The sequence below is a fragment of the Streptococcus sp. Marseille-Q0941 genome, assembly GCF_943736975.1.
Lineage (GTDB): Bacteria > Bacillota > Bacilli > Lactobacillales > Streptococcaceae > Streptococcus.
Map to the genome: position 1 here is coordinate 461,372 of NZ_CALSFO010000003.1, position 57,671 is coordinate 519,042.

The window sequence follows — 57,671 nt, forward strand, 5'->3', positions numbered from 1 at the left end:
TCATACAAAAGAATTAAAGGAACAGTCATTGCTAAATCACTAATAAAATCTGCAGGTGTCAATATAACCGCTAATACCAATAAGATGAAATAAGCATAACGCCTATAGGAAACAAGTAGCCCTGGCCCAATTAAACCTATTGAGGTTAAAAAGGCAATGATAACAGGCAATTCAAAAATCAATGCCAAGGGCATGGTTGTTTGAAATACAAAGTCTAAATAATTTTGCGCGGTTAACTGAGTTTCGAATAAATTTTCACCCAATCCTAGTAAGACCTGGAGTAAGGCTGGTGTAACAAAGTAAAAACCAAAGGCTAGCCCTACTATAAAACAAATAAAGGTTGCAGGTATATAGACAAAAATAGCTCCTGCTTCTTCAGTTTTAAGGGCAGGTCTTACAAAGCACCATACTTGATAGACAGTATAGGGTAAGGTAAGACTAAAAGCCATTAAACTGGCTAAGCGCAGATAAATCCAAAGAATATCATTTGGCCCAAGCACAATTAATTTTTGACTAAAACCTTGAGTTATATACTGATAGACCTGATCGGCAAATAATAGTGAAATGCAAAATACTAACAAGAAACAAATGATGACTGCTAGTAATCTCTTTCTAAATTCTACCAGATGCTCAATAATTGTCAATTCTTTTTTATCCATTATTTTTTACCTTGCTTCAAAGTCACACCTACAATAATTAGTAAAAATATAACTTGGGCACCTAGGACTTCCCAACTTGGATAGAAACCTAAGAAATCTATCATAGGAAGTGAAGTTACAGGGTGATTAGGAGCCATATTTGTCAACTGTAGTGCATGTATGCTGACACCTAACATCTTAAAGGCCAAGGCATAAATCATCCATGTTAAAAGAAAGAAAACTTTATGAGGAAGGAAAAACTGGCTTGCTTTATTCATGACAAAGGCAAGGCCTACTAAAACCAAAAGTGCTAAAGAAATTCCTAAAACAAAGTCAAAAGTTGAAATCCTTGGTAAAATTCCTACATAAAAGAGAATGGTTTCTGCTCCTTCGCGAAATACTGCTAGAAAACTAAGAGCGAACATGGAAAGGAAAGATCCTGTTTTCGTGACAGTTTGCATTTGCGATTCCATAAAAGTATTCCATTTTTTAACAGAGGATTTGCTATGAAGCCAAATACCGATTAAAATCATCATGCCTACTGCAAAAACCCCAACTGCTCCCTCGATGATTTCACGGTTGGTTCCCGAGGTGACTGCTGGAAAAGCAATCTGTAGGATATAGGCAATCAAAAGACTAGCTACTATACCCACAAATGCACCACTATATACCCACTTGAGTCCTTTACGCAAGTTAGAAGCTTTCAAAGTTGTAACAAGAGCCATCACTATTAAGAGAGCTTCCACTCCTTCACGAAGTAAAATTAACATAGCATCAAATGCATTATAAGAAGCACTCGTGTCAATTTGAGATAGCTCTGAAATCAAACTAGATAGTTTATCCTGATAAGCTTGTTCCTGTCCCTTAACCATAATCACAGGACTTTCACTCTCAACTTTTGTATATAGGGAAGGATTTGTTGTACTTACAGAACCTTCAATGGTTGGCCAAATAGTGATGAACTCCTTCATCGTAGCTGCAGCTTCAGTATTTTTTCCAGCCTCAAATTGTGATAGAGCTTTTTTTAATAGACTGATTCCATCTTTTAGTGTCAGATTCGTTGAATTCGTTTCAACTTCTTTTCCATCAATAAAGTTTGAAATAGCAGTTTTTAAGTCATCAAATGAAGATTTAATAGTATCATAGTTTGTTGGTTCAGTCTCAATACTACTACGTAAAAAAGAGATAGCCGTTTCCACTTTCCCATAATGAGCTGTACTATGGTCGCGAACTACTGCTTCATTGATAGTCCAGGTTGAATTCATTTTTTTATAAGCTTCTTTTACTGCTTCTAGATTATGAGAGGCAATTGCCTTGTCTAAAGCTTCAAAACGAGGTTCTAATCGAGTAACAAGCTTTTCTTTTTCTGCATCAAGGTCAACTGGATTTTGCTCTTTCTCAAATGTTAAAAGAGCTAAAGAAATCTGGGTCAACTGATCTTCAGTAATTTTTCCTGATAAAGAGAGTTTCTCTTGAACTTTCTTACCTGCTTCCGAATCTGCATGTTCAAGTTTACTGAATTCTTTAGAGATTTCAGAAACTAGTTTCTGGGCTTCGTCTTGATTGCCTTCCTTGACAGCTTTGGTCGCATCAGTGATTTTTACAAAATAGGGACTTAAATTCTCCTTAGCTCCTACAGGTATGACAAAAAGTAAAAAGAAAGCTAAAAGAGGAACAATATATTTAAGATTCCAATAATTTCTGCCCAATGTAACCTCCCTTCTCTACACCACCAAAGCAAGCAAAGAGACCACTACCAATATGGGTTACATACTCATTCATTTTATCCATAGCACCAAGATTTGTTTGAACTTTAACAAAACTATCCGGGTCTTTTTGGAAAGAAATAAATAGTAATCCTGTGTCGAACTGACCTGTCTTTTCATCAATTCCATCAGAATAAGAATAAGAGCGACGTAAAAGAGGTTTATTAGCTTCTTTTGCTAAGCGAACGTGGGAATCATCTGGAAGAAGACTCAAATCAACTTCATCGAATTCATGTTTCTTGCCAAAGGGAGCCCCACTTTCTTTATAGCGTCCAAAGGTATTTTCTTGTTCCTCAAGATTGGTTCTATCCCAGGTATCTAAAAACATCTGAATACGTCTAACAGCCATGTAGGAACCATTTTCCATCCAATCTTTACTATCAGCCCAGACAACATTATCAAATTCTTTTTCGGTTGTAGCGTTAGCAGTTCCATCCTTGAAACCAAATAGATTACGAGGTGTTTCCATCCGGTTACCAATTGCAGCAAAACCAGATTGACTCCAACGAAGAGTAACAGCATTTCTCCCCTTGCGGATAAGGTTACGAATAGCATGAAAAGCAACCTGTTCGTCATCTGCACAAGCCTGAATCACGATATCACCACCAGTATACTTTTCGCGTAATTGTTCTTTAGGAAAGGGAGGCATATCTCTAAATAGTTTTGGACGTTTATCCTCAAGTTTCATCTTTTCCAAGAAACTAGTTGAAACACCAAACGTGAGAGTTAAGCGATGCGGATTTAACCCAACAGTTTCACCAGTATCACTCGGCGGCAAGAGACTGTTACCACCATCCTTTTTAACTAAATCGCCATCTACAAGTTTAGCGCTGTAATCCGTCCAATCTTTAAATAGCTGGATAATTTTCTCTTTGTCAGTCGTATGCAAATCCAAAACAACAAAATAGATATTTTTCTGCATGGCAGTTGTGATTCCAGCTTGATGTTTGCCATAAAAGGCTATTTTTTCGTCTCCGTACGAGATGTTTTCTTGACCCTCTAACTTAGGTGCGAAAAAAGCAGAAGCACCAGAGAGACCAAGTGCAATACCAGCCCCTCCGATACCTGCTTTCTTTAGAAATTCTCGACGGTCCATTTTTTTATCAAAAAACTTTTCGTCTTTATTTGTCATCCTACTTATTCTCCACCAAGAAATTTACCCATTTGTGACAATGGTTCTCCAAGTTTCGTTACAGCCTCAGATAATTCTTTAGTGTCTTCTTTTGTTAAGTCTGTATAGAGTTTATAATGCTCTTTATCAGTCATATGTTTATCTAAAAGACTATTGACAGATTTAAAATCTTCTTCCAATTCTTTAACCAGAGCTGCATCAGACTTTTCAAGCAGAGGTTTAAAGAGTTGGAAAATTTTCTCTGCCCCTTCAATATTGGCGCGGAAATCGTATAGATCTGTGTGAGAATAAATTTCTTCCTCACCAGTAATCTTGCTTGTAGCAACTTCATTAAGCAGGTCAACAGCACCTGTCAGCATCATTTTGTAATCTACTTCTACAGTAGCAATTTTAGCTTTCAATTCCTTAATATCGTTTACTAATTGATCACCATATGCTTCAGTTCCTTTTGTAGTATTTTCTTCCCAAAGAATACGTTCGATACGGTGGAAACCAGACCAACCTTCTTCTGTTTTATTTTCATCTAAATAGTCTGCTAAACGAAAGTCTATCTTCACATCAGACTCACCAAAGCTTTCTGCAATTGGTTCTGAACGCTCGTAAGACATACGAATCAATGGATATGCCTTTTTAGCTTCCTCTAACTTACCATCTTTTAAGAGTTGAACAAAACCTTCTGTATCCGTCAATAATTTATCAATTTGTCCTTGAACAAAGGTCTTATAATCTGTGGTTGCCTGATCAAGCAATTTTTGTTTGTCATCTGACAGAGCTGTCACCTTAGAAGAGTCACTCGTGTCACTTGGTTTGGTTTGATTATTGGCACAAGCTGTCAATAGCAAGGCTGAAGATAAAAGGACGAAACTTAGTTTTTTCATTATTTACTCCTATTAGTTCAGGAATCCTGAATTTATTTTATGTCCCATTATAACATGTCTGTACTCATTTTTCAATAAATTATCAGAAAATTTAATGTTTGGACAGATAAACTATTATTAGACTTTTAAAGCTAAAATTGATAAAATAAGAAACAAATAATATAAAAAAAGGAAATTTAAAACGTTATGATGAATATGCAAAACATGATGCGACAAGCTCAAAAACTTCAAAAACAGATGGAGCAAAGTCAGGCTGAACTTGCTGCTACAGAATTTGTTGGAACTTCTGCTCAAAACTTGGTAACTGCTACCTTAACAGGTGATAAGAAAGTTTTAAAAATCGACTTTGATCCTGCAGTTGTGGATGCTGAGGATATTGAGACTCTTTCAGATATGACTGTTCAAGCGCTCAATGCTGCTCTTGAACAAATTGATGAAACCACTAAAAAGAAACTTGGTGCATTTGCAGGTAAGTTGCCATTTTAATCATAGAAAAAGAGGTTGTTGCACAGCCTCTTTTAATTTATGTTAAAAAGCAAAGAATTCAGTTGCTTTATTCAGCAGTAAGTAGCTGTATTCAGGGTCTTCCTGAGCCGTTTGTAATTCTTCTTTTATTTTTTCCAAGTCGTCCGTAATCATTCCGTCAACACCTAGGTGAAAAGACTTATTAAACGATTCAGAACTATTGATTGTCCATACATAGAGTTTTTGGTCCGTATTCCATAGTTTCGTTACAAAATATTCATCCAAAGTAGAGTACTCCATTGTGTATCCAGTTGCCAACGTTCTAGGAAAAACAGAATTATAGGGAAGAATAAAGTATACAGGAATATCTGTGTCATACTCTCTCACTTTTTCAATTACCTTATAATCTAAAGATTGCATTTGATGACCATAAACCTTAATTTTTGCACCGTATTTTTCTAGAAAATGTTCCATCATCTGCGGGCTATCTTTGTGACTGGTCTTAATTTCAATAAGTAGTTTCTGATGCAGTTCATTTGCACGATTCAGATAATCATCAAAACTTGAAATCTTCGTCTCATAACCATTCTCATGAATGTCAATCTGTTTTAACTCTTCTAAGGTCAAATCTTGCGGTGTTTTATTGATACCTGCTAATCCTTTTAGTTTAGCATCATGCATCATGACAAATTGGCCATCCTTGGTTTCCTGAACATCCATCTCGATTAAATCCGGTTTTAATTGAGCTGTCTTTTCTAAGGATTCCACTGTATTTTGGACACCATTTGCATTTGATACACCACGATGTGAAATTAAAAGAGGTGGCTTGACTACTGGAGCTTCTAGATAAGTATATCCTTCAATCGCAAAGAAGATACTCGCACAAACCATGACTCCCCATCTCATGATATGATCCTTCTCCCGCCTTGGCATAATGTCAAGTTCTTCTCCCGTTAAGAAAGAAGTGAATTTGACAAGGAAATAAGTCAGAGCCATATAGTGCAAATTCTTGATGAGAACAAAGTTGGAAATAGCAAGGATCAGGGATTCTCTCTGAGTAATGCTATCGACTATGTACTGAGTTAATAATATTGGGATGAGAGGGAGATAAAAGAATAGATTGGTTTTTACAACAATTAAAAATAAATGCCAGGCATAAAACCAAAAGAAATTCTTAGTCCTATCCAAACTATAAATAATCGCTTCCTTCACAGTCATCTTATCATAAAAGATTTTTGGTAGAGTGAATATTAATCGAACAGAAACATAAAAGAATAAGAGTGATAAGCCGATAATAACTACCCACCATAACCAATAGTTTTCTTCCATATAGGTTTGAATAAACTCTGGAATCACAATTTTATTGAAATAATAAATCTTAAATATCTTTCTGATAAAAGGGAACAACATCGCTACGAAAAGAAAGATAAACAAGGCTTTTGAAATGGTCATCTTCTTCATAAACGCAAGGCTTTCACGAAATACTTTTCGACTATATTCTATGAGAGTTCTCTTTTCGTGATAAAGGAGATGACGTGCTCCTATAAATAGAAGGCTGAGTTGAAAATAGGCTACCAGCAGATTGATGGCTATTAAGATTACGAAACCAAGACTGACTATGGGTGCGTTTTTTATAATAGCAAAAATATTGTTGTAGGATATAAACAAATATCCTGTTTGACTCAGTAAAAATCCAGCTATCACTGAGTTTAGTGGCAACCAGACATAGTCAACCAACATAAAAATTAAAAAGAATAGAAAGAGGATTTTATCTAGATTTAGGTAAATCTTTTTAAAACCCAATTTTTTTGGTTTTTCAGGTTTCATAAGGACTCCTAATCAAACAGCTGAGATAGATCTAACCCACCAAATGGATTTGAGTTGAGGCTGCTCTGAGAATTGAGTAAAAGTCTACTCTCATCTGACTCCAAAAACGCTTCATAAACACGGGCAGTCATTCGAGCATCTTCTAGACTATTATGAGATTGACCTTTAAAACCCAGAAAGCTAGCAACGGTTTGTAATTTTAGATTAGCAATTCCATGGAGATCGGTACTGCGTCTCTCTAAGGCTTCATTATAAACGTCAACTAGATATTGATGACTGTAGTCAAATCCATGCTCTAGTAGAATCGGTAAATCACTTTTTGCTGCATTATAGCCAATAAGAGGCAAGTTACCAACGAACTCTTGAAATTGTTGCAGGACTTCTTCTACCTTTGGTGCGCCTTTCAGTGTGTCCGAAGTAATCCCAGTCAAACTATTAATAAAACTCTTCAAAGGAACATCCGTGTATACATAAGAGTCAAATACTCCTACTTCTTCACCTTCTTTAAAATGCACCGCTGATACTTGAATCAAATGAATCTGATCCTGGTGTTTATTGAATTCTAAATCAAATGAGATATACTCTCTTAATGTTTCCATCTTATCATTCCTTATTGATTTTAAAAAGAAACCACCTGGTCTAATCCTAGAAACCAAGCAGTTTTTTCTTATTTTCCAAATAAGCGAGCAAAGAAGCCTTTCTTCGATGCCTGAACTTCTTGCTTAGCTTGATCCAACTCCAACTGGAGTGTTTCTTGATCCTTCATAGCTTGAAGGGTTAACTGTTGTTGTTGGTCCAATTGCTTATCTTTTTCAGCGATTTGGCGATCTTTTACACGCATCTGTTCATCTTTTTCAGCAAGTTGCTTATCTTTAGCTTTTAATTGCTCATAAAGACGGATAATCTCAGCGTTCTTTTCATCAACAAGAATCTCCATGAGCTCTCGTTGCTTTACTTCATCACTAACTGGTTCATCTTCAAAGATAGTCTTTTTGTAGATTTCTTCAAGTTTGATCAATCCACTGCGAGTAACAACAGTAACACCCTTGTCGTTTTTTGTAATATCTTCTTCAGGTAATTCCTTGACACGATTATTGATTGCTTGTCGAGATAGTCCCAAGACCTCAGCAATCTCACTGACAGTCATTTCAATACTCATAATATCCTCTATTTTTCTCTAGCTTTTCTTAAATTAAATCTTATCATAAGTAAGCTAAACTGTCAAATAACACTGTATTTCCAATGGTTTTTTAAGCTATAAAATTTTAAAAGAAAACCTTTCTTGGTTTGTATAGATTTTCACGTTTCTCCAATATAGCAAGTAGTTTCTCACCTTCGAAAGCTGCAACTTCTTTCTCGCTTCGTTCTAACTCAATAAAACGTCCAAAACGGACCTCTTCTGCCTGCTCCGGAGTAAGATAAACCTTAACTAAATCCCCTGTCCCAATCTCAATCGGATGTAGAAAATCGAGTTGTCCAGCCTCTACTTTTTCGGAAATTTCTTCTAAAGTCAGGGCGTCCTCGAGTTGCAAACCTGCAGCACTGGTACGTGTTAACCGAGACATATGGGCCGCATAACCAAGTTTTTCTCCAAGGTCAACAGACAACGTGCGAATATAAGTCCCCTTACTGCATTTCACACGAAAGGTAAATCTCGCAAGTCTATCCTCATAAGAAATCGGACTCGTTCTTTCAAAACTATAAATCGTTACCTGACGCTCAGGACGCTCGACCTCCTGACCAGCACGCGCATACTCATAGAGCTTGCGACCATTGACCTTGACTGCCGAATACATAGGCGGAATCTGAGTAATAGGCCCAGTCAGACTAGTAATTGCTTCATCGACAATCTTTTCATCTAGAGGAGCTAAGACAGGCGTCTCTGCAACTACTTCTCCACTGGCATCCTCGGTGGTCGTGGAATAGCCGAGAGTGATTTCTCCCTCATAGACCTTGCCCTCATCCTGCATAAACTCGACCATGCGTGTCGCCTTGCCAACCGCAATGGGCAAAACACCAACTACATCCGGATCCAAGGTCCCACCATGACCAATCTTCTTAGTTCCCAAAATCTTACGCAGTTTAAAAACCGCATCATGCGAGGTCATCCCCGCTTCTTTTTTTAAGTTGATAATACCGTTCATGTGTTGCTTTCTAATTTCCTTTCTCATCATGCGAATAATACATTTTTTTCATTCGTTCCAGTATCATTTAAACTAGCCTCGCAATTTCCAAATGAATCTATTTATTTATTAATCTAGTATTTACTTTTTTTATAACATAAAGAATAAAACTCCCCAAAATATCCAGTCCTATCAAAATTATAAATATTCTCCCAAACCAAATAAGCCAAAGGGGGGTGTATGAACTAGGACTAAAATAGCCTATATTATACATAATACCAAGGAATATTGAACAAAACAAAATCTCAAGGGAAATTCTAATTTTTGCTTTCTTTAAACTGAAATCCTTAAATAAATTTCGAAAAGTCTCTTTTTTCTTGGGTACATCTTCCCAATACTCCTTGCTTTGAGTTTTTAGATATAAAAGATAGGCGACTTCTGTGATGAGTTGGGAGAAGCCATAGCTAAAAAGTACCGCTGTTAGAATTCCTAAAACTAGCGCAAACTTACCAGAAAGAACACCGCCTAACATGGAAACTGTAAAAATAATGAGAAGAGAATTATTATTGTGGGCACTAGATTTCGCAAAATAATTACCTATTGTTCTATTGGTAGAAAAACCTTTTTTTAATTCTCTTTTTAGCCAAAAATAGTGATAAACAAAACCAGTAACTGTACAGATTAACAAAAAAGGAATGGTGTATAATGAGCGTTCGTTATATTCTTGCAAATTAGTCCCTGAATAAACAAGAATAATATAAGATATAAGTATCAAAGATAAAAAAATACCTATATAAGATAAAAGTAATAATATGGTTGATAAAATCTGTCTACGATAAATAAATGTCATTCCTAGCGGAATAAAGGTTGCCACGACAAGATAAATAACATAAATCAAAACAAAATCAAAAAAGTAATTTTCCAAAGGATTTATTCCGTAGCCTTTAACAAAATAAAAATATTGGAAAAGTAGAAACAATGCCGAAGCGAAGGCTCCTGTAAATGAAATCAACATCATACTTGCAGATGCGCGAGTGTTCGCTAAGCTTTTAAAATATGCTTTATTTAATTTTTCAACTTCTGTCACTGTTTTTTCTTTCCTTTTTTGAATCCAGTTTTTAATCTTTTCATCTTAGATAGAATAAAGCTCCCCAAAATATCCAGTCCTATTGCATAGATGAACAATTTGACACTCCAGACCAGCCAAATAGGTCGCTTAATGCTCTCATCTGAATAACCACTATAATTAATAATCCCTAATAATATTGCAAAAGCTACCATCTCAAGTGGGATACGAATTTTTGCTTTCTTTAAACTGAAACCCTTAAATAAATCTCGAAAAGTCTCTTTTTTCGTAGGCACATCTTCCCAATACTCCTTGCTTTGAGTTTTTAGGTATAAAAGGTAGGCAACTTCTGTAATCAATTGAGAAAATGCATAGCTGAAAAGAAGAGCTCCAAGAATTCCAAAAATAAGTATCAATTTACCTGAAAGAAGACCGCCTAGCATAGAAACTATAAAAATAATAAGGAGAGAGTTCTTACTATAAGCACTGGATTTTGCAAAATAATTACCCATTGTTCTATTGATAGAAAAACCTTTTTTTAACTCTCTTTTTAGCCAAAAATACTGATAAATAAAACTTAAAATTGTACAAATAACTAAAAATGGAATAAAAATTGGAGAATATAGAGAGAATCCCATAGTAAATTCCTTCGTTGAAATAGAAGTCACTATAATCAAAAGCATCATCAACTGCAGAGAAAAGTATATGAGCATATAGACTAGTAGCAAAAAAACTGTTGACAAAATTTGCTTTTTATATACAAAGAGACCAACTAATGGAATGAAAAATGCAATGATAAGGTAGAAACAAGAAATCAAGAGTAAATCAAAGAACCAATTCATAAATGGATTTATTAAAGAGACTGTATTAAAATAGTAATAAAAAACGAAAATTTCTAGTGCTAATATAAATACTCCTGTCCATGAAATAACCATCATCGTCGCAGATGCCCGAGTATTAGCTAAACTTTTAAAATATGCTTTATTTAATTCTTCAACTTCTTTCACTGTTTTTTCTTTCACTTTAATCTCCTACATTGACCTAACTATAAGTTCGTTTAATTAAAAATCATAGATTGATCAACTTATTCTAATCTTTTGATAAATTAAAAAAATCTCTAGGACTCAATCTTTCAATTAAATATCTTTATTACTTAATTCTTTGTATAACTGTCTCAATATCATGCTGCGTTTAATCAATTTGGTATTTAAAATAGTGTATACGATAAAATATGATGATAAAGTTAATACAAGACTAATATAATTACCCGAACTTATAAAAATTGCAGCAGTCACTATTCCTATAATCAAAAAACAGAGCATCGTTATATATAATATTAAAACATTCCTTTTTTCTTGCTTTAAAAAGTTTTGATAGTTTCTTAAATCAATTTGAAATTCTTCTAACTCAATGACACGATTTAAAACATAATAAAGTAATAAGCTACTACCAATACTAATGATAATATAAGCAAGGACCAAAGACAGCAACCGAAAATCTGTTGGTACTTCCCCATTTTTACTTATACTTCTTAAAACAATATATAAAACAAGAGCAATTGAACTGTAACCAGTAATGGCAGTTGCTCCAATAGTTTTATCCTTTGTTGGATATAAAAGTTGATGATTTTCATTGTTATAATAGACAGATTTTTCCTGATATATACCTAGGACAATAAAATTTTTAGTGTTACTTTTCATAATTATCTTTCTCATTTATAAGTTTTATACAGTTCATTTATGATTTTTCCTCTTTGGAAGATTTTATTATAAAAGAACATAAAATATATAGTCATAAATAAAACTGAAACAACTCCCCATGAAATATTGCCATATGTGATAAAGAGGTATGCAAAGAATATTATAATTAGTGGTAATATGATAAGAGATAAATAGGTAAAGAAGACATTTTTTCGCTCTCTTAACACAAAGTCCCTCATTGCTTTTTTCTCTAATTGAAGTTCTTCCACTTCTTTATCACGATGGAAGGTCGCATAACAAACAACAAAGGCTGTTATAAAGGAAATCAGGATGCCTATCATTAAAAATTGATATCTTCCCGGAATGGTTAAATAGTATTTGGAATTGACTTTTCCAATTATGCCATAAATAATCATGATCATGCTACTGCCAGCAGTTTCCAAAAAAGAAGTCTTTTTTCTTACCATGTATAAACTAGAATCTTTTTTATCAAAATAAACTGGATTTTTATCAATTGTTCCTATCGGAACCATATTTTTAAATATAATTTCATATATCATTTTCCTTAGTGGAATATTTTTTATCTAACATATGAACCACTTTAAATCTCTGTATTGGTTTCGTGTTTAATAACAATAGAGGAAACATAAAAAATAAAATGGCTAAAAACAAAAATAAAAAATTAGAAGTCAATAAATAAACTATAGAAAAAAGCACTGGAAGAAGAAATGCCAATAATATAATTAGATAGCTCTTAACTATATTTTTCTTCTCATTTTTAAGAAAAGTTATCATATCAACGTTTGAAAGCACAAAAGGACTAATAATTAATTCTTCATTCAAAGCTGGTCTGTAGAGGAGTTTTGAGACAATGATCACAGGAGACACTTTAAACTTTGTTTTAGAATGACCTAAGAACATCTTGTCTGTTTTCTTATCAAAAAAAAACTGTTTCCCCTTCAAAATTACCAATTCCTACAAATTCAACGTCCTTTAACTTTATAATTTGTTTTTTGTCCAAGAGAATCTCCTATCACTGAAATACAGTTCCAATACCACTGAAAAAGTCAGATACTGCATTACCAACACCATCTATAACTTCTTTACCTGCTTTTACTACATCATTTGTTATTTTTGTGACTTCCTTTCCAACAGTGTTATCATAAATCATATCAAATACAGCATTACCTGCAATTGATAAACCTACTCCTATTATAAACCTTGCAGCAGCTCCAACAATACCACCTACAGCAGTTCCTGCAACTGGAATAGGGATAGCTGAACCAATTGTTCCTCCAATAGCCATTGCAGTATTCGAAACAACCGTATGAACACCTGTTTTAATAACTGCGTTCGGAACATTTTCTCCTGCTGAAACTTGTGAAGTGAAATCAATTGCAGGACCAATAAATGCCATTGCTCTACCTATTTCAGGACCAGACTTGGCAAAAGTTTCAATTCCTTCACTCAAACTTCTAATGACTCCTGAAGAGGAATTACTAATACCATCAAGTACATTGGGTGAAATTAGTCCATTAGTACCTAGGTTAATAAAGTTTCCGACTGAATCACTTAGTTGATATAAGGTGCTAAGTACTCCTCCTAGAACAGTTTGTATTCATTTTATAAGTTCTAAAAAGGAAACAAACATGAGTCATTTTAAGTCTCTTTATTTCCTTAAGTTTTCTATTATCCTCAATTCATTTTTTCTCGAACCCCTACCATGATATCTGTGTATAAAACATCATTTATCTTACTTGAAATATAAAATACCGGTGTAGATTCTTCTAAGTCATTGTCAAGCAATAATTTGGTTAGCAGGTATATAGCCTTATCAAAGTCAACAGCTTCCTCTCCAGTAACTCGTACTCCTGCCATTTGAGGAACTAAAAAATAGCTGTTATAGGCTGTCCCTTCCATTATTTCTTCTTTTCCTAGATAATCCTCATGAACGGGAAGATAGACTGTGATGTTGTATGTTCCATCATCCAATTCTCCTATATGAGGGCATGAGTAAAAGGGATTGCTCTTGGGTGTGTATCCTGCAGCTACGGCTGTTTGAACCATATCTTGAAAGGCTACTTCAATCTCATCACCGACAATATTATAGTTCACACTCAAAACATTACTTATCATTAATGATTGATTCATACCATATGTAATTTCTGCCATTTTACTTCTCCACTGGGATAATCAAATCTACAAACAAATCATCATAAACAGGTATCAAGACCAGATATAACTTGTCTTGCAATTCCCAACCATGTTCACGAATATAAGCCTTCATCTCCTCAATTGTTTCATCCAAGCTACCATCAAATAGAACCCGCTTGCTAATTCCTTCTATATCTAGAGATGCCTGATAATCCAGTTGACTTGTTGGCTCTGCTTCAGATATAACTGGAATATAGACTCCCACATCTTGCTTTTCTTCATCAAACTGAGTTGGAGTCATTTCAAAAATGGTCGGACCATCTTTATAGATGCCATTGGTGTAGGGTAAGAGTTCTGTGTGGACAAACAACTCCAATAGTTCGTCCGCTTGAATCTGGACCTGGTCTGTCATCAAATGATCCATATGAATCTGGATTTCTTTAATCATGTTTCTTTTCCTTTTTAAATCTATTTTTATCAAATTCTTTATTTTGAATCAAATCCGAAGACACTTCTATATGCTTGATTGGTCTTGTTTCCTCAACATCATGGCGGTGTTGGTATGCATAGATAATATAAAACCACGTAGCATAAAACAAATGCCCAAAGGTCATCGAAAATAAGGATACACCCCATCCCCAAAAATATTCATATCCAATTATCGCCAAAAATATACAGACACACGATATAATAAGCGGGGGAGCGAATACAAAGTTAAGCATAACTTTGCTGGCTTTCTGCGAGATAATTTCTTCAGAGTCCAAATTGACCAAGCAGCTCATGACGACTATAACAATAATGGATTGAATAAGAGGGAGGGATAGCTTTAGACCAATAAAGTTATGGTCCCCACTCATAGCACCAAAACCAATAATGATATAAATATGACCAGTCAAATACATGAGATAGGTTCCAAAACTAGTTAAAATTCCTCGCCTAAGATCCAGTAAAAATACCAGATTTAAAATCCAAACAACAATTCCTGTCATAATCAATCCTTGATACAAAGAGGGATTGTTGAGTACCTCTAATCCTCCTGCAAAAAACGCCAAAAAGGATATAGGATATAAAATAAAAATCCCATTTAACACCCCCCAAAGAGGAACCGGTCCCTTTATTCTACTTCTTTGAAATTCAAATGTTTTTTTAATTCGTTCCAGTATCATTTAAACCATCCTCTCATGCCTTTGATCAGGCTATTGTCGCATTAAAACTTTATACATCTGACCTATGTCTTAATGGATAAAGTATATACCCCCACGAAAGAAATAGGAAAGGTGAAAATAGCAATTGTAATCCAAATAATAACCAAGAAGCAGCAGGGTTTCCTATTAAAATAAGTAAGATAACTGAAATTACAATAATAGCTCCTGGGATACCAAAAATTACACTAATAACTTTTTCTTTCAGCACTTGCTGACCATCAACACCACCTAATAATAGCATAAGAAGAAAAATTATTATTGGATATAAAAATATTGCAAATAAGTGAAATAAAAGGAATTGTTCTCCTCCACCTAGTCCTATTACAGCAAAGGGAGCAGTTATATATGTAACAACACCCATAATATAGGTAATTAGTCCCGTTGCAAAATTACTTTGTAACTTTGACATTAAAATAATTATAAAAGAAAATAACTCTAAAACTACTGCTATGATATTTATAGAATTGAAAACATATTGATTTACAAGGCTATTTGCTGCCATAAAGAACATGAACATTATCAAAGGAAATATAACAAATACTTGGGTTAGTGTCCCCCACATCGGAACAGGTCCCTTAGCATTATTTAATATATCTATCAATGTTCTATAAAATCGTTTCTTCATTTAAACCATCCTCTCATGCCTTTAATCAGGCTATTGGCACTTTTTTTAGATTTTTTTATGTAGCATCAATAACAAATCTATAGGTAAATACCCTACTATTCACCTCTGTCTCTCCAATTCTTTATGATAGTATAAATAAAATGTATCAGTAATCCTACTAAAAATGCGAACAAAGGGCGTAATGATACCAAGCTTACACCTACAACAAGGAAGGCTGATAAAAAATAAATGATAAACGCCTCTAACTTAGAAGGTTTTCTAGCCTCTGGAATCATATCTAAGTGTTCCTTCGTTATAGCTGAGCGATTACTGAATTGATAAAAGAAACGATATCTTGCAGATAAAGAATCAATATCTAAAAAGTCATACCCCCTAATATAATCAATTACGTAAAACATCAGTAAATTGTCAATTTCGTCAATATTTTCAGTATAGAGAGAAAAGTTTCTCTTTCCAGCAATTGCAATATTACTTGCAGCATAAACGGCAATCGGAATGCCATCTTTTGTGACAGGTAAAATATCTCCTTTACTACCTGAACCTACACACTTCATTTCATAGTTATTTAAATTGAATTGAAAAACTCCATACCAGTATGCTTGTTCCCATAAATGTTCAAATCTTTTTTCTTCATAATAAATCAAATCCTTATTTAACCCTCTTGCGACTATTCTTTTTCTTTTAGAAATATATTCTGATTCTTTCAAGACAAGAATTTCTACATCTTTTGCATATAGACGGTAACCTTCCTCTTCTTGAACGATTTCAATTCTTTCAGTCCAATGTTCATCATCAGGTAATTTTGACTGAAGGATAAATCCTTCTGAGTTTCCAAGTAATTTTAATTGTATTTCCATGTTTTACCATCCTATTGATAAGCACAACCCAAATGGTCCTAGTTTCATTTTTGCCTCTGCTTTTTCAATAACTGGATACCAATTTATTATCATGTCAGACTTCACACCTTCTCTAACACGAACAACACTCCCAATCGATAAAGCGGTACGTTCTGACATCAGTTTTCTCCTTCTAAATATTTCTGCGCTTCCTGAACATAAAAGAGTTCTGGATTTTCATGAGAGATACTTTCAAACAAACTACGGGCACGTTCTTCATCTCCTTTTAGCTGAGCATTGAGAGCTCCGTAATAAGAAAACATGATTCGGGCTAATTTATTTTCTGGTTCGGTAGTATCGAAGTAGTCGTGCACTTCTCCATTGAGTATTTTTGATACTGGTTCAATTAAATCCAATATTCTATTTTTGTCAATTCTTTTAATTTTTTCCCAATCACAAGGTATTGAAAGTTTAGAAATATCATCTATCTCTCTTAAGTGAAGATAGGATAATGATTCTATAAATACGATATTTAGTTCATAAATACACTTTACATTCCATTTAGAACGTTTAACTCTTATTCGTTCAGTATATTGGATTGCCTCACTAAAATTTCCTTGATACAACGAACATCTAGCTAAACCCATATTTAATGCATTTAAATTCCCTGTTTTATTATCAGGACGCCTTTCATAAGTTTCAGTTAAAAGAGAAATATATTTTGTAAAATTTACTTGCTCGTATAAAATAACTTCTGCAACGTGATTTACTAAAAAATGAGTTATTACAACGATAATAGTCAGTAATGTTAGAAATATAAGCAGTAATGTAGTCACGACGGTTGATTTTACAAATAATAAACTAATTGCTGTTGCTATAATTGTCCAACGTAGGTAAAATAAAATATAAACTTCCAGTATACTGCAAATTTTAACTGATGACCAATTCAAAATATTCTTAGAAATATTATCTAACATAAAAAAACTCCTATTTCTCCAATAGCTATTGCTACAACTGAACTAATTAGAATAATAGTCTCTATTTGTAGAAGAGTGTTCTCCGTCGCTGAACTGACTATTTTTTTTACTAATTTCATATGTTACTCTCTTATTCCTCTGCTCCTAAATATTTCTTCGCTTCCTGAACATAAAAGAGTTCTGGATTTTCATGGGCTATGCTTTCAAACAAACTGCGAGCACGAGCTTCATCTCCTTTTAATTGAGCGTTGAGGGCTCCGTAATAAGAAAACATGATTCGAGCTAATTTATTTTCTGGTTCCGCAGTGTCGAAATAGTCATTCCCTTCTTGATTGAACACAATATCTTTTATGGCTTGGGCTTGAGCAACGAACTTAGCCTTACTATCTTTCGAATCTGGCGCCTTGGACAATTGTTCCTCAAAGAAAGCAATATCTTGCGCATCTTGAAGATGGATGGAAACTTTTAATAGCTCATAGGTTGATATTAAAAATGTATGGTTCCTGAATCTCTTCCAAATTTTCTTCAAATCATATTTGGACATATTTTCCTTGGCAGATTGAAAATCCCCTTTTAGATAAGCCACTTGACCTTGGATAAATTGGCAATACTCACGATATGTTGCCCTAAAAATCTTAATGGATTTCTCGGACTGAACCCTGAACATGTCTTCATATAGCTTAAGATTAATAGAATCGTTTAACACTAGATAAATAACTTTGTTTAGGACAAAACGTAGGTATAAAACTAGACTAGCAATTAGTACTACTACTACTACTAATATTACTCCCCACTTTTCCGTATCACTTTGGAAAATTAAAAACACAGCCAACACATCCAAAACAAGTCCAATAATTGAGCTAATTTGACTAATAGTCTCAATTTGTAGAAGAATATTCTCTGTCGCCCTACTTACTATTTTATTTACTAATTTCATATGTTACCCTCTTATTCCTCTACTCCTAAATATTTCTGCGCTTCCTGAACATAAAAGAGTTCTGGATTTTCATGGGCGATGCTTTCAAACAAACTGCGAGTACGAGCTTCATCTCCTTTTAATTGGGCATTGAGAGCACCGTAATAAGAAAACTTGATTCGAGCTAATTTATTTTCTGGTTCAGCAGTGTCGAAGTAGTCATTCACTTCTTTATTGAACACAATATCTTTTATGGCTTGGGCTTGTGCAACGAACTTAGCCTTACCACCTTTCGAATCTGGTGCCTTGGACAATTGTTCCTCAAAGAAAGCTATATTTTGCGCATCTTTAAGATGGATAGAAGATAGAAATTCATAATATAATTTCTTAAATTCAAATATTTTTCTATTTTTTTTAGAAATATTAGAAAGATTGAGATTTGAATATTGACTAAGTGATAATAAAAAATCTCCTCTGAGGTAAGATAATTCTCCTGTGATTAATTCAAAACTTACTTCATTAAATTTCTTATTAAACTTATTGGAATGACTAACACTGTATTCAAAGAAAGATTGATATTTCTTAAAATCAATCAAAGTCTCCTTACAATATAGAAGAACTTTCCATGTCAATAAACTTAAAAAGATGCCAATAACTATAAACAATACCGACAAAAATAACAGATAACGTACTGCAATAATATTTTGTTTATACAATAAAAACAAACTCAAAATGGCCATATAAACTGCAACGACTACTAAATATGTAGATAATCTGATACAAATATTATAAACAAATGTTTCATCTTTATTTGCTAATAATTTAATCAAGCTTTTCAATTTTATAAAAATCCTCCAAATAAAATGGTTTACTAGATTCTCTCAGTAAAAAATTTTCAAAATCACCTTCATCTTCAACTATTTTATACGTTCCATTAATAACTATAAAATAGTCATTATTAATCATGTAGTGTCCATCAGAAAGTCCAGAAAAATCAATGTCTTCTAACTTCAATTTGTCACTTTCACTAAGTGTTAAACATAAACGAAGGGCTCCCTCTTTCATATAGTCTTTAAGAGAAATTGCTGCATATCCTCCAAATGCTTGTTTTTCTGGACTAGATGAGTTTTGATTTTGAACTGCTTTTTCTTTAATAAAAGAAGTGATTCTAAATGAACGTGATATTTGAAAACCTGGGCTAGCTAATGGCTGATCTTCAGCATCAAATACAGATAAATCATAGCCTTTCTTTTTTATAGCATCTTCTACTACTGATATAAAATCTTTTAGAACTATTTGAGCCTCATCACTTGAAATAGCATTTTTTATAAATTCCTTTAGGCCGTAATCTTGATCAATGAAAGTAACATATTTCAATTTTTGACGCGTGTACTTAGCACCCACTCTTATGGAAACTCCCTTATCGAAAACATCAAAGACACCAACATCGGAAATATTACTATCATAGTATGTAGACTTAAGTGTTAATTCGTAGTTCAAGCCCCTAGAATGATAAAACTCTTGTAATTGTTGTACTTTGGCATTATTTCTCAAGTAAGTTTGAATTTCACTACCTAGAAATGGAGAAAAAATTCCCGCTAAAAGTATAATGAGTAGAATTCTACTCACTTTTTGATTATAGTCATCCTTTTGATAAATCCAATCTAAATACGGAAATAAAAATAAAGAAAAAATGAAACTCCAAAGATCCAGATCTTTTATAAAGTCAAAGGAAACGATCATTTTAAATCTTAGTAAAAACATGAGAAATATTGCAAAAAAAACATTGCCAATCAATAGGAATGCAATCAAACACTTCGTTCGATTTTTTGCCTTTATCACATAAGTTATACCTACAATAAGATTGGCCAAAAAGCTAATTCCGTAGCCTAAGATTGTTGGAACAAGGCCAAAAATACCAAATAATAAACTATATCTTGAGTCTGTGTCACTTACACCTTCAATATTTAAAAGACCATATAGGAGATTAAGAAGAAACACAACTAATGGTAAATAGGCAATATATACATCCGTAAATTTTAGAGTTTTTTTGATAGTCAAGTTCACTCTCCCTTCAAGGCATCAAACTTAGCCTTCATGGTTGGATTTTTACGTGTCAGTTTTTTGACTGAAACATCATCCAACTTATTGTTTGCAAGGCGGAGTTGGTTTTCGGATGTGGTGAGGAATTTCTTGACTTCTTCCATCCGCTTGATGGCTTTGTCGATTTCGTCAATAGCCTTACCGAAGTTGACAGATGCTGAATTGTAGTTCTTGGCAAAGGCTACCTTGAAAGCTTCCAAGTCTTCTTCAAAATGAGTAATATCAATATTTTGTTCTCGGATAAGTGCTAATTCTTGCTTGTATTTAAGAGAGTTAAGAGCCGCATTGCGTAAAAGACCAATCAACTGGATGAAGAACTGAGGACGAACGACATACATCTTCTCATACTCGTGGCTGACATCGACAATCCCAGTGTTGAAGTAGTCGTTATCTGCTTCAAGCATAGATACCAAAACTGCATACTCACAGTTTTTCTCACGACGATCCTTGTCCAATTCCTTGTAGAAATCGGCATTCTTATGCTTCTTCTCCGTACCATCAGCTTCATTTTTCATCTCAAACATGATGGAAATGAATTCTAGGCCATTTTCATCAAAATCACGGAAAATAAAGTCACCTTTAGAGCCACGAGCTGAGACTTTATTGTCCTTTTCAAAGTAAGCATTTGGAAAGGCAAAACTACGAACCTTGTTAAACTCACTCTCCGCATACTGCTCCAGACTTTCCCCAATAGCCTTGGTTGATTGTTGGGCTTTGAAATTCTTGTAGAACTCGACCTGTTCATTGGCAGCCTTAAGCTGAGCTTCATAGTTTTGCTTAACTGAAGTCAGAGAAAGCTCGTTTTCTTTTTCTTGTAAAAGGAGCTGGTTTTTAATCTGGTCGCGTTCTTTTTCTAAATCAGACAGTGTTTTTTGCAGTTGATTCTCATGCTCCAAGCGCAAGGTAGCTAGTTGATTTTCAAGTGCTTGGACTTCTTTTTCTTTCTCTAGTATGCTTTGACTCGCACTTTGCTCAACTTCTTTCTTAGCTAATTCTTTTTCGGTGTCAAAGTTGTTAATTTGACTTTGAAGCTGGACTATTTCTTGGTCTTTTTGAGCAAGTTTAGTCTGTTGTTCATTTAAGACTTTTTGCTCCACTAATGTTAACTCTTGCTCCAATCTCTCATGCAATTCCTTGTCAAACTCTACAGTTCGAACTTGAGAAATCAACTCTGCATATTGACTTTCATTTACTGTAAAAACTTCCCTACAATTTGGACATTTAATTTCGTTCATGATTTTCCTCTGTATTTAACATTACTACATTCATTATAGCATGGATAAACAAAAAGAAAAAGTTGGAATCAATCCAACTTTTAATCTACGTATGTATCTTCGTTCCTGTTTAAAAAGGCGTAAGGCAATCCAATCAGAAGACCACCACCGATGAAGTTACCAATAAAGGTAACACCCCAGTGACGAAGAATATTTCCAATACCGAAGTTTGCAATAGAATCAGCGGCAACACTAAACTTAACAATAGCAAAGGAAGCAAAGTTTGCGGCGATGTGCTCATTTGTTAAGAATACAAACATATAAATGGCTGATAGAACCAACCAAAGCTTAGCTCCACCATCTTTCACTAAAACGAAAGAAAGAATGGCGATGTTTACAAAGATATTAGCTAGAATACCTTCAAGTAATACTAGTTCGTTGGAACGACCTAGCTTCATCTCCACGACTCCAGAAATAAAGCTATCATGTGTTAGATTAGCGTAAGCCGCTGAATGAGCGAATCCCCAACCAGCGATAAGCGCTCCGATTAAGTTAAAGAAAGTACAATATAGAAGAATTTCAGCTGTTTTTCTCCAGCTAATTTTTTTCAAAAAGCTACCAGCTGTCAAGAACATCATGTTTGATGTAACTAACTCAGCATTCAGGAAGACGATATAGGCTAATCCCCAAGCAAAAACAAAGGGGAAAAGGAAGCGTCCACTACCTGGTGCAATCTTATTAATCAAGTCAGCTCCAACTGCACCAGCTGCTGTACTAAACGTTAAGAAAGCACCCGCAAACATTGAACGAATCGCATATTTGAATTTACTTTGACTATAAAGACTTTCTTTTTTCTTACAAGCAAATTCAATTTTTGAAATAAATTCTGATGAAACCATATAAACTCCTAAAACTTTTATTTGTGAATATTATAACATAAAATCGATATAATGGAAAGGCTTTCCAAAAGCAATTCCATTATTTTTGAAAAATAAGATAGGCTATTATGAAAAATGAATCCTGATATTGTATTTTTGTGTTTGTTTTTTAGATTCTTGACAAGTAAATCATTTTGTTTGGACTTGCCAAAGAAAAAGGCTAGTGATTTCCCACTTTTTAGTTCCAGACATAAAAAATATCTTGCTCCATTTAGTTTAACACTAGGAAGAAATTTGATGTCTATACTTTTAATCTCGCTCAAGGGGATCGTTCGATTTTTAAAAACAAATGCATTATGAATAAAAAAATATCCTTTTGAGATATGAAATGGGGCCCGAAAATCTCCACCACTTTTCTTAGAAATACTAAATCGACGCCATAAAATTAATAAAAGGACAAAACCTAAAAAGTAAATACTAAAGTTGAAAGCAGAGGATTCCAAGATCTTTTTAAAACCATTCCAAAAATAATCGAACATTTATATAATCCTTCTTTTTTTCTTTATTATATCACTTTTATGACTTCTTTAGACTTTGAAGAAAAGAAAAAAGCTGAACAAGGTTCAGCTCTATTCTTTTAATTAAAAATGAATCATCCTATCTTGTCAAATCAATACGTTGACCAATTTTACCAATGATAATTGCTCCGACAATTAGTGAAGCGAATTCCCCGATACCAGTAGTGAACCATGTAAAGAAGAATGGTGCCTCTGCTACGATATGCAATTCAGCAGCAATTGTTATCATTGAAATTGAAAATAGAATCGAAAAGAAGAAATGATCTTTACGAATCAATCCATTAAAAAGATAGTCTTTGCTGTATTTGCTAAACAACAAAACTCCTAAACTTAGGAAGACGAGTGTTGAGCCACCACCAACAGCGACATCAATAAGTCCGAAACTGAAGAAATTAGCAATCATACATCCAAACGTAACACCGATAATATACTTAGGATTGTAAAAAGCTAGGAAATTCATCATTTCAGAGATACGGAACTGATAGGCACCATAACTAATAGCATTAAGTGGTGGTGTGATTGTCAAAACCACATAGATAGCAGCGACAATGGCAATGTCTGCCAAATCACGGACAGTTAGTTTTTTCATGTTTTCTCCTTTAGCGGCTATCCCGCGTGTAATATGCTTGGTGAAAGAAGCTAAGCACCAAGGGTTGAGCAAGTCAACTTTATTAGTATAGCACATTTATCAGCTTTGTGCTATACTATTCTTATGAAAAGATACATTAAAAAATTTTTCGATAATGAAATTTTGTCCTATTTATTTTTTGGAGTAGCAACTACCGTAGTATCAATATTTGTCCGCATCGCCATCTTTTATTTAACACAACAAGAGTTAGTTGCGACTGCCTTGGGGAATATTGCTGGAATTCTATTTGCCTTTTTTACAAATGACACTTTTGTATTTAAGCAACAAAGAAAAAATTGGTTTAATCGATTAATTAAGTTTACCTCTGCAAGACTAATAACATTTTTATTAGATCTTCTACTAACTTTTATTTTTGTAACAAGCTTCCCCCAAATCATTGGTTACTTTGTTGGAAATGATATTAATACAATTAATACAGTTGAAATATTTATTGCGCAGGTTACGATGGTTGTTCTCAACTACGTTTTTAGTAAGCTTTTTGTATTTAAAAAAAAATAAGCACTTTTCTTGCATTTAATATAAATTTACGATATAATCTAGTCTGAAAAATTTCGAAAGGAAAAAGAAAATGTTAAAAGATCTTAAAGCATTTTTGCTCCGCGGTAATGTCGTAGATCTTGCTGTCGGTGTGATCATCGCCACTGCATTTGGTGCTATCGTAACTTCATTCGTTAACGATATCATCACTCCACTTCTATTGAACCCAGCTTTGAAAGCTGCGAACGTTGATCGTATCGCTGAACTTTCATGGAATGGTGTTGCTTACGGAAGCTTCTTGAGCGCTATTATTAACTTCATCGTTATTGGTACTGTTCTCTTCTTCATGGTTAAAGGAATCGAAAAAGCTCAAAGCCTTACTAAGAAAGAAGAAGTTGCTGAAGAAGCTCCAGCTGGTCCAACTGAATTGGAAGTTCTTCAAGAAATCAAAGCACTTCTTGAAAAAAAATAAACATTTAAAAGGATTTAGATATCGTCTGAATCCTTTTTTACTTCTTTCATTTTGACTTATATTTGTCTTGAGTAAAACTCCTATTTTTGATATAATGATGAGAGTTTCCACCCTTAGTGTAATGGATATCACGTAAGATTCCGGTTCTTGAAATGGGGGTTCGATTCCCTCAGGGTGGATTATAGATAGAAAAATTAATAATTAAAAAGCAGTGTAGTATCACTGCTTTTTTTATTTATATCTACACCTGCTCCGATAATTCTTCCCACTCTAGCATAGCTTCTTCCTGACGCTGACTGATCTTATCTAGTTCTGCTTGTAATTGCATGAGTTCATCAGCATCATTGGTAGTGTGCATTTGTTCAGAGATAGCTTGGGCTTGAGTTTCCAGTTCTTCGATTTCTGCCTCAAGACTCTCGATTTGTCTCATTAATTTACGCAGTTCTTTTTGACTCTCTTTTTGAGCTTGGTAGTCATTAACTGGAGAAACTTCTTTTTCTTGGTTAATAGCTGACGCTTCTTCTGCTTGGCTAGCTACTAGCTCTGCTTTTTTATCAACATAATAGTCATAATCACCTAGATAAAGGGTTGATCCATTCTCAGATAATTCCAGCACATGAGTGGCTACACGGTTGATGAAATAACGGTCGTGACTGACAAAGAGAAGAGTTCCATCAAAGTCAATCAAAGCATTTTCCAATACTTCCTTGCTATCGATATCTAAGTGGTTGGTCGGCTCATCGAGAATCAGGAAGTTATTATTTTCCATGGAAAGTTTAGCCAGAAGCAAACGAGCTTTCTCTCCACCTGACAGCATGCCAACTGATTTCTTAACATCGTCACCTGAGAAAAGGAAGGCTCCTAGGCGATTACGGATTTCAACCTCAGGTGTTAATTTGAAATCATTCCAGAGTTCATCAAGTACTGTATTGCTAGGTGTCAGTTTACTCTGAGTCTGATCATAGTAGCCAACCTCAACATTGGCACCCAAGCGCTTCTCACCCTTGATAAATGGGATCTGACCCACAATTGACTTGATAAAGGTTGTCTTCCCGATACCATTAGGACCAACTATTGCAACAGCATTCATCTTACGAAGGTCAAGGTTGATCGGTTCAGATAGTATTTCACCATCATAACCTATAGCAGTATTTTCAACTGTCAGAACGATATTTCCAGAGACTTTATTAGAGCAGAAGGTCATATTAGCTGATTTTTTCCCAGCTTCAGGTTTATCCAATCGCTCCATTTTCTCCAGTTGCTTGCGTCGAGATTGAGCACGTTTGGTTGTCGATGCTCGAACAAGGTTTCGATTAACAAAGTCTTCTAAAGCAGCGATTTCCTTCTGCTGCTTTTCATAATTCTTAGCTTCAGTTGCTAGCTTCTGTTCCTTTTGCTCCACAAAACTGGAGTAATTGCCAACATATCTATCTAAAGAATGTTTGGTTAAGTCCAGCGTTATGGTTGCTACCTTGTCTAGGAAATAACGGTCGTGGCTGACGATAATGAGAGCACCGCTATAATTAACTAGATAGTTTTCTAACCAGGCAATAGTCTCGATATCCAAGTGGTTGGTCGGCTCGTCCAAAACCAAGAGATTTGGTTTCTCAAGTAACATTTTCGCAAGAGCTAAACGTGTATTTTGACCACCAGAGAGCTCGGCTATCTTCATCTGCCACATAGATTCGTCAAACTTGAAACCATTTAAAATAGCACGGATATCAGCTTCATAGGTAAATCCTCCAGCCTGACGAAAATTTTCAGATAGGTGATCATAGTCAGACATGAGCTTATCTAGTTCTGCACCAGTCTTTTCCCCCATCTCTAGCTCCATTTGGCGAAGTTGTCTTTCAGTAGTATGTAGGTCGTCAAAGACGTGAAGCATCTCGTCATAGATAGTATTTTCTGATTCAAATCGACTATCCTGTGCTAAGTAAGAAAGGGAAATGTCTTTTTTCTTATTAATCTCACCAGAAGTTGGCTCTTCTTCTCCCACCAATATTTTCAATAATGTAGACTTTCCTGCTCCATTTTTTCCAACTAGAGCAATACGATCCCTTTCATCTACTTGGAGATTGATATTATCAAATAAAATTTCTCCAGCAAAAGACCGTTCAATTTTATTAGCTTGTAAAATAATCATGTAACTATTTTACTATCTTTTTCCATTTTTAACAATTCTAATAAAAAAAGTTCGAGATTTAAACTCGAACTTTTAAATGTTAGTAACCAATACCACCACGGAATGTACGTGCCATATCTTTTAAGTTATAGTTCTTAGAAGATGTGTCGATCGTCCATTTACCGTCTTTCTTAGTCATCTTGATTTCGTAACCTTCTTTTTGCATATTGTCACTAGTATCAAGTGGTGTTGAATCAAATTGACTTGGTGCATTTTCTAGAATGTATTTCTCACCAGCCTTCATAGCTTCTGAGTAGTTACTGTATTTTCCTTTGTTTTCGTCATAGAATTTACGGCTCAATTCATGAACATTCAAGTTATCCAAGTCGATTGTTTCTGGTCTTACATAGACAACTGCATAGTCTGGCAAATAAGTTTTTACTTTGTAATCAACTTTTGCTCTTTTAGCATTTGCTTTGATATATGCTTCTGCAAATGTACGAAGTTCAGAATCAGATGGTTTGTAATTGTAGAATCCTTTACCAAATGACTCGATAAATTTCTTAATAAATTCTTCTCTGTCTTTCTTCACGTCATTTGTGATCAAATCAGAATCGTTAGAAGATTTTTTATCATCAGATTTTTTGTCATCAGATTTTTTATCGTCTGACTTTTTATCTTCAAGTGCAACGATTTTGGTATTATCATTAGTAAAGCTTACGTTTGATGTACCACCAGTGTTTTCTCCATCTAGGTAAACAGCATCTACATATTTTTTCATAGCTTCTTTAGCTTCATCAATACTATCTTCGTATTAACTTGGGTCAACCTTGATAGCTACGTCATTTTTACCCTTTTTATTTTCTTTTACATCATCGTAAAAGCTTGGTGCAAAGTGAAGTTCATATTTAGCATCTTTATCAACTTCATAAACTACGTAACCAGCTACGCTCTTACCTTTAGACAGGCTATCTCCATATGACATGAATTTAGTTTTACTGTCTGACTCATAAATTTGAATTGGTTCAACTTTTTCGTCTTTTTCGTTGTAAAGTGCAATATCATGATAGGAAATCACTTTAAAAATATTGCAAATTTTTAAATATAATAAAATTTTACTTGTTCTTTAATTTAAATGAATCTTAAATTCATATAACTGAGCCACGCTATCGTTTTACTAAAACTTTAAATCATGGTATAATGAAGGCGATTAGATTATATATAAAGGAGATTTCATATGTCTTACCAAGAAAATTACCAAAAATGGTTTGATTTCGCAGAACTTCCAGACTATCTTCGCAAAGATTTGGAAAATATGGATGAAAAAACAAAGGAAGATGCCTTTTACACAAACCTTGAATTTGGTACTGCTGGTATGCGTGGATTGATTGGTGCTGGTACAAACCGCATTAACATCTATGTTGTTCGTCAAGCAACTGAAGGTTTGGCTCGGTTGATTGAGTCAAAAGGTGGAAATGAAAAGGAACGTGGTGTAGCCATCGCTTATGATAGCCGTCACTTCTCTCCAGAATTTGCCTTTGAATCTGCAGCGGTTCTTGCTAAACACGGTATTAAATCTTATGTTTTTGAAAGTCTCCGTCCAACTCCTGAACTTTCATTCGCCGTTCGTCACCTCAACTGCTTTGCAGGTATCATGATTACTGCCAGCCACAACCCTGCTCCATTCAATGGTTATAAGGTTTATGGTGAAGATGGTGGCCAAATGCCTCCACACGATGCAGATGCTTTAACAACTTACATTCGAGCTATCGAAAATCCATTTGCTGTGGAAGTCGCTGATGTAGAAGCTGAAAAAGCTTCTGGTTTAATTGAAGTCATTGGTGAAGCCATTGATGCTGAATACCTTAAAGAAGTAAAAGATGTAAACATCAACCCTACTTTGATTGAAGAATTTGGTAAAGACATGAAGATTGTCTACACTCCACTTCACGGTACTGGGGAAATGTTGGCTCGTCGTGCCCTTGCTCAAGCAGGATTTGATTCTGTTCAAGTTGTCGAAGCTCAAGCAACTCCAGATTCAGACTTCTCTACTGTTAAATCTCCAAACCCAGAAAGCCAAGCAGCCTTTGCACTTGCTGAAGAACTTGGTCGCCAAGTAGGAGCTGATGTTCTTGTTGCAACTGACCCTGACGCTGACCGTGTCGGTGTTGAAGTCCTTCAAAAAGATGGTAGCTACCTTAACCTTTCAGGTAACCAAATCGGTGCTATTATGGCTAAGTACATCTTGGAAGCTCACAAAAATGCTGGAACACTTCCTGAAAATGCAGCCCTCTGCAAATCGATCGTATCAACTGACTTGGTAACTAAGATTGCTGAAAGCTATGGCGCAATCATGTTTAACGTCTTGACTGGTTTCAAATTTATCGCTGAAAAAATCCAAGAATTCGAAGAAAAACACAATCACACTTACATGATGGGATTTGAAGAAAGCTTCGGATACTTGATCAAACCATTCGTGCGTGATAAAGATGCCATCCAAGCCGTCCTTGTTGTTGCTGAGCTTGCAGCCTACTACCGCTCTCGTGGTTTGACTCTTGCTGACGGTATTGAGGAAATCTACAAAGAGTACGGTTACTACGCTGAAAAGACAATCTCTGTAACTCTTTCTGGTGTAGACGGAGCTGAGCAAATTAAGACTATTATGGCTAAATTCCGTAACAGTGCTCCAAAAGAATGGAATGCAACAGCAGTTTCAATCACTGAAGACTTTAAAGCACAAACATCTACTACTGCTGACGGTACTGTTACAAACTTGACAACTCCTCCAAGTGATGTTTTGAAATACACACTTGCTGACGGTTCATGGATTGCAGTTCGCCCTTCAGGTACAGAACCAAAAATCAAGTTCTACATTGCCGTTGTAGGTGAAAGTAACGAAGATTCACAAGCTAAGATTGCTAACATCGAAGCTGAAATCAATGCTTTTGTAAGCTAAGAAACATAAAGAGGCTGGGCATAAAGCATCCAGCCTCTTATTTATGATAGTTATAACAGCAAGACGCAGTAGCTGATTGGCATCTTTGTTCGCCTTTTAAGCTCCAAAGATGATCTAATCAGCCTTGCGGGGGTGGGACAACGAACGATTTTTAGTCAAAATTCGTTCTGTCCCACTTCCTTTTTCGTATCAAATCCAAGCATTTTTAAAGACTTTATGGCATACTAGATTTATCAATGAAAAAGAGGTAAACTCATGGAACAATTTTTAGAAAATATTAAAGATCTTGAAGTGACAACTGTTGCTTGTGCTCAAGAGGCTCTTGATAAAAAGGAAACTGCAACATTCTTTATCGGTCGCAAGACTTGTCCTTACTGCCGAAAATTTGCTGGTACGTTGGCCAGTGTTGTAGCCGAAACTAAAGCTCACATCTATTTCATTAATAGTGAAGAACCAAGTCAACTTGATGCTTTGCAAGCCTTCCGATCACGTTACGAAATCCCAACTGTACCAGGTTTTGTTCATGTTGAAAATGGTGAGATTAAGGTCCGTTGTGACTCTTCAATGTCAGCTCAAGAAATCAAAGAATTTGCAGGATTATAAAAACCACTCGATTGAGTGGTTTTTTGTTTTCTAAATTAATACTTGTTGAGCAATTCTTGGACCATTTTATGTAATTCTTCAATCCTTTCAGCCTGCTTCTCGACTAAATGTCTTTGCATAACCAATTCATTTTGTATTTCGTCCAATTTGCATTCTTCATTTGAATTTTCTTTAACAAAAAAATTAGTTAAGGCGCTTGTCAGCATCCCTATCGTTCCTATACCCACTAGCATTAAGATTATTGCTAACCATTTCCCAAATATCGAACTTGGGACTATATCACCATATCCAACAGTTGTTACTGTAACAACAGCCCACCAAAGACTATCTGAAAAAGACTTCTCCTCTACAACTGATAAGATTGAGCTTCCAACAAATACAATAAATACATTGACATATAAGATATAAAGCAAGCCATTCGTTCGCAATAATTTACTAGCTTTTCTTTCTAATTTTCCACTTAAACCAATTATTCTTAATAACCTTGTAAGTTTAACTAATTTTGTCAATTTTGCTAAACGAAAAATACGTCCCAAACGGAAAACTGTAAAAATAGCATTTAATGGAAGAATTGCTAATAAATCAAAAACATTATCAATAATGAAACGAAATTTATCTTTACTAGTAAAGAACCGCCATAGATAATCCACTATAAAAACTATCCAAATCATTAAATCAATAATATTGTATGGAGGATTATCCAAATCTATAACATCCATAAATCCAAAAATAACCAGCACCACAGAAATCAATGCCAATAATAATATGGTGGTGTCATAGTAATCTGCAAATGTCCAAGTCTTTTTCAATTTATATTTCTCCATTATAATTCTTATGAATTTATTATAACATAAATTAAAAATTTAATTTTTAGTAAAAAGAACACCTCTTGGTGTTCCTTTTTATATATCCGTTAAGGTTGTTGCAGTATCAGGAGATGTATCGTAAACTTGAAAATCCACTCCTACTCCTAGGTCTGCTTGAGCTAACTGATTGACCATGGTCATGTGAGCCAGCTCCTTGATATTGTTTTCTTTGGACAAATGCCCAAGGTAGATTTTCTTAGTTCGATTTCCCATTGCACGAATCATGGCCTCAGCTCCGTCTTCGTTAGAGAGGTGGCCAAGGTCAGATAGAATCCGTTGTTTGAGTCGCCAAGCGTAAGATCCTGCTCGTAAGATTTCCACGTCGTGGTTGGACTCGATGAGATATCCATCCGCATTCTCGACAATTCCTGCCATACGGTCACTAACATAACCTGTATCCGTCAGCATAACAAAGCTCTTGTCATCCTTCATAAAACGGTAGAATTGCGGAGCGGCTGCATCATGACTCACACCAAAACTCTCAATATCAATATCTCCAAAAGTTTTGGTTTTCCCCATTTCAAAGATATGTTTTTGAGAAGAGTCAACATTGCCTAGATATTTACTATTTTCCATGGCTTGCCAAGTCTTTTCATTGGCGTAAAGATCCATGCCATACTTACGAGCTAAAACCCCAACACCGTGAATATGGTCAGCATGTTCATGCGTAATCAAGATAGCATCTATATCTTCCGGTTTTCGATTGATTTCACCCAGTAAACTTGTAATTTTTTTACCAGATAAGCCCGCATCTACTAAAATTTTTTTCTTGGGGGTTTCTAGATAAAAGGAATTTCCACTAGAACCCGATGCTAAAATACTATATTTAAAGCCTGTTTCACTCATTCTAGTCTTCTACTTCATCCTCCCATACTTCTTCTTTTACAGCATCATTATCATAAGGAAGAACAATGGTAAAGGTAGATCCCTTACCGTATTCACTCTTGGACCAGATAAATCCATTGTGCTGTTTGATGATTTCTTTTGCAATTGCAAGACCTAAACCAGTACCACCTTGTGCACGGCTTCTAGCCTTATCAACTCTATAAAAACGGTCAAAAATCTTCGGCAAATCTTCTTTAGGAATCCCAAGTCCTTGATCCGAAATAGATAAAATCATCTGGTCATCAGTGGTTTTCATACTAACCGTAATTTTACCACCATCTGGAGAATATTTGATAGCATTATTTAGAATGTTATCGATTACCTGAGTCATCTTATCTGTATCAATCTCAATCCATACTGATGTAATCGGATAATCTCGAACCAACTCGTATTTTTTTTCTTCATCCTGCGCTCGCATCTTGTCGAAACGATTAAGGATAAATGTGATAAATGCTGTAAAGTTAATCAACTCAACATCTAAATGACTGGTTGCATTATCAATACGCGAAAGATGCAAGAGATCCGTTACCATTCGCATCATGCGGTTGGTCTCGTTTAGAGATACTTTGATAAAATCAGGAGCAACAGGATCATATAATGCTCCCTCATCCAAGGCCTCCAGGTAAGATTTTACACTGGTCAAAGGAGTTCGCAATTCATGACTAACGTTTGAAACAAATAGTCTTCTCTCGCGTTCTTCTTTCTCTTGTTCAGTCGTATCATGTAGGACTGCTACCAAACCAGAGATAAAGCCAGATTCTCTACGAATCAAGGCAAAACGCACACGCAAGCTGACGTACTCCCCATTTACATTTTGGGAATAAATCATCAATTCAGGACTTTGAGTGATCAAATCTCTGAGTTCATACTCATCTTCAATCTTGAGCAACTCTAAAATGTTCTGATTGAGCGCATCATCGCTTTCAACCCCAAGTTGTCTTTTAGCCATATCGTTAATCATAGTGATTTGACCACGACGATTGGTTGCTAAGACTCCATCTGTCATATAAGACAAGATACTATGCAGTCTCTTACTCTCTTGCTCAAGATTCTCCTGAGTTAAACGAATGACTTCTGATAAATCGTTAAGATTATTGGTAATATTGGTTATTTCAGAATTTCCTTGCATATCCAATACCTGAGAATAATCACCAGCAATTAAATCTTTAATCTTTTGGTTTAACTGTTTGAGTCGGATATTATCTCTACGGCCTTCAAGTAAGAGAAAGCTGACAAGCATGATAAAACCAATTAAGATTAGCACAAAGACAAAATCTCTTGTCAGAATTGTTTGTTTAATTATATCAATCATTATTTCTCATATAATAACCCACACCACGACGAGTTAAGATATATTCAGGTCTACTTGGTGTGTCTTCAATCTTCTCACGTAGACGTCTAATGGTAACGTCGACAGTACGAACATCACCAAAATAATCATAACCCCAAACAGTCTCAAGGAGATGTTCACGGGTAATAACTTGACCAAGATGAGAAGCTAAGTGATGCAACAACTCAAACTCTCTATGAGTTAAGTCTAATTCTTCTCCGTATTTTTTCGCTACATAAGCGTCTGGCAGAATCTCTAAATCTCCAATTTTAAGACTTTGTAGTTTTGTATCTTCTTCTTGGTTATCCACTGCTATTAACTCAGTACGACGAAGAAGAGCCTTCACACGCGCTTGTAGCTCACGGTTTGAAAATGGTTTTGTCACATAATCGTCCGCACCAAGTTCAAGACCGATAACCTTATCAAACTCACTATCTTTGGCTGAAAGCATGATAATCGGAACACTACTTGTCTTACGAATCGTTTTAGCAACTTCCAGACCATCAATCTCTGGAAGCATCAAGTCCAAAATAATAATATCTGGTTTTTCAGCTTCAAACAATTCAATCGCTTCACGTCCATTAAAGGCTGTCACAACTTCATAGCCTTCCTTGGTCATATTAAACTTAATAATATCTGAGATTGGTTTTTCATCATCTACAATCAATATTTTTTTCATATAGTCACCTTTTTCCTTGTATCAATTATACCAAAAAAATACAAAGAAGACACGAAAGACTAGTGTTGTCAGCATTTTTTTGAATACTCTTGCCAAATTTTTTGTTGAGGTTTTGCTAGTGGATAGAGGTCAAACTCTTCAGGAGTTAACCAAACTACCTCTTTATCACAATATTCTTTGCTATCAACTACTTGCCCGGATAGGATTCGTACATGCCACTTTCGATGGCTAAAGACATGTTTCACTTCTTCAAAATGAGTATCCTGCCAGTCAACCTCTAAATCATAATCCTGCTCAAAACTGTCTTGAGGTGATGGACCGAATTGCAGTGATGCTTCAGAAACCTGATTAAAGAGATTTAACTCTTCTTCGTCTTTTGAAAATTCATCTACCTCAATCAAGGGAAAATGCCAAAATCCAGCGAGTAACTTTTCACTTTCATTCTTTTCTAGTAAAAACTGTCCTTTAGCATTTTGAACAACTAAGGCATTTAGATAAATGGGAACGGGTTTTTTCTTTGGCGCTTTAATGGGATAGCGTTCCATTGTTCCATTTTGATAGGCAGCACTATAATCCTTAATTGGACTATCTTGAGGTCTAGGATTGACCGGTGCTTCAATATCTGAACCTAAATCCATCAAAGCCTGGTTAAAATCACCTGGACGTTCTGGATCAATCAAAATTTCCATCATGGCTTGAAATATCTTTCGATTACTTGGTTTACCAATGTCGTGATTGACCTCAAATAAACGAGCCAAAACACGCATGACATTCCCATCAACTGCAGGCTGTGCTAGATTAAAGGCTATACTTGAAATAGCTCCGGCTGTATAGGGACCTATCCCTTTCAAGCTTGAAATACCTTCGTAAGTTGTAGGAAACTCTCCATTAAATTCGTTCATAATCTGCTGAGCTGCTGCTTGCATATTACGAACACGCGAATAATATCCAAGACCTTCCCACGCCTTTAATAAGTCCTCTTCAGGTGCAGTTGCTAAACTCTCTACAGTTGGAAATCTTTCTAAAAAACGTTCATAATAGGGAATAACTGTATCAACTCTAGTCTGCTGCAACATGATTTCAGAAACCCAGATATGGTATGGATTTTTGCTTCTTCTCCAAGGTAAATCTCGTTTATTTTCATCATACCAGGCTAACAGTTTTTGACGGAAAGAGAGAATTTTCTCCTCTTCCCACATGTTCACACCGTATTTTTCCAAATCTAACATATATCTAGTATAGCATATCCTTCTAGGATACTCAAAAAATGAAAATTGTCCTTGTTTTGGTATCGGCTCTCTTATCATACCTGACTATAAGTCATATCTCTACTCTTTCTGTTATTTTCTACCTTTTTTTGATATAATGACTTTTAAATGAATCTTTAAAGGAGATATCCATGCGTTTTAATCAATTTAGTTATTTTCCCGTTACAAACCAAGAAGCCCTGCAAGAATTATCTGAACTGGACTTCAAGTTTGATCAATCAACTTCAGCAAAAGAACAGTTTGAAGCATTTGTTAGAACTTGTTTTTTTAATTACAAAAATACGGATTATCCCCTCACTACTTTAGCAGTTGATAAAGAAACAGATTTACTCACTTTCTTCAATTCAGACCGTGAATTGACAGCAGAAGTCTTCTATACTGTTGCCTTTCAATTGCTTGGATTCAGTTACTTAGTTGACTTTGAAGATGGTCTTGCTTTTCATAAAGAAACAGCTTTCCCAATCGTTTACGGAGATTTAATCGACAATCTCTACCAACTTCTAAATACACGCACTAAAAAAGGTAACACTCTTATCGATCAGTTAGTTAGTGATGGTCTTATTCCTGAGGACAATAACTATCACTACTTCAATGGCAAGACTTTGGCAACCTTCAATACTACCAATGTCATTCGTGAGGTCGTTTATGTAGAGAGTCGTGTTGATTCTGACAAGGATGGCCTACCTGATATCATCAAGGTAAACATCATTCGTCCAGCATACAATGGAAAGATTCCAGCTGTCATGACAGCCAGTCCATACCACCAAGGAACCAATGATAAAGCAAGCGATAAGGCTCTTTACAAGATGGAAGCTGAGCTAGCAGTCAAGGAACCACATGAAATTTCATTAGAGCAACCGACATTAGACTTAGTTGAACCGGTTGGCGAAGCTGAGCTAGTTCCAGAAGCTGAAGAAAAGCTCACTCATATCAATAGCAGCTACACACTTAATGATTACTTCCTTCCAAGAGGTTTTGCCAATATCTATGTATCTGGTATTGGTACCAAAGATTCTCAAGGCCTAATGACCAATGGAGACTATCGACAAGTTGAAGCTTATAAAAATGTCATTGATTGGCTTAATGGTCGTTGTCGTGCATTCACAGACCATAGTCGTAAGCGTCAAGTAAAAGCTGACTGGTCAAATGGTAAAGTCGCAACTACTGGTCTTTCTTACCTAGGAACAATGTCTAATGGTCTTGCTACTACAGGAGTTGATGGTTTAGAGGTCATCATTGCTGAAGCAGGTATTTCTTCTTGGTACAATTACTATCGTGAAAATGGTCTTGTGACGAGTCCTGGTGGTTATCCAGGTGAGGACTTCGATTCATTAGATGAATTAACTTATTCTCGCAATCTCCTAGCTGGTGACTTTATTCGTGGAAACGAGGCTCATAAAGCATCCATAGAAGAACTTAAGAAAAATCTAGATCGTAAGACTGGGGATTACAATCAATTCTGGCATGACAGAAACTACCTGCTCAATGCCCATAAGGTCAAAACCGAGGTTGTCTTTACCCACGGTTCGCAAGACTGGAATGTGAAACCACTTCATGTCTATCAAATGTTCAATGCTCTGCCTAGCCACATTAAAAAGCACCTCTTTTATCATAATGGTGCCCATGTGTATATGAACAACTGGCAGTCTATCGACTTCCGTGAGTCTATGAACGCCCTTTTGACACAAAAATTATTGGGTCAAGAGACTGACCACCAACTTCCAAGAGTCGTTTGGCAAGATAATACTAATCCACAAACTTGGATGTCTCTTGATGATTTTGGAAATCAAGATGATCATAAAACTTTCACATTAGGTACTGAGGAAAATGTCATTCAAAACCATTATCAGGACTCAGACTTCGAGCGTTTTGGAAAAACCTACCAAACCTTTAACAATGAACTCTATCAAGGTAAGGTCAACCAAGTTACTATTGATCTTCCAGTGACTGAAGATCTTCATCTCAATGGGCGTGTTAAACTAAACCTTCGTCTCAAATCAAGCACTAATAAAGGCTTGTTATCTGCCCAACTTCTCGAACTTGGTCAAAAGAAATATCTACAACCTTATCCTGCAGTCTTGTCTGCTCGTGCTATTGATAATGGTCGTTACCATATGCTGGAAAACCTTTGCGAGCTACCATTTAGCCAAAATGCACAGCGTGTGATTACCAAAGGATATCTCAATCTTCAAAATCGACACGATTTATTGAAAATTGAAGAAGTTAAACCCGATGAATGGATGGAATTCCAATTTGAATTGCAACCAACAATTTACAAACTAAAAGAAGGCGATACTCTCCGTCTCGTTCTATACACTACTGACTTTGAAATTACTGTCCGTGACAATACAGACTATCGATTAACTGTAGACCTTGCGCAATCTAGTCTTGAAATCCCCTATCAACAGTAATTAGTGAATCAGAAAACCCGTGATAAACAGATCACGGGTTCTTTTATTCTTATTTTTTTTCTTCGGCTTGTTTCTTCATTCTCGCAAGTCTCAAAGCTCTATTTGGATTGAGGCGATTAAAAAGTTCTTCTAATTTCTTTTCATTCCAGACGTCTGCAGCAGAAACAAAATTTCCATCAGCATCTCGGAAAGATATTGGTTTATCACCCATAGCTATCTCCTAGTCTACAAATTCAAACTCAAATTTACCGATACGAACTAGATCTCCATCTTTGGCACCACGAGCACGAAGAGCTTCATCAACTCCCATACCACGCAACTGACGAGCAAATTTCATAACAGACTCATCACGGTCAAAGTTAGTCATGTTAAAGAGTTTCATGAGTTTTTCACCTGAAAGAACCCATGTAGCATCGTCATCACGACCAATCTCAAATGGTTTTTCTTCCTCATCGAAGCCATAATACGCTTCTTCTTCCATCTCTGACTCGTCATAAAGAAGGAATTCTGGAGTCTTATCAAGAAGTTCAGCTGTTGCATCTAGTAAAGGTGCAAGACCTTGCTTAGTCAAACCTGAAATTGGAAAAATGGGCGGTAAATCTTCAAACTCATCATAATTAGCAGCTATCTTTTTCTTAAATTCTTCGAGATTTTCTTGACTCTCTGGCATATCCATCTTATTAGCAACAATAATCTGTGGACGTTCCATCAGACGAAGATTATAAGATTCAAGTTCCTTATTGATAGCTAGATAATCTTCGTAAGGATCACGTCCTTCACTAGCTGACATATCGATAATGTGCAAGATAACGCGAGTACGCTCGATATGACGCAAGAACTGAGTTCCTAGGCCGACACCTTGACTAGCACCTTCAATCAATCCAGGAAGGTCTGCGACTGCAAAGGAATCCCCTGATTGAGTACGCACCATTCCTAGATTGGGAACGATTGTTGTAAAGTGGTAAGCACCAATCTTTGGTTTAGCAGATGTGATGACACTAAGTAAAGTTGATTTTCCAACAGAAGGGAAGCCAACTAGACCAACGTCAGCAAGGATTTTTAGTTCTAGCTGCAATTCACGTTCCTGACCAGGTTCCCCGTTTTCAGAAATCTCAGGAGCAGGATTTTTAGGTGTAGCAAAGCGAATGTTTCCTCGACCACCACGGCCACCGTGAGCTACGATAAATTCTTGCCCATTCTCAATCAAATCTGTAATGATTTTTCCAGTCTCAGCGTCACGCACGGTTGTTCCTTGAGGCACACGGACAATCAAGTCTTCTGCTCCTCTACCATGCATTCCTTTTGTCATTCCTTTTTCACCTGATTGGGCTTTAAAATGACGATTGTAACGGAAATCCATTAGAGTACGCAAGCCTTCGTCTACTACGAAAACAACGTTACCTCCACGTCCTCCATCACCGCCCCAAGGACCGCCGTTAGGGACGTATTTTTCTCGGCGAAAGGCAACCATACCATCGCCACCATTACCAGCCTTCACTTTAATCTTGGCTGTATCTAAAAACATACTCATATTCTTTTCTCACTTTAAAAAGGGCTGGGAAATCCCAGTCACCTAACTCATTGCTAATCAATAGAATAACTAAGAATGACTAGCTTTTTAGAATCTGCTAAATACACCAATGGCAGTAGCAAAGATACCTGCCAATGTTACAAATAACATCACTAAAACGACAAACATTGTTAGTTTTTCAAAGAACGTTTTTTTACGTTTACCATTATCACCGAATGCCATGTTTTCTCCTTTACTCTAATACTCTAATATTAATACTCATCAGATACAGGAGCGATTGCCCACAAGATCAAGTAAGCAATAAGTCCTGCACCATAACAGAAAGCCAAAACTCCCCAAATAACACGTACGATTGTAGGGTCAATATCAAAATAATTAGCTAAACCAGCACATACACCACCGATTTTTTGATCTCTACCACTTCTCATAAATTTCTTTTTCATATTTTTATTTCCTTTCTTTGATTAGATTAATCGTTTAGATATTTTCTTAAATTTCTTAACTGTTTTCTAGAAGCTTTTAACATACGCTTGGAACCTTTAACTGGCACGGTAACTGCTCGTTGAGGGATATAAAAGACTGTTTTTAAAATACGATTTGTAACAGGTTCTTCGGATGTCATTTCTCTTGCAAAATTATTTGAAATAATGACATCAAGATAGAATTCATGAACTCTTTTACCGAAATTCTCAGCTGAAATTTCATATAATTTTTCAGCTAAATGTTTTTCATCCATTGAAGGAGTTACAAGCATTGCCTCTAGGATGGCTCCCGCTAAATCCCCTTCCTTGTAATAAAGAGTTCCAAACATTTTATCGTTGATTAGATTATCCAGATAGGGATTACCATGGGCAATGACAGGCGTTTTACTAGCTAAACTTTCTAGATAAGTCAAACCCTGGGTCTCACTTGTCGAAGCTGAAATAAAGAAGTCTGCCGCCTTGTAATAGAGCGCTGTTTCACTCGGAGGAATCATACCTGTAAAGATAACAGAATCTTGAATTTGTAAATCTGACGCTTGCTCCTTGAGATTTTCCAGATAAGGACCATCTCCAGCTACGACTAATTTAACATTTTGCTCTTCTTTTAAAACATCCGGTAGGGCTGCAAGAACTGCTTGAATATTCTTTTCGTAAGACACACGGGAAAGACTCAGAAGCATCTTTTCGTCATTCTTGATACCTAGTTTATCTCGTAGGTCACTAACATGTTCTGGTCCAATCTCAGGTCGTTCAAACTTAGCAAGCTCAATACCTGTAGGAATGACACGCTTTTCAACTTTTACCTTATAATCAGATAAAAGGTCACGCACGATTTCACTCGGACAGATAACCCCATCAACATCATGCAGAAAACCTCGAACAAGATATTTGACCATACTAGGACGAATCAACATCCCCTTGGCAATATAGTGAACATAATCTTCGTACTGGGTATGATAAGTATGAATAACTGGAATTTTCAATTCTCGCGCAATCCAGATACCCAACAAACCAAGAGAAAATTCTGTCTGCGTATGAATGATGTCTAACTGATATTGTTTTGCAATCTCAAGAGCTTTGGTAAATCCACGGTAAGCGAAACGACGGTCTTTAAAGGCAAAGAAAGGGACGCTTGGAATACGGATAATCTGCCAGTCTTCATAACGATTGACATCCTTATCAGTTGTTGTAAAGATAAAGACTGCATGACCTTGCTTTTCAAGCTCTGTTTTTAAGGTTCGAATGCTAGTTGCAACACCCGACACCTGTGGGAAATAAGTATCTGTAAATAATCCAATTCGCATATACTACCTCATTTTTTTTCCTAAAGCCGCTTGCTCCCGATAAAATTTAAGCCAGATTTCAAGAAGATGCTCCTCTGAGTATTCTCTTGAAATAGCCTTAGCCTTTTCTTTCAATTCTTTTAATGCTTCTGGATGCTCACGATATTCCAAAATAGCAGACTTCATCTCATCCACATCAGCAGTTGGTCTATAATTTCCATCTAGAATGACTTTGTATAGATCCAAATCACGAAGCATAATGGGAGCTTCACAACTTGCAGCTTCTAAAATAGTCATCGGAAAGAGCTCATTATAGCTTGGAAGCAAGAATAAATCAGCCAAGGCATAGAGTTCTCTCATCCGTTCTGGCTCTACAATCCCAGGGAAAATCAGATTTTCTGGAGGATTATCCATGATTTTTTTATAGCGTTCATAACCATCGGTAATCCCACCAAAAGAGAAGCCTCCAGCCCAAATAAAGGTGATGTCCGGTAGTTCCTCAGCAAGAGTGATGAAATCATCAATTCCCTTACGTTTCTGAACCTGCCCAGCTCCTACTACTACAAATTGATTTTCACCCAACCCCATATCTTGACGAAGTTGACTTACTTTTTCTGCAGAAAGTGGGTGCCATTTTTCTTTGTTAACAAAGTTAGGAATATAGGTCACCTTTTCACGAGGAATACCAGCTGCAACCAAATCTTCGATGAAAGTAGGATTGACTACAACCAGATGTTCCATACGGTCATAAAAAGAAAATACATAGCGTTTGACAATTCCCTTTAAGAAAAATGGAATCTTCAAACTGCCCTCTAAGGTATCAGGCAAGAAGTGGACATAACCAATTCTACGACCAGAACGCTTCTTTTGGAATGTTGACAAATAATATGGAATATCAATTGTATGAAAATGAGTAACATCAGCTTCAACAGGAAGATTTTCAGTTACGATTAATTTGTCTTTCGCATCTCGTTTCAAAAGTTGCACAAGTTCACGGTAGGCACCAGAAACACCTTGTCCCGCAACCTTTTCACTGGAACTTAGCATGTTGATGCGTAATTTCTCTTTTTCCATACTATCCATTATATCATTTTCTTGAAAGAAAATCAGCAAATTAAAAGAGAGATAGCATAAAATGTAGGGACTTTCCTAACACTTATACTATTTCTCTTTTTTATATATAAATCTACTTAATTCCTAAAGCAATGCGAGCATAGCGACTCATTTTTTCAACAGTCCACGCTGGATACCAAACTAATTTTACTTCCGTATTGGTAACCTCTGGTACATCTGTCATAGCATCATAAATCTGATCAGTTAAAAGATCTGCCAAAGGACAACCCATTGTAGTCAAGGTCATATCGATTTCAGTTTCACCTGTTTCTCCATCAAAACGAATTTCATAAATCAAACCAAGATTAACGATATCAATACCCAACTCAGGGTCTATTACTTCTTCTAATGCAGATAAGATTTTCGTTTTAATAGTTTCAATTTGCTCTTCTGTATAAGCCATGTTCAATCCTCCAATCTTAATCTTCGATAAAGTCACGAAGTGGTTTGCTTCGGCTCGGTTGACGAAGTTTTCTCAAAGCTTTTGCCTCGATTTGACGAATACGCTCACGAGTAACATTAAAGACTTTCCCAACATCTTCTAGAGTGCGCATCTTACCGTCATCAAGACCAAAACGAAGACGCAAAACATTTTCTTCACGGTCCGTCAAGGTGTCTAACACTTCATCCAATTGCTCACGCAAGACGATACGAGTTGTATAGTCAACCGGATTTTCAATCACTTCGTCCTCGATAAAGTCACCAAGATGACTATCGTCCTCTTCACCAATAGGCGTTTCAAGAGAAACTGGTTCTTGCGCAATCTTTAAAATTTCACGAACCTTGTCAGGTGTCATATCCATACGTTCAGCAATTTGTTCAGGAGTAGGATCTTGTCCCAACTCTTGAAGAAGGTTACGCTGCTCACGAACAAGCTTATTAATCGTTTCTACCATGTGAACTGGGATACGGATGGTACGAGCTTGGTCAGCAATAGCACGTGTAATAGCCTGACGAATCCACCAAGTTGCATAAGTTGAGAATTTGAATCCTTTTGAATAGTCGAACTTATCAACGGCCTTCATCAAGCCCATATTTCCTTCTTGAATCAAGTCAAGAAATTGCATGCCACGTCCAACGTAGCGTTTTGCAATAGATACAACCAAACGAAGGTTTGCTTCAGCTAGACGTTGTTTGGCTTCGATATCTCCCGCTTCCACAGCAAGAGCCAACTCTTTTTCTTCTTCGTTTGTAAGAAGAGGGACAACACCGATTTCCTTCAAGTACATACGGACAGGATCATTAACCTTGGCAGAGGTAGAACCAATCAAATCCTCATCACTAAGCTCTGGCTCTTCTTCTGTACTTAAGACACGTTCACTTGGGTTTCCTTCGTTATCAGTGATTGCAATACCTGCATCTTGAATGCGTTGCAAAAGATTTTCAATGCCTTCTACATCAAGAGCAAAAGGAATTACAAGGACATTGTTAATTTCATCATCTGTCGCAGTACCAGTTTTTTTATGGTTACGAATAAACTCTGCAACTTGGACATCAAAGGTTGTTACTTCTTTTTGTTTTTTTGCCATTCTTACTCCATTCTTCTTTTTTGGGCAATTAAGCGTTCAAGCTCTTCTAAAGCAGTATCTGTATCTCCTACATGACTAGCTTCCTGAACTTTCTTTTTGATTTGCAAGTTTTGTTGATTCAAAAGAGCACGTTTTCGAGACTCTTCTACTTCTTTTAGCTCTTCTGGAGACATTTCAGAAGGTAAATCCAAAGACAATACTTGATACCAAGCATTCTCAACTTCTCTGGTCTGATTTGCCAAATCTTCTGAGGAGATTGTACCATTATCAATCAACAGCCCATACAAGGTTTGAAACTCAGGTGTCTCAAAGACAAAATCATCTCTTAAGCGATAATCATTGAGAACTAATGGATGCTCCATCATCCGATAGAGAATATGTGCTTCAGCTCTCATCACAGCAGTTAACTGTTTTGTCACCGACATAGTGATAGGTGTCGGGTTAGATACCTGTTTAACCTTTTCTTGTCTCTGTCTGACACGGCTTTCATTGATAATATGCTCGACTTGTGGATAATCAAAAGAAGGTAAATGATCAGTTAGTAAATGAATATAAGTATTTTGAGCTGTGATAGATGGTTCTTTTACGATAAGAGGTGCAATTTTCTCTATAAAATCAATTTGTGCTTGGAGATTCTCAATGTTCTTAGGTTTAAAATGATGAATATAAAACTCAATCGGACTGATACGAGTATTGGCCAAGAGATAAGCCAGGTCTTCTGCAGAATTTTTCTGCAAGTATTCATCTGGGTCCATAGAATCAGGGATTTGAACAATCTGAACTGTTAAATCACCTAGTTCCTCAAGAGCTTTGGCAGTTGCTGCCTGCCCTGCTTTGTCACCATCATAAGTGATAATCACTTTTTTAGTAAATCGTTTGAGATGCTCAACATGTTCACTGGTTAGAGCCGTCCCCATGGATGCTACTGCATTTTCAATACCAGCACGGTAGGCCGCAATGACATCCATAAAGCCTTCCATCAGATAGATTTCAGGAGCCTTGCCCGAGCCTTTTTTTACCCTCTCCAAATGATATAATTCGTAACTTTTATTAAAAATTGCCGTCGCACGACTATTTTTATATTTGGCAGTTTGAGAATCTGTCTCTTGCCAAATTCGACCAGAAAAGGCGATCACCTTTCCTTGATCATTAGAGAGTGGAAAGATAATGCGGTTATGGAAGGTATCAAAGAATTGATTATTATCCGAAAGATAAAACAGACCTGAATCCAGCAAGTCCTTTTCACTATAATCGTCTCGCAAACGTTGATAAAGATATGAACGTTCAGCGGGTGCTAGACCTATCATAAAGTGTTTAATGACATCATCAGTCAAACCACGTTTATAGAGATAGTTTCTAGCTTCCTCACCCACCTTCGTTGTCATGAGGATCGCATGATAAAAGCGTGCAGCCTTGTCATGCATATCATAGAGGTTTTGATGGGGTGACGTATGTGGGACAGAGTTAGTTACTGGAGTTTCAAGGTGCATTCCAAGACGTTCGCCCAAAATCCTTACTGCATCCGCAAAGGTTACTTGTTGATACTCCTCGATAAACTTAAAAACATCTCCAGAACGACCACATCCAAAACAGTGGTAAAATTGTTTATCTTCAACCACGTTAAAGGAAGGGGTCTTTTCACCATGAAAAGGACAGAGCCCTAAAAAGTTCCGTCCAGATTTTTGTAAAGAAATCACTTCTCCTATGATTTCGACAATATTGGTATTGTTTTTGATTTCTTCGATGACTCTCTTGTCAACCATATACAATACCTCCATTTTATCACAGTTTACTTTATATAGTATAGCTTATTTCTGAAAAAAAGTAAACCATTTCATACTCTTTACATGAGACTATTTCATAGAATATCGGCATTTTTTGGAGTAAAATATTAGGAAAATACACATTTACTTAAAATTGAAAAACTATCATTAAAGAAATCTCTATTAGCTTCAAAAACAAAAAACTTAGTGGTGAAATTTTCCCTCTAAGTTTTTTGTAAATGAGAAATCTTACTCAAACAACTGATAGTAATCTGAAATCTTCATTTGGGATTTTTCATCCTTGTTCAAATCTTGGATGATACGTCCATCTTTCATAACAATGAGACGATTTCCATACTTAAGAGCGTCTTCCATATGATGTGTGATCATAAGCGCAGTCAGCTTGTCCTTTCTGACAAAGTCATCTGTTAATTCCATCAAGGCCACACTTGTTTTAGGATCAAGAGCTGCTGTGTGTTCATCCAATAACAGAAGTTCTGGACGTTTTAAGGTTGCCATTAAGAGACTCAAGGCCTGTCTTTGTCCACCTGACAAGAATTCAATCGGAGTATCCAAGTGTTTCTCTAAGCCATTTCCAACTTTCTCAATGGTTGCTTGAAATTCTTCTTTGTAAGCTGATAGTCTTCTTGGAAATAGACCACGTTTTTCTCCACGAAACTTAGCAATCAAAAGGTTTTCTGCAACGGTCATACGTGGAGCTGTACCCATCTTGGGATCTTGGAAGACACGGGAAAGGTACTTGGCCCGTTTTTCAGGACTAAAATTCGTCACATCCTCCCCCATGATTCGAATACTACCACTGGTTAAAGGTAAAGTTCCCGCAATGCTATTAAAGAGTGTTGATTTCCCCGCTCCATTTCCACCTAAGATTGTAATGAATTCATGTTCGTAAATATCAAGAGAAACATCGTTTAGGATAATCTTCTCCTCGTCGAAGCCATTTTTAACAATTTTTGTGGCATTTTTTAATTCTACAATTGCTGTCATTTGCTTAACTTGACTCCTTTCAAGTATTTATCCTTAAGGGTTGGAATGACTAGACAAGTTGCTAGGATAAGAGCACTGTATAGACGGAGATAGCTAGTATTAAAGCCAAGAGCAATAACTCCCCATACTAGGAATTGGTAGCTAATAGAACCAACAACAATGGTCACCAAGCGTTCTGCTAGAGTCAAACTCTTAAAGAGAACCTCACCGATAATCAAGCTAGCAAGACCAACAACGATAACTCCTATACCTCGAGAAACATCCGCATAACCTTCTTGTTGAGCGATAAGAGCTCCTGCAAGAGCTATGACACCATTTGATAAGACCAAGCCCATCAGCTCCATTCGGCCAGTATTGATACCAAAACTACGAGCCATATCTGGGTTATCCCCTGTAGCAATATAAGCCTGCCCAAGTTTAGTATCTAGGAAGAAAAGCATGAGAATGATAACCAAAGTCACAAAAATCAAACCTGTAAGTAATTGATTAACTTCAGATGAGAAGGGAAGAACATCTTGGATTTGCTTTGTTCCCAAAAGTCCAAGATTGGCACGTCCCATAATCATGAGCATGATAGAATGGCAAGAAGTCATCACCAAAATACCAGACAAGAGTGTTGGAATCTTTCCTTTCGTGTAAAGAAGACCAGTCGCTAAACCTGCAAGACAGCCTGCTCCAACAGCTACTAAGGTAGCAAGAAAAGGATTAATCCCCTGTGTAATCAAGGTAACTGCTACAGCTCCTCCTAGCGGGAAGGAACCCTCTGTTGTCATATCTGGGAAATTTAGGATTCTAAAGGTCATAAAGATTCCCAGGCCTAATATAGCCCATACGAATCCTTGTGAGATAATCGATACTAACATGTTTCATTCATTTCCTTTATCTTTAAAAATTGGAGGAGATGTCTCCAACTCCTCCTTTATTCTTATTCAATCACTTGCCCTGCTTCTTTTAGAACAGACTCAGGAATGGTGATTCCAAGTTCTTGCGCTAGTTTTTTGTTGATAACTGATTTACCAGTTGAGAAGACATTGACTGGAGTATCAGCTGGTTTTTCACCCTTCAAGACTTTAGCGATCATCTTACCAGTAGCCACACCAAGATCGTGTTGGTCCACAACGACTGATGCCAAACCACCTGCTTCTACCATGGCAGTCGCACTTGGGTAGATTGGTTTTTTAACTGTTTGGTTGCTTGAAACTACAGTTGAGAATGCTGATGCGATTGTATTGTCAATCGGAACCCATATTGCATCTACTTTTCCAGTCATGACATTTACTGTAGAAGCAATTTCGTTAGTAGACGGAACTGCAAAAGTTTCTACCTTTAAACCAGCTTTTTCAGCGTAAGCCTTGAACTCTTCAACTTGTGATTTAGAGTTATCTTCACTGCTTGAGTAAAGAGCTCCGATTGTTTTGACATCAGGAGTCAATGTTTTAATCAATGCAACCTGTTGTTCAGCAGGGTTATGGTCAGATACCCCTGTGATGTTTCCACCTGGTTTTTCCAAGTTTTGTACAAGGTTAGCTCCAACTGGGTCTGTGATAGCTGCCATGATAACAGGAAGGTCTTTTGTTGCACTTGCTAAACCTTGAGCCGCTGGTGTCGCAATCCCAACAACAACGTCATTTCCATTTGACACCAATTGTTTACTCATTGTGGCAACCTTACTTTGATCACCTTCCGAGTTCATAAAGTCAATTTTAACTTGATCGCCCTTATAGCCTTCTTCAGCAAGCCCATCTTGAATCCCTTGGTAAATCAAGTCGAGTGATGGGTGGCTGACGAACTGTAGAACACCAACCTTAGCCACTTTATTTTCTTGTTCTGTTTTAGTCTCTTGTTTTGTGATGCTAGAGTAAATCAAGCTTCCACCAACTACAAGTCCTAATGCTACAATAATACCAATTAAACGTTTGTTCATACTTATTTCTCCTTATTTCACTTAAACTTCGTAATGTTCATGTCACTTTCAATATAACTTTACCAAGCGACGCCATCGTTTAAATTCCATCATATACCTCCTAAACAAAAGAAAAAGTCCTCACACAAAAAACTTGTGTGAGGACGTCGATGCGCGGTGCCACCTCAATTATAGGGAATCCTCCCTATCTCTCAATCTCGCTTCACGAGTTGCACTGTAAGGTGTGCGCACCGAATTCTTATGATTTCAAATTCTTTATAACATTCAGCCCAATTTTCATCACTTTCATCTATCTGTTTCCACCAACCACAGACTCTCTAAAAAATTTTAATGATTACTTTCTGAATGATTCGATTATATCATTTTAAAAATGCTTGTCAAGGGTTTTCATGAATTAGTTAAAGAAATTATGAAAATTCCTACGGTTTTTGGTAAAAATAGCTTGTATTAACCAGAATTACGCAAACCTGTTGCAATTCCGTTAATGGTTGTATGAATCAATCTTTCTTCGTCTGCCGACAATTCGCCACGACGTTGACGTTTAATCAACTCCAACTGAATGTAGTTAAGGATATTAAAGTAAGGCATGCGATAGTTCAGACTTTCTTTCAAATAGCTATTTTCTGCCAGAAGCTCCTCATGACCTTCAATAGCCAAGATAACGTTCTTGGTTAATTGCCATTCATCTAGGATGGTGTAATAAATCGCCTGCACTTCTTCGCTTTCGCAAAGTTTAGCGTACTCAAAAGCAATATTCATATTTGATTTTGACAAGACCATATCCACATTGGAAAGAAGTGACTGGAAGAATGGCCAATTTTGATACATTTCTCTAAGCGTTTCAATATTTTTAGGATCTTGGTCAATAAATTCCTTGAAGCTTGAACCAACACCATACCATCCTGGGAACATGACGCGGCTTTGTGACCATGAGAATACCCAAGGAATCGCACGTAAACCACTGATTTCAGTAATCGTTTTACGGGCTGCGGGACGAGAACCGATATTGAAACTTGAAATAGCTTTGATTGGACTAGATTCAAAGAAATAATCATAGAAAAGCTCATTTCCAAATACGAGTTCACGGTAAATATCGTAACTACGTTCTACTACTTGGTCCATGATAGCTTCATAACGGTTTGAAGTATTGGTATCACTCTTTTTCTTGGTTATCATACGGTTGATAGCTGCAGATACCAACATTTCAAGATTATAGTAGGCTGCATCCTTGTTTCCGTATTTATTCCCGATAACTTCACCTTGTTCCGTCAAGCGAATGCGATCCTTGATAGACTTAAGGGGTTGGGAAGCAATGGCATCATAAGTAGGACCACCACCACGACCAACAGTACCACCACGACCGTGGAAGAAGGTTACTTTGACACCAAACTCGTCACCTATGGCAGTCAATTGTTTTTGAGCCTTATAGAGGGTCCAACAAGATGAGAGGTAACCGCCATCCTTGTTACTATCAGAGTAACCAAGCATAATTTCTTGGTAGTTGTTTTTAGAAGCAATCCACTTCTTAGCAAGTGGTAGAGAGAAATACTTTCTCATTGTTTCTTCAGAATGGTCCAAGTCCTCAATCGTCTCAAAGAGTGGAACGATTTGGACACGTGCTTTTTCATTATCAACAAGCCCTACTTCTTTAAGCATAATGGCCAATTCTAGCATATCTGATACGCTAGTCGCATGAGAGATAATCGTTTGACGAATGACATCTTCTCCCAAACGATCTTTTAATTCACGGGCCGTTTGGAAAATAGCTAATTCTTTCTCAAGAAGTTCAGACTTTTCAGCGTGAGTCGCAGACAAGATTCGAGGATCCTCTAACAATTCATGTAAAAGTAACTCACATTTTTCATCTTCTGATAAATCACTATAGTGATCATTAATTCCAGCAGATGCTAATAATTCTGCAACACAGGCTTCATGCACACTAGAATCTTGACGCATATCGATAGAAGCCAAGAAGAACCCAAAGACTTCTACTGCTTCCAAAAGCTCAGCAAATTCTCCAGTAAGCAAGGCTTCTGCCTTATTCTCAAGTAATGAACCCTTAATGATAGCTAGGTCTTGTTTAAATTCTTCAATTGTTTCGTAGTACGGAGGACGATCTTCAGCCAATTCTTGAACGGCTCCTGAGAGGCGATTACTAATATAGTCAGTAACCACACCTTGTTGATGTCCTTGAGACCCAAATAGTCGTTCAATATGATGACGTTCATCAGCTGATGAACCAATAAGAGCCCACTCTTTTAGATTCAAAAGCGTTTGAATCAATTTTGATTGAATAAAGTGAAAAGCACGGCGATAAGGTTCTTTCTCACGAAAAACAGATGTATCACGAGATTGAGCTGCCATTTCTTCAACAGCCTTGCTTGTCTTAGATAAATTGGTAGATAGAGAGAAAGTACGATAGAGACTAGAAATCTTGCTGATATAGTAGTTCAAGATCACTTCACTTTGAATGGTAGCAGAGCGCATGAGTGTTTCAGCGGTTACAAATGGATTTCCATCTCGGTCTCCACCAATCCACATTCCCATGGTGATAGGTTTGGCTTGTTTTAGGTCAATTCCTTGTTCTCTTGCAAGACGCTTGTATTCTAACATCAAGTTTGGTACAGCTTGAAGAAAGGAACTATTGTAGTATTCCATCACGTTTGTGATTTCATTCGTTACTTTTAGTTTCTTCTCTCGAATCATATCCGTCTGCATGATAATCTCAATGTAACGACGAAGATCATTGTACCATTTTTCTTTATTAATCAGACCCATTTTCACATCACGATATTTACGTAACAAGGTATGAATATGATTGGTCAAGTCCAACATACTCTTACGTTGAACCTGGGTTGGGTGGGCTGTCAAAACTGGCACTACATTTAGTCGTTCAAGAATCTCAGCAGCATTTTCCTTTTCAGCTACCATTTTAATGGTTGTTGACAATTTACCAAGATAATCTTGGTCGATATTGTTTAGATGGTTAATCTCGTATGCCAGGTCAACGTCTTCAGAAATGTTAATCAAAAGTGGCAAGATAGAGAAATATCTAGAGATATAGACCATTTCATCATTAGTAAGACTTGTAACTACTTTATCAAGCCCTTGATAGTCTAATTTTGATGACAACTCCTTTAACTGAATGATCTTGTCAAAGGTCTCAGAAGGAAGCATATTTTTCGTAATATCTTCAAGTAAATCTGTCAAGATTTGAACTTCTTCCTGGACGACAGTTTTGTTCCTATTATTTTCTAGTTTTTGAAGAGACATAATTTTCTCCTTATCACTTTTTCTTAAAGCTGTGATTCGTATTCACTATAAAGTTTCGCTCGTTTTTCACTAGCATCAATATTTAACACAAAGGCGATGGCTACAGATAGAACTAGGAGACTATTTCCCCCTTGAGAAAGGAATGGGAAGGTTACACCTGTTGAAGGGATCAATCCTGAGATTCCCCCGATATTGACGAATACCTGAATTAAAATCATCCCACCGATACCAATGGCTACCATTGAGTTAAATGGATTCTTTGCTCGAACCCCCACCAAGATGATGCGAAGGATTAGGAAGAACACGAGAGCTAAAATAAGACTTGCGCCAACAAATCCGAATTCTTCGATGACGATGGAGAACACAAAGTCCGTATGAGCTTCAGGAAGATATCCTCGTTTTTCGATAGAGTTCCCTAATCCTAGACCAAACCATCCTCCATTAACCATAGCATAATAAGAATTCGCTAACTGGTGTCCTGCACCAGCAACATCATCAAATGGGTTAAAGAAGGCACTGAATCGCTTAGCTACATATCCAAATACTGGAATTTTAGAAACCTTATCAACACCAATCACTTTAATAGCTGTCAGTGTCACAGTAGCTAGAGTCGTAAGTATAGCAAGAATCGTTGCAAACCATCGATGAGCAATTCCACTAATTGAGTACATCAGTAATGATACCAAAAATAGGATAGTAGCATTTCCAAGGTCAGGGAAAATAGCCAAGCTACCAATCATTACCAGAAGTACAAAACGCCAGTCATTAAACGATCTTGGGAGCCATTGATTTTGAGTTAAAACTTGGAAATCATAAACGCCAATCTCTTCTTGTTGTTTTGAAAAACGTTGTGCCAAGTACCAAATGATAATAATTTTCAAGTACTCTGCTGGTTGAATGGTAATTGGTCCTACCTTGATCCACCCGTAGGCTCCATTAATAGGAATCCCAATCAAACGAGCTAAAGCTAATAAAATGAGCTCAGAAAACATAACGATGAATAACAATCGCTCGTTGCGAAGAAATCCTAGCTTCAACTTATAGATTACTGCAATCAGTAGTAAACTAACGAACCAAAACAAGCCTTGATTTCGCACTAATTGAAAGGCGCTCTTACCCTCTTGAATTAAGGATGCACTCGTTGTCGAATAGACCACTATCAAACCCAGAACGGATAAGAGAATATAGGGCACTAAAATGGAATAATTCAACAGGTGCCTTTTACTAATTTTCATACTTCACCATCTATTAAATTTTTATTTTCTATTAATTCTAGTTTTAATAGCTATTATACCATTTTTTAGACTAGAAAAAAACTCTTACCCGTTAAAGCCTAGAATTTTAACTTTGAGAATTCACAAAACATTTATTAATATTTTTAACTATTAGCTAAGAAAACTTTAAAAAAACTCTACCTTTCGTGAGTTGAAAGATAGAGTGTTCATCTTTAATTTGAAGATGTTGTTGTAGTTTCAGTCGCTGCTGATGTAGTTGTAGTTGTTGTATCACTTTGAATGTACTGAGTAAAGATATTTTGGAAGGCTTGGTCTTTGACCTTGATATTTGCTGCCTGCAACTCTTTACTAATTACACCTTGAACAAAAGTAGAATCATTTTGTTTTTGAGTCAGGATAACTGTCTTCAATTTTTCTTTATAATCTTCCCAGTTAGAAGATTTTTCTGTTTTCTTAGTTAATTTTACAATATAAAAGCTGTTTGAATAAGCTTGTGTACCTGGAGCTGTAATCACATCAGAGATTCCATCAACATTAAGGGCAAAGGCTGCTTTTTTAACAACGTCTGGCAATTCTGTTGATGCAGAGTCAAAAGTGATTTCTCCACCATTTGCTTTTGTCTTTTCGTCTGTTGAATTATCCTTAGCCAATTGGGCAAAGTCAGCTCCAGATTCTTTTGCTTTGGCTAGTACTTCTTTAGCCTTATCCTCACTGTCAAGTTTAATAACTTGAGCTGTAACATCTGGTGTGTACTCATTGTAAGCTTTCTTGTAGTTTTCATCTGTTAATTCTGCTTCAGCTGCCTTTTTCACAGCATATTCTACCAACTTACTTGTCCGAATTTGTTGTTTACGGCTTTCAGCAGTCATACCTGCACGAGCCAATACAGTTTGGTAACTATCACCGTATTTCTTTTGTTCTTCAGCTACTGCATCATCAACATCTTTATCACTAACTTCTGAACCATATTGTTTTTCAAAAACCTTTTGAATCGTCATGTTAAGCAAGACTTGTTGAGCAGTTGGATTATTCTTAACTTCTTCAAAGAATTGATGTTCAGTGATGACATCACCTTTCATGCTAATTAAATCAGCTCCTTGAGAACTAGTTGAACATGCAGCTAAAGTAGCTACTGACAATAATGTAACGGCACCAGCCAAAAATTTTTTCTTCATGTTTACTCCTTTTTCTAAAAACGGTCGAAATTTTCTCTAGACCGACTCAATCATTATACCATATTTTATAGCAGATAACTTAAATAAGACTAAAAATACTAGCTTTTAAATGTTTAACGATTCAATTTTTTTCATTCCAAAAAGAACCTGAACAATCGTTCAAGTCCTTTGTTTGTCTTGTATTATTTTTTAGTGACGTCCTTTGTAAGTTAGACCTGCTAAGCCAAGACTTGCAAGGAGAAGACCTACTAGAGAAAGTGAAGAACTTTGTTCACCCGTGTTTGGAAGAGCTGGAGTTTCTTTTTTCGACGTAGGTTTGTCAGCTTTAGAGTTTGAAGTTTGCCCAACAGGTTTGACAGGAGCTGTTGGAGCAGTATTCGAATTAGTTTGTGGTTTAAGCTCTGGCTTAACTTCTGGTTTTGAAGTATCAGAAGGTTTAGGTGCCGGTTTTACTTCTGGTTCCGGAGTCGGAGTTGGCGTTGGTGCTGGTTCCGGAATCGGAGTTGGCGTTGGCGCTGGTTCCGGAGTCGGAGTTGGCGTTGGTGCTGGTTCCGGAGTCGGAGTTGGCGTTGGTGCTGGTTCCGGAGTCGGGGTTTGCGTGGCTGCTGTTTCCGGAGTCGAAGTTTGCGTTGGTGCTTGTTCCGCAGTCGGAGTTGGCGTTGGCGCTGGTTCCGGAGTCTGAGTTGGCGTTGGCGCTGGTTCCGGAGTCGGAGTTGGCTCTACTTTCTTGTACTCTAGAAACATATCATTGTATCCATCTCTAGAACCATAGAAATACTCGTTGGCTATGTCATATGTCATGTCATAGTTTGGCATCCAGCTATACTTGGAAGTTATCTCATATCCATCAATATTTTTATAGATATTGATGGTCTCCCCAGGGTTTATGGTGCCCGTCATTTCATCAGCAATTTGCACTGCTGCTTCACTATCGTAATAAGTGATGCGGAATTTTAACGGCTCCTGTTGTTCTTCGGCTTTTACAACACTAGCTCCAAAAACAGGCGCATTAGTTAAAGCTGGAGCAACAACGCCAAGAGCAGCAACAGAAAGCAAAGAAACACCAAGTTTGGTCACTTTATTCGTTTTCATAATTTCCTCCTTAGGAATGTAGTATTACTTTTTAGGTGGGCAAATACTACAAAATCCTAATTTTTTTGATTTTAGTATTTCGAAAATACACCTCAAGCGCTTGAGCGACAAGGGTTTTGGTGTATCGCGTAAGGACCGTTAAACGATACACTATGGTTGAGGTCGAAATTTGTTCTGTTTTTGCAATTTTTCTTATGCTTAATCCACCTACCAAATACTGCTGAATAATTCTCTCCTCCTTCTTTTTCGAAATTCGCTTAGCACCCAGTTTGACACCTTTTTCCTTAGCTTTGCGAAGCCCTTCACGAGTACGAAATCGCAAGTTTTCCAGCTCACTTTCTGCCACAAATCCTAAAATCATACAAAGTAACCTACCAATGAGCGAATCGGTTTCCAGCTTTTCATGTAAACTGACTAGCTGGATATCCGAATCATTAAATTGTTCAATCAGTTCTAGCAATTTAAACATGGAGCGCGTAAGCCTATCAAGCTTGTAGATGGTGAAAGTGACTTGCGTTCCTTTTTTCGAAAGCGTTTGAGCCAATTTTAAGGCCTTTTCGAGTTCTGGACGTACATTGTTGGAAACCAGATTCACGCTCGATAAAAAGCTGGTCACAATGCTTGAGAGCATCGATTTGCACCTCTAAGCCCAAATCTTGCTTGTGGGTTGAAACGCGTGCATAGCCAATATTGATGATGTTTTGAGACATAAAAATCCTCCTGTTTTTGATACAGAAGGATTATACGATTTTTAATATTATTCCATTTCTGGTAAAGTTACATTTTCCACATTCTTTCGTAGCATGAGAATTCCGTCTCCAAGTGGAACTAAAGTCGCTGTTAGACCTGGATTGTCCAACGTTGCGTCGAACAGTCTTTGCAAACCACGGTAAATGGTTCGTTGACCCCGACGGACTTCCTTGATATCCTTGGCAATATCTCCGCCTTGGAAGATATCATCCAAAACAACCACTCCACCAACTTCCAAGTGTTTGAGGATTTCAGGCAGAAAGACGATATACTTGGACTTGGCCGAATCCATAAAGACAAAGTCATAAGTTTCTGTCAGAGTAGATAAAACATCGACTGCATCTCCCTCTAAGAGGGTGATTTGCTTACGACTGTCAAACTGGGCAAAGTTTTCCTTGGCAAAGCCTATCATCTCAGGATTACGGTCAATGGTTGTAATATTAGCATTTGGCGCATGTTCCGCCATCAAGAGGGCTGAAAAGCCAATAGCCGTTCCGATCTCCAAAATATTCTTAGGCTGCATGGTTTCCATGAGAAAACGAAAGTAAGCGACCGTTTCATGGGGAATAATGGGAATGTTTTCCTTGCGAGCGAAGACTTCCAATTCTTTCAAGGAACCTGTCACCTGCTTTTGACGCTGGCGCATAAGTTCTACGATTTCTTCCTTGACGACGGGACGTCGCATATTATGATTGGCATTTTTACTATAAGACTCTACCATCTTATGCCAATCCCAATTTTTCAACAAGAGCTTCAAACTCATTTAAACGGCGTTCAAAGACTGCAAAGGCGTCGTTGAGGTAGTCTTCTTTTTCCATATCCACTCCCGCTTTTCTCATGACATTGAGTGGATAGTCTGACTTCCCTGCTTTGAGGTAGTCGATATAGCGGTCACGATCTTCTTGACTTCCATGGACAATCTTTTCAGCTAGGGCTGAAGCAGCAGCAAAACCTGTTGAATATTGATAAACATAATAGTTATAGTAGAAATGAGGAATACGAGCCCATTCATATTGAATTTCAGGGTTGTCTTCTTTTTTCAAACCATAATATGTTTCATTCAAGTCAGCATAAAGCTCATTTAAGAACTCACTAGTCAAGACTTCTCCATTTTGGTCAGCTTGGTGAATGGCGTGCTCAAATTCCGCAAATTGGGTTTGACGGAAGACCGTTCCTCGGAAGCCGTCCAAGAAGTTATTGAGAATTGCAAAGCGAGTTGCATCATCTTCAACTTCCTCTAACAGTTTTTCCGTTAGGATATTCTCATTAGTTGTTGAAGCAATTTCTGCTAAGAAAATTGAATAGTCTCCGTAAACGTATGGCTGAGTTTCACGCGTGTAGCTCGAATGCATACTATGACCAGTCTCATGTACAAGTGTGAAGAGATTGTCTAAGTTATCCTGCCAGTTAAGAAGCATAAAGGCGTTAGTATCGTATGATCCACCTGAATAAGCACCTGAACGCTTGCCTTGGTTTTCATAAACATCAATCCAACGTTCGCTAAAGGCACGTTTAACACGAGCCAAATAATCATCACCAAGAACAGCTAAAGCTTCTTCGGCTTTCTTCAAGGCTTCTGGATAAGTAAAACTATATTCAACCGATGAAAGTGGTGTGTAAACATCGTACATTTTTAGATCTGGTATACTCAAGATTTTTGAACGAAGGTCAAGATAACGTTGCAAAAGTGGCAAATGCTTACGAACTGCTGCTA

At 36.6% G+C, this 57,671-nt stretch carries 58 protein-coding genes, 1 tRNA gene, 2 pseudogenes, 1 riboswitch and 1 other annotated feature (2 of these 63 running past the window's edge); of the genes and pseudogenes, 7 read left to right on the plus strand and 54 right to left on the minus strand.

The genetic code is table 11. The features are described 5' to 3' along the window. The 4 genes in view from tatC to efeO are tightly spaced (at most 5 nt apart) and all read right to left on the minus strand, a layout consistent with a single transcriptional unit that may run on beyond the window. Window positions 1-659, minus strand: partial view of a twin-arginine translocase subunit TatC gene (tatC, locus tag NGI26_RS04165; protein ID WP_251936413.1) — the 5' portion only. Its footprint begins 67 nt before the window's first position; the window shows 659 of its 726 coding nt (coding positions 1-659); its start codon is at window positions 657-659; the stop codon falls past the left edge of the window. Beyond that, window positions 659-2,347 carry an FTR1 family iron permease gene (locus NGI26_RS04170; protein ID WP_251936417.1) on the minus strand — a complete coding sequence of 563 codons (1,689 nt, stop codon included), beginning with the start codon at window positions 2,345-2,347 and terminating at the stop codon, window positions 659-661. Before NGI26_RS04170 ends, tatC begins: the two co-directional genes overlap by 1 nt. Then, window positions 2,322-3,536, minus strand: a complete 1,215-nt coding sequence (gene efeB, locus NGI26_RS04175) for an iron uptake transporter deferrochelatase/peroxidase subunit (protein ID WP_251936421.1) — start codon at window positions 3,534-3,536, stop codon at window positions 2,322-2,324. Before efeB ends, NGI26_RS04170 begins: the two co-directional genes overlap by 26 nt. A 5-nt stretch (window positions 3,537-3,541) precedes the next feature. Further along, window positions 3,542-4,414 (minus strand): iron uptake system protein EfeO, encoded by an 873-nt coding sequence (efeO, locus tag NGI26_RS04180; protein WP_251936439.1) that lies wholly within the window; start codon window positions 4,412-4,414, stop codon window positions 3,542-3,544. Window positions 4,415-4,600: 186 nt separating this feature from the next. On the opposite strand from efeO, the gene NGI26_RS04185 reads away from it, so the two are divergent. Next, complete coding sequence (locus NGI26_RS04185) at window positions 4,601-4,900, plus strand: YbaB/EbfC family nucleoid-associated protein (RefSeq protein WP_251936441.1); 300 nt, start codon at window positions 4,601-4,603, stop codon at window positions 4,898-4,900. A gap of 42 nt (window positions 4,901-4,942) precedes the next feature. Here the strand turns inward: NGI26_RS04185 and NGI26_RS04190 are convergent, their stop codons facing one another. The 24 genes from NGI26_RS04190 to NGI26_RS04305 form a co-directional block, all read right to left on the minus strand. After that, window positions 4,943-6,706 (minus strand): glycerophosphoryl diester phosphodiesterase membrane domain-containing protein, encoded by a 1,764-nt coding sequence (locus tag NGI26_RS04190; protein WP_251936443.1) that lies wholly within the window; start codon window positions 6,704-6,706, stop codon window positions 4,943-4,945. Window positions 6,707-6,714: 8 nt separating this feature from the next. Beyond that, window positions 6,715-7,305, minus strand: coding sequence for a 3'-5' exonuclease (locus tag NGI26_RS04195; RefSeq protein WP_251936445.1), 591 nt, complete (start codon window positions 7,303-7,305; stop codon window positions 6,715-6,717). 68 nt (window positions 7,306-7,373) lie between these two features. After that, a complete protein-coding gene (locus NGI26_RS04200; RefSeq protein ID WP_004252719.1) occupies window positions 7,374-7,865 on the minus strand; it encodes a DUF536 domain-containing protein in 492 nt (163 codons plus the stop codon). Between the two features lie 106 nt (window positions 7,866-7,971). Continuing rightward, window positions 7,972-8,850 (minus strand): tRNA pseudouridine(55) synthase TruB, encoded by an 879-nt coding sequence (truB, locus tag NGI26_RS04205; RefSeq protein WP_251937201.1) that lies wholly within the window; start codon window positions 8,848-8,850, stop codon window positions 7,972-7,974. Window positions 8,851-8,947: 97 nt separating this feature from the next. Further along, window positions 8,948-9,916, minus strand: coding sequence for a hypothetical protein (locus tag NGI26_RS04210; RefSeq protein WP_251936448.1), 969 nt, complete (start codon window positions 9,914-9,916; stop codon window positions 8,948-8,950). Further along, on the minus strand, window positions 9,913-10,917 hold the full coding sequence (locus tag NGI26_RS04215) for a hypothetical protein (RefSeq protein ID WP_251936450.1): 1,005 nt from the start codon (window positions 10,915-10,917) through the stop codon (window positions 9,913-9,915). The genes NGI26_RS04210 and NGI26_RS04215 overlap by 4 nt, the downstream gene beginning before the upstream one ends. Before the next feature lie 114 nt (window positions 10,918-11,031). Continuing rightward, a complete protein-coding gene (locus NGI26_RS04220) occupies window positions 11,032-11,610 on the minus strand; it encodes a hypothetical protein (RefSeq protein ID WP_251936453.1) in 579 nt (192 codons plus the stop codon). Further along, complete coding sequence (locus NGI26_RS04225; RefSeq protein ID WP_251936456.1) at window positions 11,607-12,155, minus strand: hypothetical protein; 549 nt, start codon at window positions 12,153-12,155, stop codon at window positions 11,607-11,609. The genes NGI26_RS04220 and NGI26_RS04225 overlap by 4 nt, the downstream gene beginning before the upstream one ends. Continuing rightward, window positions 12,145-12,558, minus strand: coding sequence for a hypothetical protein (locus NGI26_RS04230; RefSeq protein WP_251936458.1), 414 nt, complete (start codon window positions 12,556-12,558; stop codon window positions 12,145-12,147). The genes NGI26_RS04225 and NGI26_RS04230 overlap by 11 nt, the downstream gene beginning before the upstream one ends. Window positions 12,559-12,628: 70 nt before the next feature. Further along, entirely contained in the window at window positions 12,629-13,066 is a 438-nt protein-coding gene (locus NGI26_RS04235) for a hypothetical protein (protein ID WP_251936461.1), read from the minus strand. Window positions 13,067-13,290: 224 nt separating this feature from the next. Next, window positions 13,291-13,767 carry a DUF5085 family protein gene (locus NGI26_RS04240; protein ID WP_251936464.1) on the minus strand — a complete coding sequence of 159 codons (477 nt, stop codon included), beginning with the start codon at window positions 13,765-13,767 and terminating at the stop codon, window positions 13,291-13,293. A 1-nt stretch (window position 13,768) separates the two neighbouring features. Beyond that, a complete protein-coding gene (locus tag NGI26_RS04245) occupies window positions 13,769-14,197 on the minus strand; it encodes a hypothetical protein (RefSeq protein ID WP_251936467.1) in 429 nt (142 codons plus the stop codon). Continuing rightward, window positions 14,190-14,915, minus strand: a complete 726-nt coding sequence (locus NGI26_RS04250) for a hypothetical protein (RefSeq protein WP_251936472.1) — start codon at window positions 14,913-14,915, stop codon at window positions 14,190-14,192. The genes NGI26_RS04245 and NGI26_RS04250 overlap by 8 nt, the downstream gene beginning before the upstream one ends. Window positions 14,916-14,964: 49 nt before the next feature. Continuing rightward, window positions 14,965-15,579 carry a hypothetical protein gene (locus tag NGI26_RS04255; RefSeq protein ID WP_251936476.1) on the minus strand — a complete coding sequence of 205 codons (615 nt, stop codon included), beginning with the start codon at window positions 15,577-15,579 and terminating at the stop codon, window positions 14,965-14,967. Window positions 15,580-15,674: 95 nt separating this feature from the next. Then, on the minus strand, window positions 15,675-16,436 hold the full coding sequence (locus tag NGI26_RS04260; protein WP_251936478.1) for a hypothetical protein: 762 nt from the start codon (window positions 16,434-16,436) through the stop codon (window positions 15,675-15,677). Window positions 16,437-16,439: 3 nt separating this feature from the next. Continuing rightward, window positions 16,440-16,595, minus strand: coding sequence for a hypothetical protein (locus NGI26_RS04265; protein ID WP_251936480.1), 156 nt, complete (start codon window positions 16,593-16,595; stop codon window positions 16,440-16,442). Beyond that, the gene (locus NGI26_RS04270; RefSeq protein ID WP_251936482.1) at window positions 16,595-17,392 is read right to left on the minus strand and encodes a hypothetical protein; all 798 of its coding nucleotides are present in this window, start codon (window positions 17,390-17,392) and stop codon (window positions 16,595-16,597) included. Before NGI26_RS04270 ends, NGI26_RS04265 begins: the two co-directional genes overlap by 1 nt. A 130-nt stretch (window positions 17,393-17,522) precedes the next feature. Beyond that, a complete protein-coding gene (locus tag NGI26_RS04275; RefSeq protein ID WP_251936486.1) occupies window positions 17,523-18,329 on the minus strand; it encodes a hypothetical protein in 807 nt (268 codons plus the stop codon). A gap of 11 nt (window positions 18,330-18,340) precedes the next feature. Continuing rightward, window positions 18,341-19,138, minus strand: a complete 798-nt coding sequence (locus tag NGI26_RS04280) for a hypothetical protein (RefSeq protein ID WP_502961303.1) — start codon at window positions 19,136-19,138, stop codon at window positions 18,341-18,343. Next, complete coding sequence (locus tag NGI26_RS04285) at window positions 19,131-20,375, minus strand: glutamyl-tRNA amidotransferase (RefSeq protein WP_251936491.1); 1,245 nt, start codon at window positions 20,373-20,375, stop codon at window positions 19,131-19,133. Before NGI26_RS04285 ends, NGI26_RS04280 begins: the two co-directional genes overlap by 8 nt. Then, window positions 20,372-21,646 (minus strand): DUF2130 domain-containing protein, encoded by a 1,275-nt coding sequence (locus NGI26_RS04290; protein WP_251936494.1) that lies wholly within the window; start codon window positions 21,644-21,646, stop codon window positions 20,372-20,374. The genes NGI26_RS04285 and NGI26_RS04290 overlap by 4 nt, the downstream gene beginning before the upstream one ends. Window positions 21,647-21,726: 80 nt before the next feature. Continuing rightward, on the minus strand, window positions 21,727-22,524 hold the full coding sequence (locus NGI26_RS04295; protein ID WP_251936497.1) for a formate/nitrite transporter family protein: 798 nt from the start codon (window positions 22,522-22,524) through the stop codon (window positions 21,727-21,729). A 17-nt stretch (window positions 22,525-22,541) separates the two neighbouring features. Beyond that, the gene (locus NGI26_RS04300) at window positions 22,542-23,042 is read right to left on the minus strand and encodes a hypothetical protein (RefSeq protein ID WP_353505217.1); all 501 of its coding nucleotides are present in this window, start codon (window positions 23,040-23,042) and stop codon (window positions 22,542-22,544) included. A 118-nt stretch (window positions 23,043-23,160) separates the two neighbouring features. Then, complete coding sequence (locus tag NGI26_RS04305) at window positions 23,161-23,670, minus strand: QueT transporter family protein (RefSeq protein ID WP_251936500.1); 510 nt, start codon at window positions 23,668-23,670, stop codon at window positions 23,161-23,163. Next, window positions 23,668-23,765: riboswitch (PreQ1 riboswitch) on the minus strand. Its footprint overlaps the gene before it by 3 nt. A gap of 28 nt (window positions 23,766-23,793) precedes the next feature. On the opposite strand from NGI26_RS04305, the gene NGI26_RS04310 reads away from it, so the two are divergent. From NGI26_RS04310 to NGI26_RS04320, 3 genes are all read left to right on the plus strand, one after another. After that, window positions 23,794-24,228 (plus strand): GtrA family protein, encoded by a 435-nt coding sequence (locus NGI26_RS04310; RefSeq protein ID WP_251936503.1) that lies wholly within the window; start codon window positions 23,794-23,796, stop codon window positions 24,226-24,228. Between the two features lie 70 nt (window positions 24,229-24,298). Next, on the plus strand, window positions 24,299-24,679 hold the full coding sequence (gene mscL, locus NGI26_RS04315; RefSeq protein ID WP_251936507.1) for a large conductance mechanosensitive channel protein MscL: 381 nt from the start codon (window positions 24,299-24,301) through the stop codon (window positions 24,677-24,679). A 107-nt stretch (window positions 24,680-24,786) separates the two neighbouring features. Then, window positions 24,787-24,858: transfer RNA gene (locus NGI26_RS04320), tRNA-Arg, on the plus strand. 62 nt (window positions 24,859-24,920) lie between these two features. Here the strand turns inward: NGI26_RS04320 and NGI26_RS04325 are convergent. Both NGI26_RS04325 and NGI26_RS04330 read right to left on the minus strand, forming a co-directional pair. Continuing rightward, window positions 24,921-26,822: an ABC-F family ATP-binding cassette domain-containing protein gene (locus NGI26_RS04325; protein ID WP_251936510.1), complete on the minus strand. Its 1,902-nt coding sequence runs from the start codon at window positions 26,820-26,822 to the stop codon at window positions 24,921-24,923. 79 nt (window positions 26,823-26,901) lie between these two features. Next, window positions 26,902-27,864, minus strand: a pseudogene (locus NGI26_RS04330) (DUF5105 domain-containing protein); the annotation flags it as partial. A gap of 174 nt (window positions 27,865-28,038) precedes the next feature. Here NGI26_RS04330 and NGI26_RS04335 point away from each other — a divergent pair. Next, the gene (locus tag NGI26_RS04335) at window positions 28,039-29,757 is read left to right on the plus strand and encodes a phospho-sugar mutase (protein WP_251936513.1); all 1,719 of its coding nucleotides are present in this window, start codon (window positions 28,039-28,041) and stop codon (window positions 29,755-29,757) included. Window positions 29,758-30,012: 255 nt separating this feature from the next. Further along, window positions 30,013-30,360, plus strand: coding sequence for a DUF6568 family protein (locus tag NGI26_RS04340; RefSeq protein ID WP_251936517.1), 348 nt, complete (start codon window positions 30,013-30,015; stop codon window positions 30,358-30,360). A gap of 35 nt (window positions 30,361-30,395) precedes the next feature. On the opposite strand, the gene NGI26_RS04345 is transcribed toward NGI26_RS04340, so the two are convergent. The 5 genes from NGI26_RS04345 to mutY form a co-directional block, all read right to left on the minus strand. Next, on the minus strand, window positions 30,396-31,169 hold the full coding sequence (locus NGI26_RS04345; protein WP_251937204.1) for a potassium channel family protein: 774 nt from the start codon (window positions 31,167-31,169) through the stop codon (window positions 30,396-30,398). 93 nt (window positions 31,170-31,262) lie between these two features. Continuing rightward, the gene (walJ, locus tag NGI26_RS04350; protein ID WP_251936520.1) at window positions 31,263-32,072 is read right to left on the minus strand and encodes an exodeoxyribonuclease WalJ; all 810 of its coding nucleotides are present in this window, start codon (window positions 32,070-32,072) and stop codon (window positions 31,263-31,265) included. Between the two features lies 1 nt (window position 32,073). Further along, window positions 32,074-33,423, minus strand: a complete 1,350-nt coding sequence (gene vicK, locus NGI26_RS04355) for a cell wall metabolism sensor histidine kinase VicK (protein ID WP_251936523.1) — start codon at window positions 33,421-33,423, stop codon at window positions 32,074-32,076. Next, window positions 33,416-34,120, minus strand: coding sequence for a response regulator YycF (gene yycF / locus NGI26_RS04360; RefSeq protein WP_251936526.1), 705 nt, complete (start codon window positions 34,118-34,120; stop codon window positions 33,416-33,418). Before yycF ends, vicK begins: the two co-directional genes overlap by 8 nt. A 68-nt stretch (window positions 34,121-34,188) precedes the next feature. Beyond that, window positions 34,189-35,349 (minus strand): A/G-specific adenine glycosylase, encoded by a 1,161-nt coding sequence (gene mutY, locus NGI26_RS04365; RefSeq protein ID WP_251936530.1) that lies wholly within the window; start codon window positions 35,347-35,349, stop codon window positions 34,189-34,191. Window positions 35,350-35,519: 170 nt separating this feature from the next. Between mutY and NGI26_RS04370 the strand changes: the two genes are divergently transcribed. Continuing rightward, window positions 35,520-37,799 carry a Xaa-Pro dipeptidyl-peptidase gene (locus NGI26_RS04370; protein WP_251936534.1) on the plus strand — a complete coding sequence of 760 codons (2,280 nt, stop codon included), beginning with the start codon at window positions 35,520-35,522 and terminating at the stop codon, window positions 37,797-37,799. Window positions 37,800-37,848: 49 nt separating this feature from the next. Here the strand turns inward: NGI26_RS04370 and NGI26_RS04375 are convergent, their stop codons facing one another. From NGI26_RS04375 to pepF, 19 genes and pseudogenes are all read right to left on the minus strand, one after another. Then, complete coding sequence (locus NGI26_RS04375; protein ID WP_049495146.1) at window positions 37,849-38,010, minus strand: hypothetical protein; 162 nt, start codon at window positions 38,008-38,010, stop codon at window positions 37,849-37,851. 9 nt (window positions 38,011-38,019) lie between these two features. Then, window positions 38,020-39,330: a GTPase ObgE gene (obgE, locus tag NGI26_RS04380; protein WP_251936537.1), complete on the minus strand. Its 1,311-nt coding sequence runs from the start codon at window positions 39,328-39,330 to the stop codon at window positions 38,020-38,022. An 87-nt stretch (window positions 39,331-39,417) separates the two neighbouring features. Next, the gene (locus NGI26_RS04385; protein WP_045615867.1) at window positions 39,418-39,552 is read right to left on the minus strand and encodes a DUF4044 domain-containing protein; all 135 of its coding nucleotides are present in this window, start codon (window positions 39,550-39,552) and stop codon (window positions 39,418-39,420) included. Window positions 39,553-39,581: 29 nt separating this feature from the next. Continuing rightward, window positions 39,582-39,773: a PspC domain-containing protein gene (locus tag NGI26_RS04390; RefSeq protein WP_052689745.1), complete on the minus strand. Its 192-nt coding sequence runs from the start codon at window positions 39,771-39,773 to the stop codon at window positions 39,582-39,584. Window positions 39,774-39,799: 26 nt separating this feature from the next. Next, the gene (locus NGI26_RS04395) at window positions 39,800-41,116 is read right to left on the minus strand and encodes a glycosyltransferase family 4 protein (RefSeq protein ID WP_251936540.1); all 1,317 of its coding nucleotides are present in this window, start codon (window positions 41,114-41,116) and stop codon (window positions 39,800-39,802) included. A 3-nt stretch (window positions 41,117-41,119) separates the two neighbouring features. Next, window positions 41,120-42,169, minus strand: coding sequence for a glycosyltransferase family 4 protein (locus NGI26_RS04400; protein ID WP_251936543.1), 1,050 nt, complete (start codon window positions 42,167-42,169; stop codon window positions 41,120-41,122). Window positions 42,170-42,281: 112 nt separating this feature from the next. Then, window positions 42,282-42,611 carry a metal-sulfur cluster assembly factor gene (locus tag NGI26_RS04405; RefSeq protein WP_251936546.1) on the minus strand — a complete coding sequence of 110 codons (330 nt, stop codon included), beginning with the start codon at window positions 42,609-42,611 and terminating at the stop codon, window positions 42,282-42,284. 16 nt (window positions 42,612-42,627) lie between these two features. Further along, a complete protein-coding gene (gene rpoD, locus NGI26_RS04410; RefSeq protein WP_214262015.1) occupies window positions 42,628-43,737 on the minus strand; it encodes an RNA polymerase sigma factor RpoD in 1,110 nt (369 codons plus the stop codon). Between the two features lie 2 nt (window positions 43,738-43,739). After that, window positions 43,740-45,500 (minus strand): DNA primase, encoded by a 1,761-nt coding sequence (dnaG, locus tag NGI26_RS04415; RefSeq protein ID WP_251936548.1) that lies wholly within the window; start codon window positions 45,498-45,500, stop codon window positions 43,740-43,742. Between the two features lie 249 nt (window positions 45,501-45,749). Then, complete coding sequence (locus NGI26_RS04420; protein ID WP_251936551.1) at window positions 45,750-46,508, minus strand: ABC transporter ATP-binding protein; 759 nt, start codon at window positions 46,506-46,508, stop codon at window positions 45,750-45,752. Further along, on the minus strand, window positions 46,505-47,371 hold the full coding sequence (locus tag NGI26_RS04425) for an ABC transporter permease (protein WP_251936555.1): 867 nt from the start codon (window positions 47,369-47,371) through the stop codon (window positions 46,505-46,507). The genes NGI26_RS04420 and NGI26_RS04425 overlap by 4 nt, the downstream gene beginning before the upstream one ends. Before the next feature lie 62 nt (window positions 47,372-47,433). Then, entirely contained in the window at window positions 47,434-48,432 is a 999-nt protein-coding gene (gene trpX, locus NGI26_RS04430) for a tryptophan ABC transporter substrate-binding protein (RefSeq protein ID WP_251936558.1), read from the minus strand. Between the two features lie 136 nt (window positions 48,433-48,568). Beyond that, window positions 48,569-48,790, minus strand: a binding site (T-box leader). 89 nt (window positions 48,791-48,879) lie between these two features. Further along, a complete protein-coding gene (ppc, locus tag NGI26_RS04435) occupies window positions 48,880-51,705 on the minus strand; it encodes a phosphoenolpyruvate carboxylase (RefSeq protein WP_251936570.1) in 2,826 nt (941 codons plus the stop codon). 23 nt (window positions 51,706-51,728) lie between these two features. Beyond that, the gene (gene ftsW / locus NGI26_RS04440; protein ID WP_251936573.1) at window positions 51,729-52,940 is read right to left on the minus strand and encodes a cell division peptidoglycan polymerase FtsW; all 1,212 of its coding nucleotides are present in this window, start codon (window positions 52,938-52,940) and stop codon (window positions 51,729-51,731) included. A 212-nt stretch (window positions 52,941-53,152) separates the two neighbouring features. Beyond that, window positions 53,153-54,115: a peptidylprolyl isomerase PrsA gene (gene prsA / locus NGI26_RS04445; protein WP_251936576.1), complete on the minus strand. Its 963-nt coding sequence runs from the start codon at window positions 54,113-54,115 to the stop codon at window positions 53,153-53,155. Between the two features lie 189 nt (window positions 54,116-54,304). Further along, the gene (locus NGI26_RS04450; RefSeq protein ID WP_251936579.1) at window positions 54,305-55,207 is read right to left on the minus strand and encodes an LPXTG cell wall anchor domain-containing protein; all 903 of its coding nucleotides are present in this window, start codon (window positions 55,205-55,207) and stop codon (window positions 54,305-54,307) included. A 46-nt stretch (window positions 55,208-55,253) separates the two neighbouring features. Then, window positions 55,254-55,917, minus strand: a pseudogene (locus tag NGI26_RS04455) (recombinase family protein). A 47-nt stretch (window positions 55,918-55,964) separates the two neighbouring features. Further along, window positions 55,965-56,678: an O-methyltransferase gene (locus tag NGI26_RS04460; RefSeq protein ID WP_251936582.1), complete on the minus strand. Its 714-nt coding sequence runs from the start codon at window positions 56,676-56,678 to the stop codon at window positions 55,965-55,967. A 1-nt stretch (window position 56,679) separates the two neighbouring features. Then, on the minus strand, window positions 56,680-57,671 hold the 3' portion of the coding sequence (pepF, locus tag NGI26_RS04465; RefSeq protein ID WP_251936586.1) for an oligoendopeptidase F. 811 nt of this gene lie beyond the right edge of the window; the window shows 992 of its 1,803 coding nt (coding positions 812-1,803); its start codon lies off the right edge, out of view; it ends in the stop codon at window positions 56,680-56,682.

What these genes read in the sequence shown, in the direction of transcription:
- efeB (WP_251936421.1), bottom strand. Translation starts at nt 3,536, where the DNA reads ATGACAAATAAAGACGAAAAGTTTTTTGATAAAAAAATGGACCGTCGA.
- efeO (WP_251936439.1), bottom strand. Translation starts at nt 4,414, where the DNA reads ATGAAAAAACTAAGTTTCGTCCTTTTATCTTCAGCCTTGCTATTGACA.
- NGI26_RS04185 (WP_251936441.1), top strand. Translation starts at nt 4,601, where the DNA reads ATGATGAATATGCAAAACATGATGCGACAAGCTCAAAAACTTCAAAAA.
- NGI26_RS04190 (WP_251936443.1), bottom strand. Translation starts at nt 6,706, where the DNA reads ATGAAACCTGAAAAACCAAAAAAATTGGGTTTTAAAAAGATTTACCTA.
- NGI26_RS04195 (WP_251936445.1), bottom strand. Translation starts at nt 7,305, where the DNA reads ATGGAAACATTAAGAGAGTATATCTCATTTGATTTAGAATTCAATAAA.
- NGI26_RS04200 (WP_004252719.1), bottom strand. Translation starts at nt 7,865, where the DNA reads ATGAGTATTGAAATGACTGTCAGTGAGATTGCTGAGGTCTTGGGACTA.
- truB (WP_251937201.1), bottom strand. Translation starts at nt 8,850, where the DNA reads ATGAACGGTATTATCAACTTAAAAAAAGAAGCGGGGATGACCTCGCAT.
- NGI26_RS04220 (WP_251936453.1), bottom strand. Translation starts at nt 11,610, where the DNA reads ATGAGAAAGATAATTATGAAAAGTAACACTAAAAATTTTATTGTCCTA.
- NGI26_RS04225 (WP_251936456.1), bottom strand. Translation starts at nt 12,155, where the DNA reads ATGATATATGAAATTATATTTAAAAATATGGTTCCGATAGGAACAATT.
- NGI26_RS04240 (WP_251936464.1), bottom strand. Translation starts at nt 13,767, where the DNA reads ATGGCAGAAATTACATATGGTATGAATCAATCATTAATGATAAGTAAT.
- NGI26_RS04245 (WP_251936467.1), bottom strand. Translation starts at nt 14,197, where the DNA reads ATGATTAAAGAAATCCAGATTCATATGGATCATTTGATGACAGACCAG.
- NGI26_RS04250 (WP_251936472.1), bottom strand. Translation starts at nt 14,915, where the DNA reads ATGATACTGGAACGAATTAAAAAAACATTTGAATTTCAAAGAAGTAGA.
- NGI26_RS04255 (WP_251936476.1), bottom strand. Translation starts at nt 15,579, where the DNA reads ATGAAGAAACGATTTTATAGAACATTGATAGATATATTAAATAATGCT.
- NGI26_RS04260 (WP_251936478.1), bottom strand. Translation starts at nt 16,436, where the DNA reads ATGGAAATACAATTAAAATTACTTGGAAACTCAGAAGGATTTATCCTT.
- NGI26_RS04265 (WP_251936480.1), bottom strand. Translation starts at nt 16,595, where the DNA reads ATGTCAGAACGTACCGCTTTATCGATTGGGAGTGTTGTTCGTGTTAGA.
- NGI26_RS04270 (WP_251936482.1), bottom strand. Translation starts at nt 17,392, where the DNA reads ATGTTAGATAATATTTCTAAGAATATTTTGAATTGGTCATCAGTTAAA.
- NGI26_RS04275 (WP_251936486.1), bottom strand. Translation starts at nt 18,329, where the DNA reads ATGAAATTAGTAAATAAAATAGTAAGTAGGGCGACAGAGAATATTCTT.
- NGI26_RS04290 (WP_251936494.1), bottom strand. Translation starts at nt 21,646, where the DNA reads ATGAACGAAATTAAATGTCCAAATTGTAGGGAAGTTTTTACAGTAAAT.
- NGI26_RS04295 (WP_251936497.1), bottom strand. Translation starts at nt 22,524, where the DNA reads ATGGTTTCATCAGAATTTATTTCAAAAATTGAATTTGCTTGTAAGAAA.
- NGI26_RS04300 (WP_353505217.1), bottom strand. Translation starts at nt 23,042, where the DNA reads ATGTTCGATTATTTTTGGAATGGTTTTAAAAAGATCTTGGAATCCTCT.
- NGI26_RS04305 (WP_251936500.1), bottom strand. Translation starts at nt 23,670, where the DNA reads ATGAAAAAACTAACTGTCCGTGATTTGGCAGACATTGCCATTGTCGCT.
- NGI26_RS04310 (WP_251936503.1), top strand. Translation starts at nt 23,794, where the DNA reads ATGAAAAGATACATTAAAAAATTTTTCGATAATGAAATTTTGTCCTAT.
- mscL (WP_251936507.1), top strand. Translation starts at nt 24,299, where the DNA reads ATGTTAAAAGATCTTAAAGCATTTTTGCTCCGCGGTAATGTCGTAGAT.
- NGI26_RS04325 (WP_251936510.1), bottom strand. Translation starts at nt 26,822, where the DNA reads ATGATTATTTTACAAGCTAATAAAATTGAACGGTCTTTTGCTGGAGAA.
- NGI26_RS04335 (WP_251936513.1), top strand. Translation starts at nt 28,039, where the DNA reads ATGTCTTACCAAGAAAATTACCAAAAATGGTTTGATTTCGCAGAACTT.
- NGI26_RS04340 (WP_251936517.1), top strand. Translation starts at nt 30,013, where the DNA reads ATGGAACAATTTTTAGAAAATATTAAAGATCTTGAAGTGACAACTGTT.
- walJ (WP_251936520.1), bottom strand. Translation starts at nt 32,072, where the DNA reads ATGAGTGAAACAGGCTTTAAATATAGTATTTTAGCATCGGGTTCTAGT.
- vicK (WP_251936523.1), bottom strand. Translation starts at nt 33,423, where the DNA reads ATGATTGATATAATTAAACAAACAATTCTGACAAGAGATTTTGTCTTT.
- yycF (WP_251936526.1), bottom strand. Translation starts at nt 34,120, where the DNA reads ATGAAAAAAATATTGATTGTAGATGATGAAAAACCAATCTCAGATATT.
- mutY (WP_251936530.1), bottom strand. Translation starts at nt 35,349, where the DNA reads ATGTTAGATTTGGAAAAATACGGTGTGAACATGTGGGAAGAGGAGAAA.
- NGI26_RS04370 (WP_251936534.1), top strand. Translation starts at nt 35,520, where the DNA reads ATGCGTTTTAATCAATTTAGTTATTTTCCCGTTACAAACCAAGAAGCC.
- NGI26_RS04375 (WP_049495146.1), bottom strand. Translation starts at nt 38,010, where the DNA reads ATGGGTGATAAACCAATATCTTTCCGAGATGCTGATGGAAATTTTGTT.
- obgE (WP_251936537.1), bottom strand. Translation starts at nt 39,330, where the DNA reads ATGAGTATGTTTTTAGATACAGCCAAGATTAAAGTGAAGGCTGGTAAT.
- NGI26_RS04385 (WP_045615867.1), bottom strand. Translation starts at nt 39,552, where the DNA reads ATGGCATTCGGTGATAATGGTAAACGTAAAAAAACGTTCTTTGAAAAA.
- NGI26_RS04390 (WP_052689745.1), bottom strand. Translation starts at nt 39,773, where the DNA reads ATGAAAAAGAAATTTATGAGAAGTGGTAGAGATCAAAAAATCGGTGGT.
- NGI26_RS04395 (WP_251936540.1), bottom strand. Translation starts at nt 41,116, where the DNA reads ATGCGAATTGGATTATTTACAGATACTTATTTCCCACAGGTGTCGGGT.
- NGI26_RS04400 (WP_251936543.1), bottom strand. Translation starts at nt 42,169, where the DNA reads ATGGAAAAAGAGAAATTACGCATCAACATGCTAAGTTCCAGTGAAAAG.
- NGI26_RS04405 (WP_251936546.1), bottom strand. Translation starts at nt 42,611, where the DNA reads ATGGCTTATACAGAAGAGCAAATTGAAACTATTAAAACGAAAATCTTA.
- rpoD (WP_214262015.1), bottom strand. Translation starts at nt 43,737, where the DNA reads ATGGCAAAAAAACAAAAAGAAGTAACAACCTTTGATGTCCAAGTTGCA.
- dnaG (WP_251936548.1), bottom strand. Translation starts at nt 45,500, where the DNA reads ATGGTTGACAAGAGAGTCATCGAAGAAATCAAAAACAATACCAATATT.
- NGI26_RS04420 (WP_251936551.1), bottom strand. Translation starts at nt 46,508, where the DNA reads ATGACAGCAATTGTAGAATTAAAAAATGCCACAAAAATTGTTAAAAAT.
- NGI26_RS04425 (WP_251936555.1), bottom strand. Translation starts at nt 47,371, where the DNA reads ATGTTAGTATCGATTATCTCACAAGGATTCGTATGGGCTATATTAGGC.
- trpX (WP_251936558.1), bottom strand. Translation starts at nt 48,432, where the DNA reads ATGAACAAACGTTTAATTGGTATTATTGTAGCATTAGGACTTGTAGTT.
- ppc (WP_251936570.1), bottom strand. Translation starts at nt 51,705, where the DNA reads ATGTCTCTTCAAAAACTAGAAAATAATAGGAACAAAACTGTCGTCCAG.
- ftsW (WP_251936573.1), bottom strand. Translation starts at nt 52,940, where the DNA reads ATGAAAATTAGTAAAAGGCACCTGTTGAATTATTCCATTTTAGTGCCC.
- prsA (WP_251936576.1), bottom strand. Translation starts at nt 54,115, where the DNA reads ATGAAGAAAAAATTTTTGGCTGGTGCCGTTACATTATTGTCAGTAGCT.
- NGI26_RS04450 (WP_251936579.1), bottom strand. Translation starts at nt 55,207, where the DNA reads ATGAAAACGAATAAAGTGACCAAACTTGGTGTTTCTTTGCTTTCTGTT.
- NGI26_RS04460 (WP_251936582.1), bottom strand. Translation starts at nt 56,678, where the DNA reads ATGGTAGAGTCTTATAGTAAAAATGCCAATCATAATATGCGACGTCCC.